This window comes from Streptomyces sp. NPDC102258, assembly GCF_055584685.1.
This window is the reverse complement of sequence record NZ_JBVJLO010000001.1, coordinates 1-56,922: the sequence shown is the minus strand read 5'-3', so window position 1 is coordinate 56,922 and position 56,922 is coordinate 1. Positions and strand designations below refer to the sequence as shown.

Genomic DNA, 56,922 nt, shown 5'->3' with positions numbered 1-56,922 from the left:
AGGTCGGCCCGCTCCCGGTTCCTGCCGGTGAGGGAGAGCAGGTCGAGGGTGAAGCCGTCGAGGCCGGCGTCGCGGGCGGTGCGCACCTCCTGCTGGAGGTTGGCGTACTCCCAGTCGCCGTCCTTCGGCGGGACGGGCAGCGGGCGGTCGCGCAGCAGGCCCCCGTACCGCTCGTGCTTGCCGTTCTCGCCGTCGGGGTCGAGGTAGTTGCGGGTGTAGTAGTCGGCTTCGGAGCTCGCGTTGTCGAGGGAGAGCGGGTACGGGGTGAAGTAGTGGGCGAACACGAGCTTGCCGCCCGCGGCGGCGGAACGCAGCGCGGCCGGTCCCGGCAGGTCGAAGGGCAGGGCCCCGGCGGGGCGGGCGCCCGCGTCCCCGGGGCGCGCCGTAGGGGCGGGCGGACCGGTGGGCGGGGGCGCACCCGTGTCCGGCTCGGCGCGGTCCTGCCCGGCGGCGGCCTGGAAGGGGTCCCAGGCGGCCCCGGCGGCGGCGCAGACGCCGACGAGGAGGAAGAGGGCGAGCAGCAGGGCCGGCAGGGGCCGTCGTTCCGGTAACCGGGGCCGCCGCCGACGGGGCACGGGGCCCGCCCGCCGGCCCGTACCCGTACGCGTACGCCGGTCCCTTCGTCCGTCCGCTGTCATCCTGGAGCCCCTCCCCCGCGTCCGCCCCCGCGCGGGGCTGCACAGCAGTAGAGCCGATGAGCGCTCTCCGGACAACCGTTCGCGGCAGGGTCGTGGGGGCGGTGTGCCCGGTGGGGCCGAAGGGAGCCAGGAGGGCGGCGGGAGGGGTCTCCCCGTCGCTCGCGCGCCCTACGGCATCAGGCCGGCCACGCGGGTCAGGAGGGCGTCGGCGGTGCGGTTGCCGCGGACGGAGCGGAGGCGGCCGCGGAGCCTGCGCAGGGCGTCGCCGACGCGGGCCGACTCCAGGGCGGCGACCGTGTCGAGGAGTTCGTGCCAGGTGGCGCAGGCGCGCTCCAGGTGGCCCTGGTCCAGCTGGAGTTCGGCGAGCCGGGCGGTGGTGACGGCGCGGGCCCGGTGTTCGGCGGCCGGGCGGTGGCGCAGGGAGGCCAGCAGCGCGGAGACGGCGCCGGTGAGATCGCCCAGCGCGGCCAGCGCCTCGGACTGCTGGTGGTGGAAGGCCGCCCGGTGGTAGTCCCCGATCGGGGCGTCACGGCCCGTCGAGCGCTCCAGCAGCCGTTCGGCGCGGCCCAGGTGGGCCAGGGCGGCCCGCCGGTCACCGCAGGCTGCCGCCGCGAGCGCCAGCTGGCCGGTGACGGACGCGGCCTGGACGGCGGGCAGCCGGGGGACCTCGCGGGCCGCCGCCTCGGCCAGTTCCCAGGCCTGCTCGCGGTGCCCCAGGGAGTGTGCCTGCACGCTCATGGCCCGGAGCACCGGCGCGTGGATCCCCAGGTCCCCCGCCTCCCGGCCCAGCCGCAGGGCCGCGCGGTAGTAGGCCTGGGCGGGGCCCTGCTCGTTGCCGTCGAAGCACAGGAACCCGGCGGTGTAGGCGAGGCGCGCGGCGCTGCCCAGCAGCCGGTGGCGTACGGCCGGTGAGGCGTCGGCGCGCAGCCAGGGGGCGACGGTGGCGGTGAGGTAGGCGGTCACGGCGGGGCGGACCTGGCCGCTGCCGAACATCATGTCGGCCTTGCGGAAGACGGGCAGCAGGGCCTCGGCCGCCGCGACGTGGTGGAGCCCGAGCCGGGTCCCGGACGGGCCCTGCGGGGCCGGGGCCGCCGCTTCCCCGTGGGGCCGCCAGGTGGCGCGGTAGACCGGTATCGCGCCGAACGGCCCCGCCGCGAGGGCCGCCTCCGCGAGCCCGCCGTCCCCCGGGGGGACGCGGGCGCCGGGGTCCACGGGTGCGGGGCCGGGCCCGCCGCCCGGCCGTGTCCGCCCGTGGGTCCGGGGCCGGGCGAGGCCGGTGTCGGCCGTGCTGATCCGGCGGCCGGTCCGCCGGCTCAGCGCCTCGGCGGCGAGGGCGACGACATGGGCCGGCGGGCGGCTGCCGGACAGCCAGTGGGAGACGGAGGTGCGGTCGTAGCGCAGGATGAGGCCGGTCTCGGCCGCGATGCCGTTCACGGCCCGGGCGAAGTCCTGCCCGCTCCAGCGGGCATCGGTGAGGAGGGTGCGCAGTCGTCCGTTGGGTGCGCGTTCGGCCATCTGAACCGCCCGGGTCGCCAGATCGTACAGGTGTCCATCGCTTCAACACGGCCCCACATTCAACAGGGTGGGGCAGGGGCGGACGTACCGGATGCGGCCGTCCTGCGCCTCACTGGGACCTGTGCACACCGTGCCACAGGGCCGCACCACCCGCCCCTGGCGTACGGGGGCACACGAGATCACGGCGGAGCAGAACCGGTTCAGCGGCTCGCTCCGGCAGGACGCCCGCGCACGACCAGCTGCCGAGGAGGAGGTGCGTACCGGTGAACCCGTACGCGACCGACCCGCAGGACCCCGAGGGAACGGCCCTGCCCGGCCGGGCCCGGACCGCCGTGGACCCCTTGCTGCGGGCCGCCGTCCGCACCCTGCCCGAGGGGGTGGGGGCCGTCTGCGCGGACCTCCTCGGCCGGGGGGACCGGCCCGGGCGGCCGGCCGGACCCGCCCTGGTGCTGGCGTCCGCGCGGGCCGTGGGCGGCCGGGAGGAGGACGCCCTCACGGCTGCGGCCTCCGTGGAACTCGTGTACGCCATGGGGCTGTTGTACGAGGACACCGGCGCCCGGGGCCCCTGCCCGCCCCCGGCGGCGGCCCGCGCGGGCGAGGCGCTGGCCGCGCTCGCGGTCCGCCTCGTCGCGGGCCGCTCCGCGGCGGTCTGCGCGCTCTGCGACTGCCTGGTCGAACGGTCCGGGGCGCCGGACGGAGCCGCCGCGCTCGCGGCGCTGTACGGCGCCGCCTGCGCTTTGGGCGGTGTGTACGGCGGCGCCCCGCCCCGGGTCACGGCCGCGCTGCTGGCCTTCGGCCGGGCCACCGCGCTCTCGGCGCCCCCGGCCCGGCCCGGCGGGGCGGCGCCGCACCTGAGATCGCTCCCGGCCACACCGCCCCTCCCGGTGGCCGATCCGGCGCTGGAGCACCTGGCCACGGCCGTTCCCGACCTGGCGGAGGCCGCCGACCTGCTGGCCCTGTACGCGCTGATCACCGGGCGGGATCCGACCGGACGGAATGCGATCGGACGGAATGTGACATTCCGCTGGCCATCCCCTGGAAGTGGCGCATAATCGTCGACACGCGGCGCGAAAGAACCCTCCTGCCGCGTTCGGTCACGCATGCAATGGGGGGCATCGTGATGATGGGGGACTCCCCGCCGCCCGGCGCGGCGGGCACGCTGACGACCACGTCCGCCGAACTGTCGATGCTGCTCACCGCCGTTCGCCGGGGACGGGTGCTCACCGTCACGGGCCGGTTCCGCGAACCCCGGAGCCTGCTCGTCCGGGACATCGCGCACCGGCTGTCGTCCAACTTCTGCGACGGAGCGGCCGTGGTCACCGTCGCCCGGGACGGCGGCTTACGGGAACTGGTGGCCGCGCTGGGCCGCGTACCCGGCATGCCCTTCCTGCCCTGCGGCACCGCGGAGGCCGCCGCCTCGTGGCTGGCGGAACGGGACATGCTGCTGGTCCTCGACGACAGCGACCGGCTGAGCCCCGCGGCGGTGTCCTGGCTGCGCGCCCTGCTCGCCGACGCGCCCGGACTGCGCATCCTGGCCGCGGGACGGTATCCGCTGGGTGTGGGCCAGGGCCGCGTCCACCGGCTCTGACGCCACGACTCCACCCCCACCGCCCGGATACGGGTCCGCCCCGGCCGGGCACGAGGCCGGCCGGGGCGGAACCGCTGTTGCCGAAGGCGTCAGCCGAGCAGCGCGATCGTCTTGTTCAGGGTCGCGGAGGGACGCATGACCGCGGCCGCCTTGGCCGGGTCGGGCTGGAAGTAGCCGCCGATGTCGGCCGGGGAGCCCTGGACGGCGATGAGCTCGCGGACGATGGTCTCCTCGGACTCCGCCAGGGTCTTGGCGACCGGCTCGAAGGCCGCGGCGAGCTTCGGGTCGTCGATCTGGCGGGACAGCTCCTGCGCCCAGTAGAGGGCGAGGTAGAAGTGGCTGCCGCGGTTGTCGATGCCGCCCAGCTTGCGGCTCGGCGACTTGTCCTCGTTGAGGAAGGTGCCGGTGGCGCGGTCCAGGGTGTCGGCCAGCACCTGGGCGCGGGCGTTGCCGGTGGTGGTCGCGAGGTGCTCGAAGGAGACGGCCAGCGCGAGGAACTCACCGAGCGAGTCCCAGCGCAGGTAGTTCTCCTTGACCAGCTGCTGCACGTGCTTGGGGGCGGAGCCGCCGGCGCCGGTCTCGAAGAGGCCGCCGCCGTTCATCAGCGGGACGACCGACAGCATCTTGGCGCTGGTGCCCAGCTCCAGGATGGGGAAGAGGTCGGTCAGGTAGTCGCGCAGGACGTTGCCGGTCACCGAGATGGTGTCCTCGCCACGACGGATGCGCTCCAGGGAGTAGGCGGTGGCCTTGACCGGGGAGAGGATCTCGATGGTGAGGCCGTCGGTGTCGTGGTCGGCCAGGTAGGTCTTGACCTTGGCGATCAGCTGCGCGTCGTGGGCGCGGCCCTCGTCCAGCCAGAAGACGGCCGGGACGCCGGTGGCGCGGGCGCGGGTGACGGCGAGCTTGACCCAGTCCTGGATCGGCGCGTCCTTGGTCTGGCAGGCGCGGAAGATGTCGCCGGCGGCGACCTCCTGCTCCAGGACCGTGGTGCCCGCGGCGTCGACGAGGCGGACGGTGCCCGCGGCGGCGATCTCGAAGGTCTTGTCGTGGCTGCCGTACTCCTCGGCCTTCTGGGCCATGAGGCCGACGTTCGGCACCGAGCCCATGGTGGCCGGGTCGTAGGCGCCGTGCGCGCGGCAGTCGTCGACGACGGCCTGGTAGACGCCCGCGTAGCTGCTGTCCGGGAGGACGGCCAGGGTGTCGGCCTCCTTGCCGTCCGGGCCCCACATGTGGCCGGAGGTGCGGATCATGGCCGGCATCGAGGCGTCGACGATGACGTCGGACGGCACGTGCAGGTTGGTGATGCCCTTGTCGGAGTCGACCATCGCGAGGGCCGGGCCCTCGGCGATCTCGGCGTCGAAGGAGGCCTTGATCGCGTCGCCGTCGGGCAGCGCGCCCAGGCCGTTCAGGATGGAGCCGAGGCCGTCGTTCGGGGACAGGCCGGCGGCGGCGAGGGTCTCGCCGTAGCGCGCGAAGGTCTTCGGGAAGAAGGCGCGGACCACGTGGCCGAAGACGATCGGGTCGGAGACCTTCATCATCGTGGCCTTGAGGTGCACGGAGAACAGGACGTTCTCGGCCTTGGCCCGCTCGATCTGGTCGTTCAGGAAGGTGCGCAGGGAGTCGACGCGCATGACGGAGGCGTCCACGACCTCACCGGCGAGCACCGGTACGGAGTCGCGCAGCACGGTGGTGGTGCCGTCGGCGGCGACGTGCTCGATGCGGAGCGTGCCGTCCTCGGCGATCACGGTGGACTTCTCGGTGGAGCGGAAGTCGTTCGCGCCCATGGTGGCGACGTTCGTCTTCGACTCGGAGGTCCAGGCGCCCATGCGGTGCGGGTGGGTCTGGGCGTACTTCTTGACCGAGGCGGGGGCGCGGCGGTCGGAGTTGCCCTCGCGCAGGACCGGGTTGACGGCGCTGCCCTTGACCTTGTCGTAGCGGGCGCGGACCTCGCGCTCCTCGTCGGTCTTCGGGTCGTCCGGGTAGTCCGGCAGGGCGTAGCCCTGGGCCTGGAGCTCGGCGACCGCGGCCTTCAGCTGCGGGATCGAAGCCGAGATGTTCGGCAGCTTGATGATGTTCGCCTCGGGCGTCTTCGCCAGCTCGCCGAGCTCGGCGAGGGCGTCGGCGATCCGCTGGCTCTCCTCCAGGTGCTCGGGGAAGCTGGCGATGATCCGACCGGCCAGGGAGATGTCACGGGTCTCGACATTCACACCGGCCGTCGACGCGTACGCCTGGATCACAGGCAGGAACGAATACGTCGCGAGGGCCGGGGCCTCGTCAGTGTGCGTGTAGATGATGGTCGAGTCAGTCACCGGATGCTCCGCTCCACAGTCTGCGTCTCTCGTCTGCAACATTGCTCGACATCAAGATATCTCGTGATCGGGCCGGTCTGGACAGCCCCCTGCCGCAAGCCGGACGAGACGCGCGTCACCCGGGCGCGCGAAAGGCGCCGCCCCCCGCCGTGAACGGCGGGGGGCGGCGCCGCTGTGGCGGGGCTCAGGCCCGGGCCGCCTTGGGGTCCGCCCCGTACGCGTTGGCGCCGCGGTGGCCCTCGGTCGCCATCAGGATGATCATCCAGATCCAGCCGACGAGCGGGATGAGGCTCACCAGGTACCACCATCCCGTCTTGCCGGTGTCGTGCAGGCGGCGCACGGACAGGCCGAGGGACGGCAGGAAGACGGCGAGGGTGTAGATCCAGGTGAGGACCGGGTAGCTGCCGAGCGCGTAGTCGATCACCGTCAGGACGATGGCGATGGGGATGTTCCACAGGACGAACATCCAGTACTCCTGGCGGCGGGCGCGGCCGTCGAAGTCCGCGTACCGCCTGATGACGTCGGTGTAGTAGTTCACGAGCCCCCCTGAGAACGGAACCTGCGGCCCTCCCGCCGGAACGGCCGGACCGGGCTTATGCCCTCTTTACGGCGCCTTCAAGCCAGCGGGCGCCGAGGGGACTTGGGGATGACGGAAGTCTTACGGCAGGGCGTGGCGGCCCCCGCCGGGCCCCCGCGGTCCGTAGCGTCCTCGGCATGCGCGTACTCGTCACCGGAGGAGCCGGGTTCATCGGCTCGCACATCGTCACCGCACTGCGCCGGCACGGCCACGACCCCGTGGTGCTGGACGCCCTGCTCCCCGCCGCCCACGCGGTCCCGCCGCCGCTGCCGGACACCGGCTTCCTGCGGGGGGACGTACGGGACCCCGACACGGTACGGACCGCCCTGCGCGGGGTGGACGCCGTGTGCCACCAGGCGGCGATGGTCGGCCTCGGCAAGGACTTCGCCGACGCGCCGCAGTACGTCGGCGTCAACGATCTCGGCACCGCGGTGCTGCTCGCCGCGATGGCGGAGGCGGGCGTACGCGGGCTCGTGCTGGCCGGCTCCATGGTGGTGTACGGGGAGGGGCGCTACGCCTGCCCGCGCCACGGGACCGTCCGGCCCGGGCCGCGCCGCCGGGCCGATCTGGAGGCGGGCCGCTTCGAGCCGCTGTGCCCGGCCTGCGGGGCGGAGCTCACCCCCGGCCTGGTCGGCGAGGACGCCCCGGCCGACCCACGGAACGTGTACGCCACCACGAAGCTGGCGCAGGAGCACCTGGCGGCCGCGTGGGCCCGGTGCGCGGACGGCCGGGCGGTGTCGCTGCGCTACCACAACGTGTACGGGCCGGGGATGCCCCGCGACACCCCCTACGCGGGGGTGGCCTCCTTCTTCCGCTCCGCGCTGGCCCGGGGCGAGGCACCGCGGGTCTTCGAGGACGGCGCGCAGCGGCGGGACTTCGTCCACGTCCGGGACGTCGCGGAGGCCAACGTGGCCGCCCTGGAGGCCCTCGGCGGCCTCGCGCCGGGCGGCTGCACCCCGTACAACACGGGCAGCGGCGAGCCCCGCACGATCGGCGACATGGCCACCGCCCTCGCCACCGCGCACGGCGGCCCCGCCCCGGTGGTCACGGGCGAGTACCGGCTCGGCGACGTCCGCCACATCACAGCCGACTCCGCCCGCCTGCGCCGGGACCTGGGCTGGCTCCCGCGCATCCCGTTCGCCGAGGGCATGGCGGAGCTGGCCGCCGCCCCCCAGCGCCCTACGGCCGCCACGGCGGCCGTCTGAGGGCTCCGGAGCGGCGTGCCCGGCAGGGCTCACCGGTCTGCCCCCGCGGCCCGGGTGGGCCGTCGGCCGGCGTGCCAGGTTGGGCCGGATCGATCCGACCCCCTTCCGAAGGAGCGCGCGTGGCCTCGACGCGGGACGCAGACCGGAAAGCCGACGGCGCGGAACGCGCGCCCGTACGCACCGCGCCCCCGCCCCCCGCCACGGCGGCGGGCCGGGTCAGGACGCCCCGGCGCCCAGCGGCAGGGTGACCTCGAAGCGGCAGCCGCCCGGGACGTTGTGGACGGCGGTGCGGCCGGCGTGGGCCTCCACGATGCCGCGTACTATCGCCAGCCCGAGCCCGGCTCCGGCCCCCGCCGGTGCCCCCGCCCCCGCGGGGGGCACCGGCGTGCGGGCCGCCGCACCCCGCCACCCCGTGTCGAACACCCGGGGCAGGTCCTCCGCCGGGATCCCGCCGCAGCCGTCCGTCACCGACAGCACGACCACCCCGTCCCGCGTCCCGGCATCGGCCGCGATGGCCACCGTCCCGTCGGCCGGCGTATGCCGGATGGCGTTGACCAGCAGGTTCGCCAGGACCCGGGTCATCTCCTTGGCGTCGACCTCCACCGGCACCCGCTCCACCGCCTCCCCCACCAGCCGCACCCCGTGCTCCCGCGCCAGCGGGTCGACCCCGGACAGGGCCTCCGCGACGAGGTCGTACAGGGACATCCGGCTCGGGCTGAGCGCCAGCGCCCCCGCGTGGATCCGGGACAGTTCGAACAGGTCCCCGACCATCGTGTTGAGCCGCTCCACCTCGGTGCGGATCTGCCGGTGGTAGCGGGCCGGGTCGGCGGCCATGCCGTCCTCCAGCGCCTCCGACATCGCTCGCAGCCCTGCCAGCGGGGTCCGCAGATCGTGCGAGATCCAGGCGACCAGCTCCCGCCGCGAGGCCTCCAGCGCGCGTTCCCGCTCCCGGGAGGCGGCCAGCCGGTCGCTGGTCGCGGCCAGTTCGCGGGTCAGCGCGTCCAGTTCGGCGGTGGTCTGCCCCGGCGGCGCCGCGAAGCTGCCGCCGTCGCCGAACTCCCGCGCGGCCCGGGACAGTTCCCGGCTCCGGGCGACCACCCACCGGCCCAGCAGCAGCGCGGTGGCCAGGGAGACCACCGCCGCCATCGCCACGACGAGGGTGACCACCCCCAGGTCGTGCGGGGACAGGAACATCGCCTGGGCCACGGCCAGGGTCCCGGCCAGCATCGCCGTGACGGTGACCCCGGCGATCACCGTCAGGGACACCATCACCGACCGGCGCCGCACCAGCCGCAGCACGACCGCCCCCACGACCCCGGCGCACGCGGCCCCGCCGAGCGCGAACAGCGCGATGAGCAGCACGGCCTTCACGCCGCCACCTCCCCGCCGGGCTCGAAGCGGTAGCCGACGCCCCACACCGTACGGATCAGCAGCGGCCGGCCCGGGTCGTCCTCGATCTTCGCGCGCAGTCTCCGTACGTGCACCGTCACCGTCGAGAGGTCCCCGAAGTCCCAGCCCCACACCTCCCGCATCAGCTCCTCCCGCCCGTGCGCCCGGCCCGGATGCCGCAGGAAGTGCGCCAGGAGGTCGAACTCCCGCAAGGTGAGGGCCAGTTCCGCCCCGTCGCGGCTGGCCCGGTGCGTCGCGGGATCGAGCGCGAGCCCGCCACCGGTCAGCACCCGGGGCACCGGGACACCGGCGCCGGCGCCCGCGCCCGGACCGGCCGCGCGGCTGCGCCGCAGGACGGAGGTGACCCGCAGGACCAGTTCGCGCGGGCTGAACGGCTTGGTGACGTAGTCGTCCGCTCCGACCTCCAAACCCGTGATCCGGTCGTCCTCGTCCCCGCGCGCGGTCAGCATGATCACCGGTACGGGTCCGGCCGCGCGGAGCCGTCGGCACACCTCCAGGCCGTCGATCCCGGGGAGCATCAGGTCCAGGACCACCAGGTCCGGGCGGACCCGGGCGGCGGCGTCGAGCGCGGTGGGACCGTCGGCCGCCTCCTCGACCGCGAACCCGGCGCGGCGCAGGTAGCCCGCGACGACCTCCAGGACGGTGGGGTCGTCGTCGACGACGAGGATCCGCGCGGGCGCCGTCTCGTGTGCGGGCGCCGTCTCGTGCGTGGGCGCTGTCTCGTGCGTGGGCGCCGTCTCGTGCGCGGGCGCCTGCGCGGGTGCCGCGTCCCGCTCGGGTGCCTGTGCGGGTGCCGTGTCCCGCGCGGCCGCCGGTTCCATGCTGTTCATGCCGCCCAGCCTCCCATCCGCCGGCCGCCGCCGGACCCCGGCCCTGGGCCGCCAGGGGTGACGTCCGCGTTTCGTAAGGAGTGTGGGCCCCCGTTCGGAGCCCGGGATTCCTACGGTGAACCCGTGACCGTGACCGTGAGTGTTGATGTCGTCCTGCCCTGTCTGAACGAGGCCGGCGCCCTGCCCTGGGTGCTCGCCCGCATCCCGGCCGGCTGGCGGGCCGTGGTGGTGGACAACGGGTCCACCGACGGCTCGGCGGAGATCGCCCGGGCCCTCGGCGCCACCGTGGTGACCGAGTCCCGGCGCGGGTTCGGCGCCGCCTGCCACGCCGGGCTGCTGGCCGCCGAGGCGGAGGTGGTCTGCTTCTGCGACTGCGACGCCTCGCTGGACCCGGGGCTGCTGGTCCCCTTCGTGGCGGCCGTCGCCGCCGGCGAGGCCGACCTGGTCCTCGGCCGGCGCCGGCTCCGCGGTCTGCGCGGCTGGCCCCTGCACGCCCGGGTCGGGAACCTGGTGCTGGCCCGGCTGCTGCGGCGCCGGACCGGGCTGCGGCTGCGCGACCTCGGCCCGCTGCGCGCCGCCCGCCGTACCGGCCTGCTGGGGCTGGAGCTGACCGACCGGCGCTCCGGCTATCCCTTGCAAATGGTGGTACGGGCCGCCGACGCGGGCTGGCGGGTACGGGAGGCGGACGTGCCGTACCTGCCGCGTACGGGGAAGTCGAAGGTGACCGGCACCTGGCGGGGCACCTGGCAGGCAGTCCGCGACATGAGCCGGGTGCTGGCCGAGCCGGCACCCGCTGGAGCCGGCACCCCCGACCGCGCCGCCGCCGGGGGTGCCCGATGACGGACACGACCCTCCTCGTGATCGCGAAGGAGCCCCTGCCGGGCCGGGTCAAGACCCGGCTCACCCCCGCGTTCACCCCGGCCGAGGCGGCCGCGCTCGCGGAGGCCGCGCTGACCGACACCCTGGCCGCCGTCGCCGCGGCCCCCGCCGCCGGGCGGGTCCTCGTACTCGACGGACGGCCCGGACCCTGGCTGCCCCCCGGCTTCGAGGTGCTCCCGCAGTCGGCCGGGCCGCTGGACGAGCGCCTCGCGGCGGCCTTCGCGGCCTGCTCGGGGCCCGCGCTGCTGATCGGGATGGACACCCCGCAGGTGACCCCGGCGCTGCTGACCGTCGACTGGGACGGGTACGACGCCTGGTTCGGGCCCGCCGTGGACGGGGGCTTCTGGGCGCTGGGCCTCGCCGAGCCGGATCCGGCGCTGCTGCGCGGGGTCCCGATGTCGCTCCCGGAGACGGGCGCCGTCCAGGAGGAGCGGCTGCGCGCGGCCGGGCTGCGGACCGGCCGGCTGCCGGTGCTGCGGGACGTGGACACCGCCGAGGACGCCCGGCTGGTGGCGGCCGAAGCCCCCGACGGGGCGTTCGCGGCCCGGCTGGCGGCCCTGGCCGCGACGGCCCCCGGGGCCCGGCGGTGACCGCCGCGCCGGCCTGGACGGCCGACCCGTACGCCCTGGCCCTGCGCAACGGCCGGGGCCCGCTGTTCCTGCGCCGCGGCGACGGCTGGCTGCTCCCGCTGGACGTGGAGCGCTGGTGCGAGGCCCCCGACCACGCCGACCTGACGGTGCTGGCCCGCTGCCGGGGCACCGTCCTCGACATCGGCTGCGGCCCCGGGCGGCTGGTGGCGGCGCTGGCCGCGCGCGGCCACCGGGCACTCGGCATCGACGTGAGCCCCGAGGCGGTGGCCCGGACGGCCCGCGCCGGCGGCATCGCCCTGCACCGCTCGGTCTTCGATCCCCTGCCGGGCGAGGGGCGTTGGGACACGGCCCTGCTGATCGACGGCAACCTCGGCATCGGCGGCGATCCGGCGGCCCTGCTCGCCAGGATGGCCGAGGTGCTCGCCGCGACGGGGACGCTGGTGGTGGAGTGCGAGGCCGTCGATGTGGACGAGCGCTGCGAGGTCCGGGTCGCCGACGGCCGCGGCGCCCTCGGCACCCCCTTCCGCTGGGCCCGCGCGGGCGTCGCGGCCCTGACCCTCCACGCGGAGGCGACGGGCTGGACGCGGACGCGGCAATGGACGGCCACCGGCCGGGCGTTCGTGGAACTGCGCCGCGCGCCGTAGGCGTCGCCCGCAGGAAGCGGGAGGCGCGGTCGGGTATCGGAACGGGAGTGGCCCAGCGGGGGCCGGACGCGGGCAACAGCCCCGCGTCCGGCCCCCGTTCGGCGTCTCACCCGTGCGAACGGCTCCGGCGCGCGCGGCGGCGTACCAGGACGGCGAACACGGTGACGGCCGCCACCGCGGCGAGGACGAGGGGCAGGTTCCGCCCGTACGGCAGCGGCAGCACCGACGGGTTGGCCCGGCCCCCCGGCCGCAGCAGCGCGGGCAGCGTGACCAGTACCAGCGCGCCCCCGGTGATCAGTGCTCCGCGTACCGCCCCCCGCGCGGGGAGCGCCGCGACCAGCAGCCCGGCGCCCAGCACGAGCGGGGAGATGACCCCGTCGTGCAGGACGAGCGCGCCGCCGAGCCAGACGAGCACGTCCAGCGGATCGGACAGTGCGGCCACCAGCCGGACTCCGGCCGCGAGCAGCAGCAGCCCGAGCGCGCCCACGGCGTACCTGAGGGGTTTCACAGCACCTCCAGCAGGGTGACCCACTTGGTCTGGAGCACGCCGGGCCGGTTCGGCGCGATGATCCTGGCCGGGTAGCCGTGGTCGGGGGACAGTTCCCGCCCGTTCAGTTCCAGCGCGAGGAGGGTGAGGGGGTCCTCGGCGTAGGCGCGGCTCATCTCCATGACCCGGTAGGCGCCGCCGGTCTCCAGCGAGGTGACGCGCAGCCCGGCGCCCGGCGGGGCGCCCGCCCGCGCGAGCAGGTCGCGGATCGGCACCCCGCTCCAGGTGGCGTCCACGCTCCAGCCCTCGACGCAGGCGATCGGCAGCCGGGCCCGGGTCTGCGGCAGGGCGCGCAGTTGCGGGAGCGTCAGCGCGTACGGGGCCGGTCCGCGCACCTCCAGCCGCCAGTGCGGCTGCGGCCCGGGCCGGATCCCGGCCGCCGCGGCCGTCTTGTTGACGGGCAGGCCCTGCGGACCGTGGCCGGGGTGGCGGGGGCCGAGCAGGTCGAGGGCGGCGAGCGGGGTGAAGGACTGCCCGACGGTGGTCAGGGTGACCGTGCCGACGGCGGCGGCCGTGCCGAGCAGCAGGGAACGGCGGTCGGGGCCGTCCTCGGCGGGCAGTTCCAGGGTGCCCACCGAGCGGGCGGTCCAATGCGCCCTGATCTGCGGGGCCTTGACGGCGACGTGCAGCAGGACCGACCCGGCCGCCACCCAGGCCAGCGCGAAGTGGGTCTCGACGAAGCCGAACGGCCACGGGTACCACTGGACGGTGTTGAGGAGTCCGGTGAAGACCTCCAGGACGGCGGACGCCACCAGCGCGGCCACCGACAGCCGTTCCAGGGCGTGCCGTACGCCGCGCACCGGCGGCCAGGCGAAGAGCGCGGGGTAGACGGTCCACAGCTTGACCGGCAGCAGCACGACCGCGGCGAGCCCGGAGGCGATGTGCAGGCCCTGGCTGAGCCGGTAGCCCTGGACGGGCCGGCTGGGCAGGGACGGGGCGGCCCAGCCGGGCGGGTGCTGGAGGTAGTGGCTGATCAGACCGGTCACGAAGCACACGGCGAAGGCCAGGCCGAGCCACCGCCCGACGGCGGTGGCGGTCCGCGCGTCGTGCAGCCGCCCCGCGAACCGGGGAAGCGGGAACGGCGGCCGGCGCACGGCGGCTTTCGGGGTGTCGTCGGCGGAGGGCGGGGCTTCGGGAGTCATGCTCCCCATCACAGCGCTCCGGGGGGCCGTGCGGGCCCCTGGGACACCTTACGAAACGCGGACGTCGGGCCGGTTCTGCGGCCCGGCGGCGGCCCGCGCTGCCAGGCTGGCCTCCATGAACCGCCCCCGCCTCCGCACCACCCCCCGGACACCGACCGTCGCCACCGGGCTGTTGCTCGCCGCCCTGGCCGCCGCGCTCGTGGCCGCCGTCCGCTACGACGGCTACTTCACCGACCCGGCCGGGGTCCTCACCCGGTACGCCGTCGTCTGGGCCCTGTTCGCCGCGGCCGTCTGGTCGCTGCGCCGGGTGCCGGCCCGCCGCGTGGTGCCCCTGGTGCTGGCCGGGGCGCTGGCGATGGCCGGGGCGGGGCTGGCCGGGCCGCCGACGACCAGTACGGACTCCTTCCGTTACGCCTGGGACGGCCGGGTGCAGGCCGCCGGGATCTCCCCGTACGACCACGCCCCGGCGGATCCGGCGCTCGTGCCGCTGCGCGACCCCTGGCTGTTCCCGTCCGGCCGGGCCGACTGCGCCCGGCCCGACCTGGCCCCGCTCGGGCCGGAGGTCTGCACCCGCATCAACCGGCCCGCCGTGCACACCATCTACCCGCCCGTCGCCGAGGGCTACTTCGCCCTCGTGCACTTCCTCTCCCCGGCCGGGGTCCGCCACAAGGCGCTCCAGGTGGGCGGGGCCCTGACCGCGCTCGCCGTGACCGGGGCGCTGCTGCTGGTGCTGCGGCGCCGGCGCGCGGATCCCCGTATGGCCGCGCTGTGGGCGTGGTGTCCGGCCGTGACGGTGGAGGCGGTGAACAACGCGCACGTGGACGGGCTCGCCGTGCTGCTGTCGGTGGCCGCGCTGGGGGTGGTGGTACGCCGACGGGCCGCGGGCGGCGCGCTGTTCGGGCTGGCGGTCGCGGCGAAGCTGCTGCCCGCGGTGCTGCTGCCGGGTGCGCTGGCCGGCGTACGGCGGTGGCGGGACGCGGCGGCGCTGCTGCTGCCCGCGGCGGCGGTGGTGGGGCTGACGTACCTGCCGTACGTGCTGGCGTCCCGCTCGTCGGTCTTCGGCTATCTGGGCGGCTACGCCCAGGAGGAGGGGTACGGGGATCCCGGCGCGGGCGGCCGGTACGCGCTGCTGCGGCTGGTGCTGCCGGACTCCTGGGCGGTTCCGGCGGTGGTGGCCGGGATGCTCGCGGTGGTGGTGTTCGTGTGGCGGCGCGGGGATCCGGAGCGGCCGTGGAGCGGGGCGCTGCTGGTGACGGGTACGGCGTTCCTGCTGATGACGCCGGGGTACTCCTGGTACGCGCTGCTGCTGGTCGCGCTGGTGGCGCTGGACGGCCGGGCCGAGTGGCTGGGGACGGCCGTGGCGGGCGCGGCGGTGTACCTGGGCTGGCGGACGCTGGGCGGGTGGACCGTGGAGGTGGCGTACGCCCTCGCGGGCGCGGCGGTGCTCGCCGGGTGGGCGGCGCGCCGCCGCGCCGGGGCCCGGGCCCGGGACGGCGAGCGGGCCCGTCCCGGGCGGGTGGCGGCGCCGGGTCAGCCGATGTGGAAGGAGTCTCCGTAGACCTTCCAGTCGAGCGGGGTGTTGAGGTTCAGGTTGCCCTTCTTGAGGAAGACGCGCTGGGCGGTGTCGACGCGGCTGGTGTCGCTGTGGGCCTCCTCCTGCTTCATCGCCCAGACGCGGGCGTCGAGGAAGGCGTTCAGCCAGGTGGTCTCGTTGCCGCCCTGGGCCGGGGGCTTGGCCTTGGTCAGGGCGCGCTTGCGAATGTTGCGGAAGCTGGTGGAGTCGCTGCCGTCGCCGTGCATGACGATGGCGTCGTAGTACATGAACTGGCCGAGGGTGCCGACGCCGTCGCTCTTGCCCTGCTTGACGGCGGGGTCGAAGTAGACCCGGTCGCGCTCGTGGTCCTGGGCCTTCTTGAACTCGCCGTCGGCGGCGGCCTTGGCCCAGTCCTTGGTGAAGTTCGGGTCCAGGCCGGAGTGCGAGTCGCTGCCGTCGACCTTGCGCAGGGCGGGCAGGTACTTGGCGAGCACGTTGCCGGGCTTGACCTGCGTGTAGTACTCGACGAGGTCGAGCATGTCTCCGGTGCCGGAACAGAAGCCGATGATTCCGGCGGTGTAGCCGCGCCCGTCGCGTATGTCCTCGATGTACTTGTACTGGGCCTTCCAGTCCAGCGAGGAGTTCTCCGCGCTGGAGACGATCTGCATGGCGATGTCCTTCTTCGCCGGGTCGTCGAGTCCGGTCGCCGCGGCCACGGCGGGGGCGGCGGCCGGGGCCGGGGCGGTGGCCGGGGCGGCGGTGGCGTGGGCCGCGACCGGGGCGGCGAGGAGGGCGGCGCCGAGCAGCGCGCCGATCGTCAGCGTCTTGCGGTGGGGAGTGAACACAGGGCCTCCGTACGGTGGTTGAGCCTGTCCCTACTTCGTTAGGAAACTTTCCTACTAGAAGGCGATGGTTGGCAACACCCCGGCGGGAAGAACTCCGGAACAGACCAATCCGCAGGGGGCACCGGCTCCGAACCCCTCCCTGACCGACGCCGCCACCGTCCCGGAGGACCGCCATGACCCGTACGCGACGCCGTCCCGCAGGCCAGGGGCGTAGGGGTCCCGCGTGAGGCGGCCGGCGGAGCGGCCCGAGGGGAGGGCGGTCCCCTTCGGTGTGCCGCCGCACCGGACCGCCCCCGACCTGCCGGCCGTCATGGAGCGGGTCGCGCGCGGCGACCAGGACGCCTTCGCGGCGCTCTACGACGTGATCGCCGGGCCCGTGCACGGGATCGTGGTCAGGGTGCTGCGCGACCGCGCCCAGTCCGAGGAGGTGACCCAGGAGGTGCTGATCGAGGTGTGGCGGCAGGCCCCGCGCTACCGCTCCGACAAGGGCAGCGTCATGACCTGGGTGCTGACCATCGCGCACCGCCGGGCGGTGGACCGGGTCCGCTCGGCGCAGGCCGCGACGGCCCGCGAACAGGACTCGGCGGCGCGGCAGCACGCGCGCCCGTACGACGAGGTCAGCGAACAGGTGGAGATCCGGCTGGAGGGCGAACAGGTACGGCGCTGCGTGCGCGGCCTGACCGAACTCCAGCGCCAGGCGGTCGACTTGGCGTACTACGGCGGGCTCACCTACCGGGAGGTCGCCGAGACCCTCGGCACACCGCTGCCCACGGTCAAGACACGGCTGCGCGACGGGCTGATCCGGCTGCGCGACTGCATGGGGGTCACGGCATGAGCGTCCGCACCACCGCAACCGACACCGGCCCGCTGCACGCCCTGGCCGGCGCCTACGCCCTGGACGCGCTGGACCGGGCCGAACGGGACGCCTTCGAGCGGCACCTGGACCGCTGCCCGACCTGCGCCGACGACGTACGGGAGTTCACCGCGACGGCGGCCCGGCTCGGCGCCTCCGTCGCCCTGCCCGCCCCGCCCGGCACGCGGGCGGCGGTCCTGGAGCGGATCGACGGGATCCGGCAACTGCCCCCACGGCGGCGGAGCACCGTCTCCGCGCGCCGGCGCGCCCTGCCGATGGCGCTCGCGGCCTGCCTGACCGGCGTACTGGCCCTGGGCGGCACCGCCTTGTGGGAACACGAGCGCGCCGGGCGGGCGGCCGGGGCCCTGGACGGCCTGTCGGCGGTCCTGGCCGCCTCGGACGCCCGTACGGTGACCGGCCGGTCGGCGTCCGGCGCGGCGGCGAAGGTGGTGGTGTCCCCCTCCCGGAACCGGGCGGCGTTCCTCGGCTCCGGCCTGCCACCGGCCCCGGCGGGGCGCACGTACCAGCTCTGGTTCGCGGACGGCGCCACGATGCGACCGGCGGGCCTGGTCGCGGGCGACGGCGCGACCGTCCTCTCCGCCCCCCTCGGCCGCGCCACGGCGGTCGGCCTCACGATGGAACCCTCAGGCGGCTCCCCCCACCCGACCACCACTCCCCTGATCCTGCTGCCACTCCCCCACTGACAACGGCGCCCGCCATCCGCCGAGGGGGCGGCCGGAGCATCGACCAGGGCGCGGCGGTCCGTGGCGTGGACCCGTGCTCAGGCGGCCTCCTCGGCCCCCGCCGGCAGGTTCAGTTGCCAGGAGACGCCGAAGCGGTCGTTGACCCAGCCGAAGCGGGGGCTGAAGCCGTACGAGTCCAGGGGCATCAGCTCCTCGCCCCCGTCGGACAGGGCCCCGTACAGCCGGTCGATCTCCTCGGCGGACCCGCACTCCACGAACAGCGAGACCGCCGGGGTGAAGCCGAAGGCGTGCTGGACGTAGCTGTCGATGCAGATGATCCGCTGGCCGGCGAGCGAGAAGGTGGCCTTCTCCACCGTGCCCTCCACGCCGGGGCCCTCGGGGCCGTAGCGGGTGACGGCGATGACCTCGGAGTCCTCGAACAGGGAGGTGTACAGGGTCAGCGCCTCCTCCGCCCTGCCCTCGAACATCAGGAACGGGGTGATCTTGGGGTGTGCCGGCGAGGCCATCTCGACCGCCTTCCGCGTACTGCCGCGGCCCTTCGGGCCCTTCGCCCCCGAGGCTAGGGCACACCTGCGCCGACGGCCCCGGGGACGCACGGGCGGACGCTCAGAGCCAGCCGTTGCGCCGGAAGCCGCGGTGGATGACGAAGCAGGCGACCGCCATGACGCAGACGACCAGCGGGTATCCGTACGTCCAGTGCAGCTCGGGCATGTTGTCGAAGTTCATGCCGTAGACGCCGCAGACCATGGTCGGGACGGCGACGATCGCCGCCCAGGCCGTGATCTTGCGCATGTCCTCGTTCTGGGCGACCGTCACCTGCGCGAGGTGCGCCTGGAGGACCGAGTCGAGCAGGCTGTCATACGCGCCGATCTGCTCGGTCGCACGCGTCAGGTGGTCGTGGACGTCGCGGAAGTACGCCCGCACGTCGGCCGGGATGACCGCTATCGGCTGCGTGGCGAGGTGTTCGAGCGGCCGGCTCAGCGGGGCCACGGCCCGCCGCAGTTCGAGCAGCTCGCGCTTGAGCTGGTAGATCCGGCCCGCGTCGCCCCGGCCGCCGTCCTCGCTGAACACGGCCGTCTCGACGTCGTCCATGTCGCTCTGGACGGCGTCCGTGACGGCGACGTAGTCGTCCACGACGTGGTCGGCGATGGCGTGCAGCACCGCCGCCGGCCCCTTGGCCAGCTGCTCCGGCTGCGCCTCCAGGGCCTCGCGGACGGGGCCGAGGGTGCCGCGGCCGCCGTGCCGGATGGTGAGGACGAAGTCCTCGCCGATGAAGGCCATCAGCTCGCCGGTCTCGACGACCTCGCTGGTCGCCGTCAGCTCCTCGTGCTCGACGTAGCGGACCGTCTTGAAGACGGCGAAGAGGGTGTCGTCGTAGCGCTCCACCTTGGGCCGCTGGTGGGCGTGCACGGCGTCCTCGACGGCCAGCGGGTGCAGGCCGAACAGCTCGGCGAGCCCGGCGAGCTCCTCCTGCGAGGGCTCGTGCAGGCCGACCCAGACGAAGCCGTCGCCGCTCTTGCGGACCCGGCGCAGCGCCTCCTCGACCTCGGCGCAGTCCTCCTGGCGGACGCCGTCGCGGTAGACGAGGCAGTTGACGACGGCGCTGCCGAGCGGGGAGCGGGCCGGGTGGCTGAGGTCGACGGCCCTGCGGTAGCCGCGTCGTACGGCCCGGCGCAGGTTGCTGAACATGGACAAGGACGTACTCCCCTTCGGCGGATCAGCGGCCAGTCTGCCACCGCCCGCCCCGCGCGGTGAGCCCGCTACACCGGCCGCAGCGCCTCGCGCGCGCTCTGCGCCACCACCCCCGCGACCAGGGCCAGCGCGGGCGAGTAGAGCTTCCACTGCTGCCAGTACAGCGGTACGTCCAGCGGGCGGCGCGGCGCCAGCGCCAGCAGCGCCCCCGTCGCGATCAGCGGCTCGGCCTGCGGCTGCGGCACCAGGCCCCAGCCGAGTCCGGCGGCCACCGCGTCGCGGAAGCCCTCCGAGGTCGGCACCTGGTGGCGGGCCGGGGAGGCGCCCGCGGCGCCCCCGGTGAGGCCCCGGACGTAGCCGTCCTGGAGGACGTCGCGCCGGTCGAAGACGATCAGCGGCGCCTCGGGCAGGTCCTCCTCCAGAGTGCCCGTCAGATGGCGGGCGGCGAAGGCGGGGCTGGCCACGAGCAGGTAGCGGGCCAGACCCAGCGCGCGCACGGTGCAGCCCGCGACGGGGTCGGGCGAGGAGGTGACGGCCGCCATCACCCGGCCCTCGCGCAGCAGGGCCGTGGTGTGGCTCTCGTCCTCCCGGTACAGCTCGAAGCAGACGGGCGGGTCCTGCGGGACCCGGGTCAGCGCGGGCAGGAACCAGGTGGCCAGCGAGTCCGCGTTGACGGCGATCGGCAGGCGTACGGGGACCGGCTCGTCGGCGGCGCCCAGGCCCAGCTCGGTGCGCGCGTCCCGCTCCAGCCGGGCCAGCTGGCGGGCGAAGCGGATCACCACCTCCCCGGACTCGGTCGGCCGGACGGGCTTGGTCCGCATCAGCAGCACCCGTCCGGTGCGCTGCTCCAGGGCCTTGACGCGCTGGCTGACGGCGGAGGGCGTCACGTGCAGGACCGCGGCGGCGGCGTCGAAGGTGCCCTCGTCGACGACCGCGAGCAGGGTCCGCACCTGGTCCAGGGGAAGTTCGTCCATCACGGACGCTAAGGCTACGTAAAAATCTTTAGCTGTACTGATACGCCACGCGCTGCCTACCGTCGGACCATGAACAACGGCATCACCACAGCGGCCCTGGCGGGCTTCGGCACCGGCCTCTCCCTCATCGTCGCGATCGGCGCGCAGAACGCCTTCGTCCTGCGGCAGGGGGCGCGTCGGCACGCCGTGCTCGCCGTGGTCGCCATCTGCGCCCTGTCCGACGCGGTCCTCATCACCCTCGGCGTGGCCGGGGTCGGCGCCTTCGTCACCGCCTGGCCGGCCGCGCTGACGGCCGTCGCCGTCGCGGGCGGGCTCTTCCTCGTCTCGTACGGGGTCCTCGCGGCGCGCCGGGTGCTGCGGCCCGACCCGGCGGCGGCCCTGACCCCCGGCGGCGCCCCGGCCGGATCCGTCCGGACGGCCGTACTGACCTGCCTGGCCATGACCTGGCTCAACCCGCACGTGTACCTGGACACCGTCCTGCTGGTCGGCTCGCTCGCCGCCGACCGGGGCGACCTGCGGTGGGCCTTCGGCATCGGGGCGGCCCTGGCGAGCCTGATCTGGTTCGGCACCCTCGGCTACGGCGCCCGCCTCCTGAGCGGCCTGCTGGCCCGCCCGAAGGCCTGGCGCGTCCTGGACGGCCTGGTGGCCGCCACGATGATCACCATGGGCGGCCTCCTCCTGACCCGCGCCTGACGGGGGGGGCCGGGAGGCCCCGGGGACCGGGGCGGGGGACCCTCCCACGGCCTGGGGGCGGGGCCCGGGGTACCGGGGGGCCCGGTACCCCGGGGGGCGGGACGGGCGCGGCCGAAGGCCGGCGGGCCGGGGCGGAAGAACCCGATACCCCCCAGGACGGGGGTCTGGGGGGCGGGGCGGGGGCCGAAGGCCGGGGGACTCGGCCTTCGGCCCCCGGGACTTCGTGCACCCCCGCGCCCGGGCCGGCATCCGACCCCGCCCGGCTGGCCGTCGGGTCCTCTCCAGGCCACGGGGCACGATCCCTGCCGCCGAGTACGGGGGGCTCGCCCATGGGGATACCAGGACCGCCGGAGGCCTGGCCCCGGCCGCCCCGACCGCCCGGAACGACCAGCTCTCAGGCCCCCGCGTCCGGACCGGCAGCCGGGTCCTGCCCGTCCGCGCCCGCCACGGCCCCGGGCCCGGCTGCGCGCCCGGCCGGGGGCCGGGGGGCCGGGTGGCGGCTGGTCGGGGTGGGGGGCGTGGTAGGGATGGCTGGTACCCCGGCGCGTCCGTCGCCGCCGTCTGCACCAGGAGCCGCCCCGTGTCCGACCGCCCGTCACCGCCTGGAACGCCCCCGGCGGCCGCGCCCCCGGCCCCGGCCGGGCCGACGGAGTCCCACCGCCCGCGCCGGGGGCCCGAGGACGTACGGGTGTCCCCTGCCGACGGTCCCGCTCCGCTCGTCGCCGCGGCCGGGGTCGTCCTGGACGCCCTCGGGCGGGTCCTCGTACGCACCACGTCTTCCGGAGACGGCCTCGAACTGCCCGGCGGCGCCGTCGCGGACACCGAGACCCCGGAGGCCGGGCTCGGCCGCGAGCTGCGGGAGGGGCTGGGCCTGGCCGTGCCCGTCGGCCGGCTGCTCGCCGTGGACTCCTGCCCGCCCGGCGCGCTGCCCGGCCGCTCGCTCGTGGTCCACGTCCACCTCGTCGGCCCCCTCGCCGCCGACCGGGCCGCCGCCCTGCCCACCGGCGCCCACTGGCTCGCCCCCGACGAGGCCGTCCGGCGGCTCCCCGGCCGCGTCGCCCCGCGGCTGCGCGCCGCCATGGCCGCGCTGCGCTCCGGCTCCTTCGCGCACCTGGTCGACGGCGTGCCCCAGCCCGGCTCCCCCGCCGGCCTCGACCCGGCGGCCCGGGTCGCCCTGGAACACGCGGGCGGTTACGACGAGGCCGGGCACCGCGCCGCCCGGCCCAAGGCGCTCACCTCCGCGAACGTGCTGTTCACCGACGGGGCCGGCGGGGTGCTGCTGGTCCGGCCCGGTTACGGCGAGCCCGGCCGCTGGCTGCTGCCCGGCGGCGGCGTCGACAGCGACCTCGGCGAAACCCCCCGGGCCGCGGCCGCGCGCGAGGTCCGCGAGGAGATCGGCCTGGACCTGGCCCCCGGCCGGCTCCTCGCCGTCAACTGGTCCCACCGGCCCGGCTTCCCGGCGCGGATCCGCTTCCTCTACGACGGCGGGGTGCTCGGCCCCGACACCCTCGCCCGGATCCGGCTGCGCCCCGGCGAACTGCTGGACTGGCGCACCGCACAGCGCGGCGACCTGCGCGGCCTGGTCAAACCGAAGCTCCGCCGCCAGATCAAGGCCTGCCTCAAGGCGCTGGCCACGCACACCGGTCCGCTGGAGCTGCACGAGGGCCGCCCCGTGGGCTGGACGGACCCCTCAGACCCGTCCTGAGCGCCCCATTTCGGCCAATCACATGCAAGCCGCTTCGCCGAATCGGTCAAGCACATGCCATGTCATTGCCGGATTTCGGATCGCAGATGCACGATGGAGGCAACGCGGCCGGGCGGCCCGCGCCGCACCGCACCACCCGGCAACTCCTTCACCCTGCGAGGCAGCCATGACCGAGCGCAGAGCGGACGGCGGCCCGGATCCGCGGATCGCCCGGCTCCTCACCCAAGCCCTCGGCGGCGCCCGCCACGTCCTGACGGTGGGCCCGGGCTGCGGCCCGTACGACGGGGCCACCCGGGCGGCCGACGCGTCCGCCACGGAACTCCCCTTCGCCGACGGCGAGTTCGACGCCGGGATGACCCTCTTCGGCATGCACCGGTGGAGCGACGCCAAGGCGGGGCTGCGCGAGCTGCGCCGCGTCACGAACGGCCCGGTCGTCATCCTGACCTGCGACCCGCAGCTCGTCCGCGACTTCTGGCTCCACGCGTACGCCCCCGAGGTCCTGGACGCCGAGGCCCGGCGCCACCCGCCGATCGAGGACCTGGCCGCCGCCCTCGGCGGCACCGGAACGGTGGAGTCCGTACCCATTCCGCTTGACTGCGCCGACGCCCTCAACGAGGCGTACTACGGCCGCCCCGAGCTGCTGCTCGATCTGGCGGTCCGGCAGGCCTGCCCGGGGTGGAACCTCGTGGACGACGGGGTCCGGCGGCGGTTCACCGCCTCCCTGCGCCACGACCTGGACTCCGGCGCCTGGGACGACCGCCACGAGCACCTGCGCCGACTGCCCGCCTACGACGGCTCCCTGGTCCTCGTACGCGCGACCCCGTAGCAGCCGCCGGCCCGCATACCCCCTACCCCTTGGGAGTACCTCCGGACGCTACGATGCGGGCATGAGGACACGGGTGGGAGGAGCGGCGGTGCCCGCCGGGCTGCCCGCACGCCTGCTCCTGCTCTTCGTCCTGCTCACCGGGATCATGGCCATGCACGGCCTGGGCCCCGCCCCGGCACTGCCGGCCCACGGGCACTCCGCCCACCCCTGCGCCGGCGGCAGCGCTCACGGCCACGGCACCCTCGCCGACGGCGGCGCCCCCGACGAGGGTGGTCACGGTCACCACGCCGACCCCACCTGCGCGGCGCCCGGCACCACCGGCGCCCCCGTCCTCACCGCCCCGGCCCCCGCACCCGGCGGCCCGGCCACCGGGGCGGCGGCCGGGCACGGCACCGTGCCGGGCCCGGCGGTCCGCGGGCGCGCCCCGCCCTCCCTCAGCGAACTCCAGCTCCTGCGCATATGAGACGGCACTGGCGTGCGCGCCGACGAGCCCGTCCTCACCTTCCCAGCACAGGAGAAGCACGACCATGACCACCCGACGTTCCCTGATCCGCCACGCCCGCACCGTCGCCGCGACGGCGACCGCGGCCCTCGTCCTCGCCGCCTGCGGCAGCTCCAGCTCCGGCTCCGGCGACGGCCACGGCTCTGCCTCCGCCGCCAGCCCCGCCCACAGCGGCCACCCCTCCACCACCACTTCCCCCCGGCAGGACGGCGGCCACAACGCCGCCGACACGGCCTTCGCCCAGGGGATGGTCCCGCACCACCGCCAGGCCGTGGAGATGTCCGCCCTGGCCACCACTCGCGCCGGATCAGCCGAGGTCAAGGCCCTCGCCGAAGAGGTCCGGAAGGCCCAGGCCCCGGAGATCGAGACCCTCACCGGCTGGCTCGGCTCCTGGGGCGAACCGGTCCCCGCGGCCGACGCCGGCGCCGGCGCCGACCCCGCCGCCGGACACGGCGGGCACAGCATGTCCGGGATGATGACCGGCGAGGAGATGGACCAGCTGACGAAGGCCTCCGGCCCCGCGTTCGACCGGGCGTTCCTCACCCTGATGGTGAAGCACCACGAAGGAGCCCTGGCCATGGCCCGGACCGAACAGCGCGACGGCGCCCACCAGCCCGCCAAGGACATGGCGGCCGCCATCATCGGTTCCCAGAGCGCCGAGATCACCCGGATGAACGACCTCCTCGCCAGGATCTGACCCCGGCGGGCCCCGGCCCCGTCATCGCCCCCACAGGCGGGGACGGTGGCGGGGCCCCGGCCCCCGTCACCTCCGGGCCGCCTCCTCCCCCGTGTGGCCGCTCGCCGCCGCGGTGTCGTCGAGGAAGCCGCCCGACTGGTGCTGCCAGAGCTTCGCGTAGGCGCCGTCCGAGGCGAGGAGTTCGTGATGGGTGCCCTGCTCGACGATCCGGCCGTGGTCGAGGACGACCAGCCGGTCCATCCCGGCGACGGTGCTCAGCCGGTGCGCCACCACCAGTGCCGTCCGCCCCTCCATGAGCCGCCACAGGGCCTCCTGGACGAGGACCTCGCTCTCGGAGTCCAGGGCGCTGGTCGCCTCGTCCAGCAGCAGGACCGGCGCGTCGCGCAGGATCGCCCGGGCCAGGGCGACCCGCTGGCGCTGGCCGCCCGACAGCTTGATGCCGCGCTCGCCGACCATGGTCTCGAAGCCGTCCGGGAGCCCGTCCGCGAACTCGGTGACGTGCGCCGCCTCGGCCGCGCGGCGGATCTCGGCGTCGGTGGCGCCGGGCCGGGCGAAGGCGATGTTCTCGCGCAGCGTGCGGTGGAACATCGCCGGGTCCTGGGGGACGTACGCGATCAGGCCGCGCAGGTCGGTCTGGCGCAGCCGGCTGATGTCCTGCCCGCCGATCAGGATCCGGCCGCCGTCGATGTCCGTCATCCGCAGCAGCAGCCGGGTGAGCGTGGTCTTGCCGCCGCCGGAGCGGCCGACGAGCCCGATCCGGTGGCCGTCGGGCACGGCCAGGTCGAGCCCCCGGAAGATCGGCTCCGCGCCCCGGTGGGCGAAGGTCACCCCCTCGAAGCGGACGTCGGCGCAGGTGGACGGCGGCGGCTCGGGTGAGGGCGGGTCGAGGACGGTCGGCGGGGTCAGCAGGAGCGCCGTGAACTGCGCGGCCTCCGTCATCGAGCTCTCCAGACGGCGGTAGATCTGGTTGAACTCGAACATGATCCGGGTGGCGTTGGAGAAGTAACTGAAGGCGACGACGACGGCCTCCACCCCGTGCTCTCCCCCGCCGAGCGACACGGCGAGCAGCAGGCCCAGCGCGTTGGTCAGTACGGACAGCGGCGCGACCAGCGTGTCGATGCGCAGGTTGCCGTAGTCCCAGGAGCGCAGCATGAGCCGGCGCGACTCGGCGACGCGCGAGCGGTGTTCGGCGGCCTCGCGCTCCTCGGCGGCGAAGGCGCGGACCGTCTCCATGTTCGCCAGGCTGTCGGCGACGTGCCCCGACACCCGGGCGACGGCCTCCTCGCGCCGGGCGACGAGCGCCTGGCGGCGCCGCACCAGGGGCGCCACGCAGAGCCCCGTGAGGGTGATGAGCGTGAGCAGCGCGACGACGAGGAGCGGTTCGTAGCGCCACAGCACGACCGAGCCGAACAGCAGCGGCACGAAGCGGCCGATGACGGAGAAGGCCAGGGTGTCGACGAACTCCTCGAAGCGGGTGGCGAAGCTGAGGACCCTCTTGGTGAGCGAGCCGGCGAAGTTGTCGTGGAAGAACGCGGCGTCCTTGGCGAACAGCTCGTCCAGGCCGATGACGTACAGGTTCTCGACGCCGCGGGCGTCGAGGCGGTTGAGGCAGTGCAGCCCGACGCGCCAGAGCGCTTCCGCGAGCAGCAGGACGCCGGCGAAGGCGAGGACGTAGGGCAGGGTCGAGCGCAGGCCGACCCCACCTCCGCCCCCGCCGCCACCGGCGATGCGGCCGACGAGCTTGGCGACGACCAGGGGTGCGAGGTAGTTGATGCCGATGTTGCCGAGCGCCGGGAGCAGCATGGCGGGCACGGTCAGCAGGCGCAGCCGTGCCAGCTCCCGTCCGTAGTAGTGGAGTGCGAGGAGCACGGGGCCCCTGCCGGGTGGACTATCGTGCGATTCGGTCTTTCCCATCCCAACCCTTGCCTTGTCGGACTTTCAGGTCAGAAAGCGGAGTGTCCCGCACGGGCGCGCACCGGGTCCAAGCGTTTTCGCCCCGCCGGAGCACCCGTCACCGCCGCCGATGTGGCCGAACTCCACCGGAATGCGACTGCCGTTCGCCTGGCGTATCCGCCGCCGTCACGCCAGGCTCCCTCTCCGGTACCCCGGGCGCGCTGTGCTGGGGGCGCTCAACCACCCGCAACCGCAGAGGTCGTTCCCCCATGGCAGAACTCAACCGTCGCCGCTTCCTGCAGCTCGCGGGCGGCGCCGCCGCCCTGACGGCGCTCAACGAGAGCATCGCGCGCGCCGCCGCCATCCCCGCGCAGGGCACGACCGGCACGATCGCCGACGTCGAGCACATCGTGGTCCTGATGCAGGAGAACCGTTCCTTCGACCACTATTTCGGCGCTCTGAACGGCATCCGCGGCTTCGGTGACCCCCGTCCGGTGACGCTGCCCAGCGGCAAGTCCGTCTGGCACCAGTCCGACGGCACGAAGGAGACCCTGCCCTTCCGGCCGCCGTCGGACGACCTCGGCATGGAGTTCCTGCAAGGCCTCAACCACGACTGGGCGGGCGGACAGAGCGCCTTCAACAAGGGCAAGTACGACAACTGGGTCCCGGCCAAGACCGCCACCACCATGGCGCACCTGACCCGCGAGGACATCCCCTTCCACTACGCCCTCGCCGACGCGTTCACCATCTGCGACGCGTACCACTGCTCCTTCATCGGCTCGACCGACCCGAACCGCTACTACCTCTGGTCCGGCCACACCGGCAACGACGGCAAGGGCGGCGGCCCGGTCCTCAACAACGCCGAGGCCGGTTACGGATGGACCACCTACCCGGAGCGTCTGGAGGCGGCCGGCGTGTCCTGGAAGGTGTACCAGGACATCGGCGACGGCCTGGACGCCGGCGGCTCGTGGGGCTGGATCAACGACGCCTACCGCGGGAACTACGGCGACAACTCGCTCCTCTACTTCAACACCTACCGCAACGCCAAGCCCGGCGACGCCCTGTACGAGAAGGCCCGCACCGGCACCGACGCCAAGAACGGCGAGGACTACTTCGCCCGGCTCCGCGCCGACGTGGCCGCCGGCACCCTCCCCCAGGTCTCCTGGATCGCCGCTCCGGAGGCGTTCAGCGAGCACGCCAACTGGCCGTCGAACTACGGCGCCTGGTACATCGCACAGGTGCTGGACGCCCTCACCTCGAACCCGGACGTGTGGGCCCGTACCGCGCTGTTCATCACCTACGACGAGAACGACGGCTTCTTCGACCACGTCGTCCCGCCGTACGCGCCGGCCGACGCCAGCCAGGGCCTGTCGACCGCGCCCACCGCCCTGGACGTCTTCCCGGGCAAGGCCGGTTACGTCGCCGGACCGTACGGCCTCGGGCCGCGCGTGCCGATGCTCGTGGTCTCCCCGTGGAGCACCGGCGGGTACTCCTGCTCGGAGACCTTCGACCACACCTCCGTGATCCGCTTCATGGAGCAGCGCTTCGGTGTGCGGGAGCCCAACATCTCGCCGTGGCGCCGGGCCGTCTGCGGCGACCTCACCTCCGCCTTCGACTTCGCCCGCAAGGACACCGCCGCGGTCCGGCTGCCCGACACGGGCGCCTGGTACCCGCAGGACCGCGACCGCCACCCCGATTTCCGCCCCACCCCGCCGGCCGAGGGCGCGATGCCGCGCCAGGAGAAGGGCCTGCGCCCCACGCGGGCACTGAAGTACGCCCCGTACGTGGACGGCGCGGCCCTGACCGCGGAGGGCAAGTTCCGGCTGACGTTCAGCGGCGGCCCCGACCTGGGCGCGCAGTTCTACGTCACCTCCGCCAACCGCACCGACGCCCCCTGGACGTACACCACCGAGGCCGGCAAGACGATCGCGGACACCTGGAACACCCGCTACTCGGCCGGCGTCACCGATCTGACCGTGCACGGCCCCAACGGCTTCCTGCGCGGCTTCCGCAACCCCGGCACCACCCCCGGCCCCGAGGTCACGGCCCGCCACAACGCCGCGACCGGCAACCTTGACCTCACCCTCACCAACGCGGGCGCGACGACCGCCACACTCACGGTGACCAACGCCTACGGCGGCGGCTCGAAGCGTCTGACGGTCGCCAAGGGCGCGACGGTGACGTACACGGTGTCGCTGAAGAACACCCGGCGCTGGTACGACGTGACGGTCACCGCCTCCGAGACCCCCGACTTCGGACGCCGCTTCGCCGGCAAGGTCGAGACGGGCGCCGCCGGCCTCTCGGACCCGGCCATCCTGACGGATCAGTCCTCGTAAACCCGCCCCGCCGAACGACGAAGGGCCGGTCCGGAGCAATCCGGACCGGCCCTTCGCGCTGTGCCTCCCGCCCCGATCCGGCGCAGGAGGGAGAACCACGTCTGTACGAGTCTACAAGGGAGGCCAGCTGACCAGCCAATTCCTTTAGGGTTTTGGTGACTTTCCCCCACGGGCCCCGGCGGATGTACTTGCGCTATTCCGCATTAACGGCACATGAACAAGGCCCGGAAGGGGCAGGGGGGCTATTCGATGATCGTCCGGACTTCTCCCGCCCACACCCGCACGACCGAGTCCCCCACAGTCCGCGACAAAGGAGCGACCATGACCGCGCACACTCAAGAGATCAGCATCCAGGAGCTTGAGCGCACCTGGCTGGACGAGGCCATCGGCCTCGCCACGACCAGCGTCCACAACGGCGGGGGTCCCTTCGGCGCGCTGATCGTCAAGGGTGGCGAGATCATCGCTATCGGAAACAACAACGTCACGTCGCACCTGGACCCGACGGCGCACGGCGAGGTAACCGCCATCCGGGCCGCCTGCCAGGCCCTGGGCAGCTTCTCGCTCGAAGGCTGCGTCCTGGTCACCTCGTGCGAGCCGTGCCCGATGTGCCTCTCCTCCGCGCTGTGGGCCCGCGTCGACCGGATCATCTTCGCCGCCGACCGGGACGACGCCGCGGTGGCCGGTTTCGACGACCGCAAGTTCTACGACCTCTTCGAAAAGCGGCCCGCGGAGCTGTGGCCGGTGGAGATCGAGCGCATCGAGATGCCGAACCGCAACGCGCCGTTCGAAGCGTGGCTCGCCAAGACCGACCGTATCGATTACTGAAAATCGGTTCGAAGGGATCTCCGCCGCCCGGCCCTGCCGACGGCGGATCATCCATGCCCTGTACAGGCCACCGGTCACCGGTCATAGGTCAGCGGTCACAGGTCAGCGGTCACCTGTCAGCGAAAAGGGTGCCCCCGCCGAGGCGGGGGCACCCTTTTCCGATTCCGGGCGACGGATCAGTCACCCTCGGTCTCGAAAGCGCGCAGCAGATCCGCTGCGACGCTCACGGCGATCGTCGCGGGCTCCTTGCCCGTGATGTCGGCCAGACCGATCGGGGTCTTGATCCGGTCGATGGTGGCCTCGTCGTGGCCGCCCTCGGTGGCGAGGCGCTTGCGGAACCTCACCCACTTGGCCGCCGACCCGATCAGCCCGATGGAGCCGAGCTGAGGGGTGCGCAGGGCGGCGTCACACAGGGCGGCGTCCTCGGCATGGTCATGGGTCATGATCAGGACGTGGGTACCGCGCGGCAGCTCCTCCAGCACCTCCTCGGGCAGCAGCGGCGTGTGGTGCACGTGCACCTGCGCCACCGAGTCCGCCAGTACGTCGAGCCGCTCCTTGGCGAGCATGTCGGCACGGGTGTCGATCAGGTGGAGATCAAGGTCCTGGCGCGCCAGGATCCGCGCCAGTTCCAGACCGACGTGTCCCACGCCGAACACCGCCACCGCCCTCACGACCGGCAGGGGTTCGAGCAGGACCGAGACCGTGCCGCCGCAGCACTGCACGCCGTGCTGGTTGGTCACCTTGTCGTTCAGGGCGAAGTCGATCAGCTCCGGTTCGGCCTTGCCCGCGGCGATCATCTCCCGGGACCGGTCGATCGCGACGGCCTCCACGTTGCCACCGCCGATCGAGCCCCACGTCCCACTCTGCCCCACCACCAGTTTCGCGCCGGCGTCGCGCGGGGCATGGCCGCGCACGGTCGCGACGGTCACCAGCACGCCGCACTCCCGGCGAGCCCGCAACCGCGCGACCGCGGCGACCCACGTCATGTCAGGCACCGCTCAACGCGGACGCGTCGCTGCGGACCTTGCCGTCGCCGGCGTGACCGTTCGCGGCATGGCCGTTGCCGGCCTGACCGTTGCCGGCGTGGCCGTTCGCGCCGGATCCGTTGACGGCCTGACCCTTCGCGCCGTGCCCGTTGACGGCCTGACCATTGGCGGCCTGCCCGGTGACGGCAGCCCCCTCGGGGACGTCACCGTCCCCGGAGGCACCGCCCTGGCGAGCCGCCTCGACGGCCCAGTACACCGCCTCCGGCGTCGCGGGCGCGGCCAGCTCGACGCTGACCCCGCCCGGACCGAACGAGGCGGCGGCCTGGCGCAGCGCTTCGCGCACGCAGAAGGCCAGCATCAGGGGCGGTTCGCCCACGGCCTTGGACCCGAACACCGCGCCCTCTTCGTGGGCGTTCTCCATCAGCGTGACGTTGAACTCCTCGGGCATCTCCGAGAAGCTCGGCAGCTTGTACGTGCTCGCCGCCTGGGTCAGCAGCCGGCCGCGGTTCGGGCCGTCGCTGGCGTCCCAGCGCATGTCCTCCAGCGTCAGCCAGCCCGCGCCCTGCACGAAACCGCCCTCGACCTGACCGATGTCGATCATCGGGGAGAGGCTGTCGCCGACGTCGTGCACGATGTCCACCCGGCGGATGCGGTACTTGCCGGTGAAACCGTCCACCTCGACCTCGGCCGCGGCGGCGCCGTACGAGAAGTACTTGAACGGCGAGCCCCGGAAGGTCTTCGCGTCCCAGTGCAGACCCTCGGTCCGGTAGTAACCGGACGCCGACAGCTGCACCCGCTGGAAGTACGCGGTGTGCACCAGGTCGTCCCAGGCCAGTTCCTTGTCGTTGCCCAGGGCGCGTGCGACGCCCTCGACGATGCGCACGTCCGAGGCGTTCGCGCCCAGCTGGCTGGCGGCCACCTGGAGCAGCCGCGTGCGCAGCTGCTCGCAGGCGTTCTTCACCGCGCCGCCGTTGAGGTCCGCGCCGGAACTGGCGGCTGTGGCGGAGGTGTTGGGTACCTTGTCGGTCCGCGTGGGGGCGAGGCGCACCTTGTGCAGCGGGATGCCCAGCGTGGTCGCGGCCACCTGCAGCATCTTGGTGTGCAGGCCCTGGCCCATCTCGGTGCCGCCGTGGTTGATCAGGACGGAGCCGTCCTTGTAGATCAGCACCAGCGCGCCGGCCTGGTTGAAGGCCGTGAGGTTGAACGAGATGCCGAACTTGATGCCGGTGATCGCCAGCGCCCGCTTGGTGTGCGGGTGCGCGGCGTTGAAGGCGGCGATCTCGCGCTTGCGGTCGGCGATGGCGCCGTTGTTCTCGACCTGCTCCCAGACGGCGGCGATCCGCTCCGCCTGCGGGACCGGCTGGCCGTACGGCGTCGCCTGGCCGAGGCCGGGCTGGTAGAAGTTGCGCTTGCGCAGCTCCATCGGGTCCAGGCCGAGCAGCGGCGCGACCCGGCCCAGGATGTCCTCGATCACCAGCATGCCCTGCGGTCCGCCGAAGCCGCGGAAGGCGGTGTTGGAGACCTTGTTGGTCTTGGCGATGCGACCGGCGACCCGCGCGTTGGGGATCCAGTACGTGTTGTCGATGTGGCACAGCGCACGGGCGCACACCGGCTCGGACAGGTCCAGGCTCCAGCCGCCGTCGGCGGTCAGCGTGGCGTCCAGTGCCTGGATGCGGCCCTCGGCGTCGAAGCCGATCTTCCACTCGGCGTGGAACCCGTGCCGCTTGCCGGACATGGTCAGGTCCTGGGTGCGGTTGAGCCGCACCCGGACCGGCCGGCCGGTCAGCTTGGCGCCGAGCGCGGCGATGGCCGCGAAACCGTGCGGCTGCATCTCCTTGCCGCCGAAGCCGCCTCCCATCCGCAGGCACTGCACGGTCACCTCGTGACTGTGCAGACCGAGGACGTGCGCGACGATCTCCTGGGTCTCCGAGGGGTGCTGGGTGCTGCTCTGGATGAACACCTGCTCGGCCTCGTCGATGTAGGCCAGCGCGGCGTGCGTCTCCAGGTAGAAGTGCTCCTGGTCGGAGAACTGGAACTCGCCGGTGAACACGTGCGCCGAGTCGGCGAAGCCGGCGTCGATGTCGCCGGTCTCCATCACGGGCCGGGCGCCGTGGAAGCTCTCGGCCGCGATGGCTTCCTTCAGCGTGATCAGGGAGGGCAGCTCTTCGAGCTCCACCTCGACGGCCGCCGCTCCGAGCCGGGCCGCCTCCAGGGTCTCGCCGAGCACCCAGGCGACGGCGTGGCCGTGGAACATGACCTCGTCGGGGAAGAGCGGCTCGTCGTGCTTCATGCCGGCGTCGTTGACGCCGGGCACGTCGGCGACGGTGAGCACGCGGACCACACCGGGCACGGCGAGCGCGGGCTCGGTGCGCAGCGCGGTGATCCTGCCCCGGGTCTTCATGACCTGGACGGGGTAGGCGTGCAGCGTGTCCTTGGTGCGGTACACCAGGTCGTCGGTGTAGAGCGCGGTACCGGTGACGTGCAGGACCGCACTCTCGTGCGGCATGGAGACGCCGACTGCGGGCTTCTCGGGACGCTCGGACAAATGGCTCATGACGACACCGCCTCGGTGGTTTGCGCGTGCAGCTTCAGCAGGCTCTGGCCGAGCATCGCGGAACGGTAGATGGCGCTGGCGCGGTGGTCGCTCATCGGCGTGCCCTCGCCCCGCAGCACCCGGGCAGCGGCCTCGACGGTCTCCGCCGACCACGGCCGGCCCTCCAGGGCCGCCTCGGTGGCGAGCGCGCGGATCGGGGTGGCGGCGACGCCGCCCAGACCGATGCGCGCCTTGCGGACGATGCCGTCCTCGATGTCGAGCGCGAAGGCGATCGCCACGCTGGAGATGTCGTCGAAACGACGCTTGGCGATCTTGTGGAAGGCCGTGACCGGCGACAGCGGCAGCGGAACGCGCACCGCGCGGATGAGCTCGTCGGGACGGCGCACGCTCTGGCGGTAGCCGGTGAAGTACTCCGCCAGCGGGACGACGCGCTCCCCGTCGGCGTCGGCGAGCACCAGCGACGCCTCCAGCGCGAGCAGCACCGGCGGGCTGTCACCGATGGGGGAACCGGTGCCCAGGTTGCCGCCGAGGGTGCCGCTGTTGCGGATGAGCCGGGAGGCGAACTGCGGGAACAGGTCGGCCAGCAGCGGGACGTCACCGTCGAGGCGGCGCTCGATCTCGGTGAGCGTCACCGCCGCCCCGATCTCGATGTGGTCGGTTTCGACGCGCAGTTCCCGGAGTTCGGGCAGCCGGTCGATGGCGACCACGCGCTCGGCCCGGCGGGAGCGGATGTTCACCTCGACGCCGTAGTCGGTGGAGCCGGCGACGACCACCGTGTCGGGGTGCTCGCGCAGCAGCCGCAGCGTTTCGGCCAGGGTGTCCTTGCGCAGGAAGGTCGCGCCGTCCTGGCTGTACTCGGTGGCGACCGGGGCCGGCGGGGCCTGCTCGCGGCGCTGCGCCAGCGGGTCCTCGTCGGTGGGCTCACCGACGGCGTACGCGGCGTCGCGGATCGGGCGGTAACCGGTGCAGCGGCACAGGTTCCCGCTCAGCGAGTGCAGGTCGAAGCCGTTCGGACCGTGCTCGGCGTCGGCGCTGTCGTCCCCGGCCTCGTCCGTGTGGGCGCAGCGGTCGGGCCGGTAGTACTCGGCGGCCATGCTGCAGATGAAGCCCGGCGTGCAGTACCCGCACTGGGAGCCGCCCCGGACCGCCATTTCCTCCTGCACGGGGTGCAGGGTGGCCGGCGCGCCGGACTCGCCGACGGTCGCCAGACCCTCGGAGGTGATGATCTCCTGACCGTCGAGCGCCGCGGCCGGCACCAGGCAGGCGTTGACCGCCACCCAGTCGGTGGGCTTGTTCACGCCGGGGCGGGCCACCAGGACCGAGCAGGCGCCGCACTCACCCTCGGCACAGCCCTCCTTGGTGCCGGTGAGCCCGCGGTCCCGCAGGAAATCCAGCACCGTGGTGTGGGGGGCCGCCGGGGAAAGTGGGGTTTCTTTCCCATTGACCGTGATTCGCGCCGCTACCATGGCACGTCCTCATTTCGGCACGCGATCGAACGGACTGTCTTAGTAGCCATTTCGGAGCTTTCTACTTCGGTGGCGCAGCTCTGGAACCGGGAGCGCAACGAATCGGCACGTGACGACGTGCCTGAGCGGTGGTGAGGGAGACGCAAAGATGCCCGGGGCCCGAAAAAGGGCACACCGGGGAAGGGGGCTACTTAGCAGCCGTGGGCGACACGGCCGGGAGCCCAGGCGACCTTGTGAGCGAGGCGAAGCAGTTCGGAGATGGTGGACATCCGACTTCGCCTCCTTCAAGTAGCCCACGAGTCGTTGTGACGAATTTACGTCGCCGTAGTACATCGGTCAAGCCATTGTTTGGGCCGATTTCTGGAAAGAGCGTGCGCGCGGGCGTCCGGTTCAGTCCAGGTGGTGGGTGTCGTTGAGCGCCCGCACCGTGGCGGTCCCGTCCCCTTCGTACGTCACCGTCGACAGGGAGGCCGCCGCGACCTCCATACGGAACAGGGTGTGCGGCGGCGCCTGGAGCGCGAGCCGGAGCAGGGTCCTGATGGGACCCACGTGGGAGACGACGAGGACCGTGGCGCCGGCGTACCGGGCCGTGAGGCCGTCCCGTACGGCGGCGGTCCGGCGGGCGACCTCCCGCATGGTCTCGCCTCCGCCCGAGGGCGGCGCCTCGGGCGAGGCGAGCCATGCGTCCAGGTCGTCGGGGTAGTGCGCGCGGACTTCCCCGAAGGTGAGGCCCTCCCAGGCCCCGAAGTCCGCTTCCCGAAGATCCCGGTCGACCTGAACGTTCAGGCCGAGGTGCCCGGCCACGGTCCGGGCCGTCTCCTGGCAGCGCCGCATGGGTGAGGTGACGACCGCATCGATGCCGCCGCGGCCGGCGAGGGCCCGCGCCGTCGCCCGGGCCTGACGGCGGCCGGCCGGCGAGAGACCCGGGTCGGATCCGCCGCTGCCCGAGAGCCGCCGGTGCGGGGTGAGCGGGGTCTCGCCGTGCCGCAGCAGTACGAGCGTCGTCACGTCACTCACTCGGCGGTCTTGGCGAAGTGGTCGCGTACCGCGTCGGTCTGCTGCTCCATGACGTCGATGATGGCCGCGACCACCGTGAGGTCGGCGTCCTCGGCGATCTCCAGGACCCGGGACCAGTCGAAGAAGCTGCGGTCCGGCTCGTTGGTGACGGGGAGCACCCGGATGGTGGCCTCGTAGCTGGCGACTCCGCTGGTGGGGGCGATGGCCCGGTAGGACTGGGTCTTGTTGATCTCGTCGCGGGCGGCGATTTCCTGCTGGACGAGGCGGCCGTTGAGCGTGAGCCGGAAGTCGTAGCGGGCGGGGACCGTCTCCGCCGAGGCCCCGTCGACCCACGTGACGTCCGTGTGGATGTCCAGGTCGCCCGGGGACACGATCTCCAGGATCTGCATGGCGTCGCGCACGGTCGCCCACACGGTGTCCGGGTTGGCCTCCAGGATGGTGGAGTGGTACATGGTGTGCTTGCGCTGGATCGGCACGAAATGCTCCTTCTTGTACTGGTTCTTCTACGGGTTGGCGGGGCCGGTCTTGGTGACGAGGTGGTTTCCGAGGACGAGGTAGTCGATCTCGGTGCCCAGGAAGCAGTTCAGGGCGTCGGTGGGCGTGCAGACGATGGGCTCGCCCGCGACGTTGAACGAGGTGTTGATCAGGCACGGCGTATCGGTGAGCGCGATGAACCTCCGCAGCAGTGCCGTGAGCCGCGGGGTGCCCTCGTCCGTCAGGGTCTGGATGCGGGAGGTGCCGTCCACGTGCACGGCGCCCGGGATGCGGTCCTTGTACTCGTCGCGGACCGGGAAGACGAAGGTCATGTACGGGGAACTGGTCTTGCGCCCCATGTCGAAGATCTTCGGCGCCTGCTCCTCCAGGACGAGGGGAGCGAACGGGCGGAACGGCTCACGGTGCTTGACCCGGGTGTTGATGATGTCCTTGATGTCGTCGAAGCCGGGGTTGGCGATGATGCTGCGGTGCCCCAGCGCGCGCGGTCCGTGTTCGACGCGGCCTTCGAACCAGCCGATGACGACCTTCTCCGTCAGCAGCTTCGCCACCTGCTCGATCACCTCGTCGTCGTCCAGGCGCGTGACGCGTACCCGGCCGGTGAAACGCGCGAGGGCCTCCTCGATCGCGGCGTCGTCGTAGGCCGGGCCCAGATACGGGCTGACGGGTGCGGCGGCGGCCCGGACGCTCGCGACATCGGTGCCGGGATGGTTCAGCCACGCGTGGGCGGCGGCCCCGATGGTGATGCCGGTGTCGGAGGCGCCAAAGCTGACCTGCATGTCCTCGAAACGGGAGCCCTCGAACAACGGGGTGTTGTTCAGGCAGTTCAGGGCGACCCCTCCTTCGAACAGCAGCCGGTCGAGATCCGTCCGCTTCCCCAGGTGGCCGACCTGGTGGGCGGTGGCGACGTTCAGCATCTGCTGCGCGGCGGCGGCGACGCGGGCCTTGTAGGCGAGGGTGTCCTCGAAGGGTCCGAAGTACTCCTCGAACAGGGCGTCGTGACTGTGCGGGTCGTCGGTCCGCAGGCGCTCGGTGAAGCTGTAGCGGCCGTCGTCGTGCAGCGTCAGGAGACGGTCGAGGAACGGGTTCGGAGTCGGCGGCGCCGTGTATCCGGCCAGGCCCATGACCTTGTACTCGTCGTTGTTGGGGACGAAGCCGAGGAAACGGGTGATGCAGGAGAACAGGGTGCCCATGGAGTACTCGGAGCCGGTGACCGTGTCCTCGAAGACGGTGATCCGCCCGTCGCGGATCTCGCCCGTCAGGGTCGAGAAGCGTTCGGCGCGGCCGTCGCTGACGAGGAAGGCGGAGTCCTTCAGGCCGGCCAGGTAGTAGCCGGTCGTGGCGTGGGCCAGGTGGTGCGGGACGAAGCGGACCTTGGCCGGGTCGGGGCGGTGTCCGGTGCGGGCTTCGAAGTCCGCGAGGATCGCCTCGTGGCTCACGACCTGCTCGAAGAGGTCGGACATGTTCCCGATGAGCCCGGCCTTCGCGGCCTGGGGCGCCGACGAGGCACGGATCGCCTCCAGGGTCTCGTCCAGGATCCGGGGGGACCAGTCCCAGGGGAAGGCGAACAGGTCGACGTCGTCGTACGTGATCCCGGCTTCCCCGAGGCACCAGTCGATCGCGTGCACGGGGAAGTCGGTGGTCTTCTTCTCCCGGTTGAGGCGCTCTTCCTCCACCGCGGCGACCAGGCGGCCGTCCACCAGCAGCGCGGCGGCGGCGTCGTGGCCCAAGAGGTAGTGCTTGTTGACGCCGGTCGCGCCGAAGCGTGCGGCGAAGAACTCCGACACCCGGCTGAAACCATTACATCCCAGGACAATCACGGTGTTCCTTCCTGTGGTGGGGTTACTTGGCGATCAGCAGGTCACGGAGTTCCTCACCGGCCGCGGGCGCCTGGCACAGGCCCGCGCCGGTGAAGCCGGCCGCGTACAGGAAACGCCGGGTGGGGTGTACGCCGATGAGGGCGGTGTTGTCGGGGCTGGCGTCGAAGTCGCCGGACCACGCGCGGTGCAGGCCGATGCCGTCCAGGGCGGGGAAGAGCGTGCCGAGGTGGCCGGAGATGCGGCCGAGCCAGGCTTCGCGTGCCTCGCCCGGCCGGGGCATGCCCATCGCGAGGAGGATGCGGTCCTTCCAGGAGCGGATCCGCAGGCCGGACGCGGCGTGCATCGTCATGGGCAGCTCGCGGTGCGGCGCGGGCGGGGCGTCGGTGAAGAGCATCTCCATGGTGTGGGGCGTCATCGGCAGGTCGACCGACGCCATGGCCGCCACCTCGCCGGACCAGGGCCCGGCGGTGCACACGATGCTGTCCGCCTGGATGCTGCCGTGCGGGGTGTGGACGGTGTTGTTGTCGTCGATGTGTGTGACGGGTGTGTGGGTGAACAGGCGGGCGCCGAGGTTGCGGGCACCGGCGGCGTAGCCGCGCACGATGTCGAGGCCGTCCACGTGGTACGCCTCGGGGGACCAGGCGGCGGCCAGCACGGCGTGTTCGTTGACCAGCGGGTTGAGCTCGACCGCTTCACGGGCGCTGACCAGGCCGACCTGGACCCCGGCGGCCTCCTGGGCCTGCCGGTCGGCCTCGAAATCGGCGATCTGCCGTTCGTCGGTGAACAGCGCCATGAACCCGAGCCGCTTCAGGCCGAGCGGCGCCGCGGTGTGGCGGGCGAAGTCGTGGTAGGCGCTCAGGCTGCGTACGGCCCTTCGCCCCGTGGCGGGGGCGCCGGGGAAATAGGTGCGGACCATGCCCGCGGTGTGCGCGGACGCCCCGCCGCCGAGGCCGCCGCGTTCCAGCAGCACGGTGTCCACTCCGGCTTCGGCGAGGTGGTAGGCGGCGGACGTGCCGATCACTCCCGCGCCGATGACGACGGCGTCGGCCCGTGCGGGCAGGTCGCTCGGGGTCTTCTCGGATCCGGGCACGGCTACGCGGCTCCCTCGGCGCCCTGCTGGCGCAGGTGGTCGCCGGTGTCCCACGGGTACAGCTGGAGGTTCCAGCCGCCGAGGCAGTTGACGTAGAGGGCCAGGTGACTGGTGACGGCGTAGAAGTCGTCGCGGTCGAGGCGGTCGAGGACGTCGAGGAAGCGCCGGGTGAACGCCCACAGCGTCTCCAGGCCGCAGTAGCCCAGGAATTCGGCGGGGACGCCGACCAGGAGGCGGGTCATGTGGACCAGCGAGTCCATCGGCATGTCCTGCACGGCGGCGCGGACGAGTCCGCCGTAGGCGGCGTAACCCAGCGGCCGGGTCTCGCCGTTGACGAAGAGCAGGGTGGGAAGGACGGTGCCGAAGTTGCCCGCCCGGGAAGGGATGATCCCCCGGTGGAGGTCGTCCAGCTCGGCCGGGGGCGCGAGCCAGATCTTCTCGGTCTCGGCGAGGACGTCGGCGATCAGCGCGTCGGCGGCCGCGTCGGCGGCGCGCAGCCGCGGGATGCGGTGACCTCCGGCTTCGCCCGCACGGCGGACCTCGGCGAGGATCTGCTTCTTGGTGGAGTAGACGGCGTCCCAGATCGCGGCCCCCGCCTCCAGCAGCGCGGGCATGTCCTCGTCCCGTACCCGGCCGACGGGCGTGGCCGGCATCGGCTCGGTCAGGGTGCCGTACTTGATGCCCAGGTGCTGCAAGCCGGAACAGAACACGGTCCCGTCGGGCGCCTCCCGCCGGTCGGGGATGCGGGTGGCGTGCGGGGTGTGCAGCAGGGCGGGTATCGGCGCCACGTGATAGAGGTGCTCCCCCGCGATGAGGGCATGCCCCTGGAGGCTCTGGTAGGGCAGCGACTCCCACAGCGCGTCGGCGAGCGCCGGATTGCGGTCGTCAAGATCGGCGGTGACGGTGATGCCCAAGTCGGGCCAGGCAATCTGGATCTGACGTTTCAACAGGTTCGCGGACACGATTCTCCCCGTTCGTTTCGCAACTTCCGAGGAGTACACCGCCGATGGCACGGCCGCAGACAGGCGTCGATGACATGAAAGTCGATCAACGAGAGATGTACATTTCTACGAGTACCAACCAGTCCGCTTACATCCCCCCAGCTCAAGCCTGGTGAAGGGCGTGAAGCCCGCCGTCGCCCTCGGCACCGGCGAGTAGGCCAAGACGGCACGGCCGCCGCGATCACCGGCGGCGAACGGCTCGTCAGTCGAGGGGAACGGTGCGCAGACTCCATCCTTCAGGCAGTGCCCGCAGCCACATACACCGGCCGGAGTTGGAGGAGACCTGGACCATCGTCCGCCGCCAATCCGTGAAGAACTGCCGACCGGCGGATTCGGCGTCCGTGCCCTGCTCAACGCGATACACGCAGTAGACGACCGCGGGTGGTGCGAAGTTCGGGTTGACGTCCAGGGAGACCGGCTCGTGCGAGCAGCAGGCGACCCATTGGCGGCTCCGGTTCGCGTGCTGCAGGTGCAGGAGCAGTTCCCGTCCGTCCGAAGTGTTGCTCTCCCGTCCTGAGATCCAGTCCGTCAGGTCGGCGTAGGCGGCCTCGGCCGAGGCCTCAACCGTCATTCTCCGGTCAGCCGGGTTCTCTGACACTGCCCAGTTCAGCGCAGCTTTGTGCTGTAGGGAGATGTCGTTCGACCACGGATAATCGACTCGCACCCAGCTCCATCCCGGGCCTGTGTCGACGATAGCGGCGTCCGGCGTCCAAGGTGCACACAGCTCGGCGATCCTGGCCTCGGGAAGCACGGAGTCGACGAGTGGGAAGGCGACGGCCCTTCCCGTGCGTTCGGCCGGGTCGGCCTGCGCCACCAGGCCGACGACCGCCCTGTGTTTCACCGACCACAGGCCGCCGCCGCTGAACCCTCCCCGCAGGACATTGCCGCCCGGCAGCTCCAGGCCCACCCATCCGTACGCCAACTGGTTGCTGACCCGTCCCCGGGCCTGCGCACCCAGCAGCTGCGCGACGCCTGACGGGTACCCGAAGACGCGGCACTCGTGACCGACGAGCTCCCCAGGCCGCACCATCGCCACAGGGGCCGGCGTGGGTTGGCCACGGCCGGATGAGTCAAGTCTGAGTACCGCGCAGTCGATGAGGTCCTGGGAGACCCCCGGCGGCGGGGCCTCGCCGTAGGTGAACGACACCACGCCGATCGTGGCGGACCCCGGCAGGGGGGTGGCCGCACCGTACGGAAAGGCCACTGCGAGACCGTCCGGGCGCACCGGGTCAAAGTCCTGGACGACATGCAGGCAGGTCAACACCATGCCCGGGGCGATGAGGACCCCGGTGCCCAGGACACTGCCGCCGGAGCAGATCGCCGCCGACCACGCGAAATCGACGGCACCCTCCTCATTCACCGCAGGGGGCCGGGACCGGCTCGTGGGGTGTCCGTGAGTCACCGGACCACGTCAACGACACCGTGAAGCTGGACTCGGTGGATGCGTGCGCGATCGCCCAGTTCAGTCCGCCGGTCAAAGTGATCCCGAAAGAGACCTCGGCGGAGTCCACTGCCATGCGGCGCACCGCGTCCAGGATCTCCCCGGCGACGCGGACGGCTGCGGGCAGGCGCTCCTCGATCGGCTGCGGCGCGCGCCGAGCCCCAACCTGGCGCGCGCCGTCCTGGCGGTCGGGCTGGTACTGGACATGGACGACAGAGCCGTCTTCGAGTTCGTATGTGGCCGTCTCGGTCATCGTTCAGCCCTTGCCCCTCTGGTACCTGAAGGCGGCGACATCGAGCCGCGTTTTCAAGTCCTCGATCGTCAAGCCTTCGAAGTCGGCGATCGTTATCGCCGTGCTCAGCGCGGAGTCCAAGTACCCGTCGAGATCGAGTCCTGCGATGTTCGTCCGGCCCAGGCGGGGCCGGACGTCGCCGGTCTGGTCGACGATGAACCTGGCCATGAGGGAGAGGTCGGTGTCCTGCATGGCCGGGGGGTTGAAAGAGACCAGCCCGTGGAGGTACCGCTCGATGGCCAGCCTGTGTTCGGTGCCGTTGAACTTGAATTCGATGACGCTGCGGAAGAATGCGTACGCCACGCCCAGGTATGCCGGGCCGGCGGTGCGCCACAGGGCGGTCACCGAGTCGTCGAAGCGGCCTTCGAGCACCTGGGCGTGCAGCACCTGATAGGCCGCGTCGATCTCAGGGCCGGCCGCGCCCCTGTGGCCGGACGCCAGAGACTCGATGCTCTCCTTCATCTGGTCGAGCAGCGGGGAACCGCCGGAGCCGGGCGGACCGCTGGGCCCCCCGCCGTCCGTCGGGCGCAGGCTCTCAAGCCAGCCGGCCGACACGCTCTCGGCAGCCTTGAGTGCGCTCCGCTGCTTGTCTCCGTCACGGATCGGGTAGACGAGGAAGACGAAGAAGCGCTCGATCAGCAGCACCGCGCCCCGGACTCTCGGGTGCGGCTCCCGGAATTCGGACGGGTGCGAGAACATCGGCGACCCGGACTTCGCCCAGTACTCCGCGCTCTGCCGGGTCTGCCAGGACCCGTCGTGAATCATCCATTCGAAGCGCGAGCCCACCGATCCGTCGAGCTGGGTATAGGCGAGGCCCCACTCTGCGGCAGTTTCGGACACGAAGACCCCCTTCGCCGTTGTTCAGGCCGTGGAAACGCCCGCGGGCAGGACACCGCGATGCCCTAGGTGCGGCCGCGCAGGATGTCGGCGGTACGAGCGACGGTCGCCAGGTCGCCCGAGACGTGCACCTGCCGGTAGAAGGCGGCGGCGTCGTTTCCGGCGCTGTCCGGGGACGGCAGGCACATCAGACTGAAGAACCAGACCACCGCGAATTGCTGCTGCCCACTGAGCGTGCCCCACTCGCCCCGCGTCCCCCCGCCGGCTTGCGCCAGCGCTTTGGTACACACGGCGAAGGCCAATGCCTCGTCACCCTTCCAGTGATCGCGCAGCCACTGCCGGAAGTTGGCCTTGACCTTCGCTACGAGGGCCGGTCCCGCCTTGCCCTGGATGATCTTGGCGACCATTGCCCCTTGCGTATTCGCTCGATCGCTGAACACGGCTGTCCCCCTGTTTTCTCGGCCCCGAACCTGCTCTCGAACGTAGCGGCGCGGAAGCGGGCTCGGCTTGGACGAATGTGACCTGTTCCTGGAAGTGGAGCGCCTCGTCCACCGGGCGGGGGGTGGTGGTCATCCGGCCGGGGGTGAGGCCGGCCAGGGCTTGGAACTCCCGGGTGAGGTGGGCCTGGTCGTAGAAGCCGCAGGTGGCGGCGATGCCGGCAAGGTCCACGGGTGAGCAGGTGAGCAGGTGAGCAGCTGCGTGGCGCGGCGGAATCGGAGGACCCGGGCCGAGGTCTTCGGCGTGAGCCCGACCTGTTCGGTGAACCGCCGAACCAGGTAACTGCGGCTCCACCCCACCTCGTCGGCGAGTCGGGCGATGGGGACCATGCCGGCCGAACCGGAGAGCAGACGCCACGCTTGTTCGACCTCGGGTGCGGGCTCCAGGCCGCGTTCGAGCCGCCCCAGCAGGGCGGCGTCGAGCAGGTCGAACCTGGCGGCCCAGCCCCGGGCCGCCGCCAGACGCTCCACCAGCACCCCGGCCTCGGGACCCAGGACATCGCCCAGCTCGACCACGAGATTTTTCAACTCGCGCATGGGCAGGGCGAGAAGCCGGTAAGCCCCGAGCGGTGTGAACTCCAGGCGGATCACTTCCTGCCGGCCACCGGGGTGCGCACACCACGCCGGCCTGTCCTCCATGCCGACCACCGCCGAACCGATCCGGCCGGTGCCCGAGCCCGGCGTGCCGAGACGGCGGATCTGGCTGAACGGCTCGGCCAGACTGACGGTCACTATCACGTGACCGGTCGGAACCATCCGGACCTGATAGGGCGGGGCCAGGTGGGAATAGCCGATACGGCCGGACAGATAGGGCTTCAGTCCTGGGTGCAGGGGGCGGGTGACCCGTCTCAGACCGCCGGCACCGGAGACCACGACCTCTCGACCTGTTCCGCCACCATGTCCGACGTAACGATCCACGAGACATCCCCCTCGCTCCCCACGATATACAGGGCGCAATGGAGCATGGCAGAGGTTGACCACCGACTACGCGGTGCCCGGTGGGGCCTCGGCGTCTTCCACTCCTCCTCGTCAGCCTCGGCGAAGCGGAGGCCGCGACCGACGCCCAAGACCAGGCTGAACCAGACGTGCGACCACATCGCGGCCACCATGGCTCCGGACGCACGAAAGGCCGTCCTCTCACTCATGAGAGAACGGCCTCCGACCTGCTCGAAAGCAAAGTCGGGACGACAGGATTTGAACCTGCGACCCCTTGACCCCCAGATCGATGGGTCGGGGGGAAATTCATGACATATGCCTCAATCTGAGGGCGCACAGCGTGCACATCCATACGTGCTGTGCGCCCATCAACATGGGCGCTGGTCCCCAACTGGTCCCCAAGGGGCGCCACCTGGCCCTCGGGCCCGACCCCGTCACAGACGGGCGCCAGGTGGAAAGCGGCTCAGGGTGCGGGGTGACGCTGCGTCCGTTCGGCTCGGCGTCGCAGGTCGCGGATGACCTCATACCAACGCCAGGAGCCGTCCCAGCCGCAGTCCTCGTGCCCGCCGGGCTCCCAGTCTGCGAGCTCGTCCAGCTGCTTGATCAGGGCATCCGGTTCGACAGGAGCGCGGTAGGTGCGATCGTCGTCGAGCTGGCCGGCCTCACCACGCCCTCCAGGGCGTTGACCGCCAAGCCCACGGTCTGTTTGCCGTTGCCAGTCTTCTGCGCGACGAGGCTCTGGGTTCGCCAGCCCGGTGCTGTTGCTCCATGGGGGGTGGCAGGATGCTCGGTCATGGCAACGAGAGATGTCAGCGATGAGGCGTACGTCGTCGGGTTGTGTGAGCGGATCCTCCGGGAGAACGCCCTGACGCAGCACAGGTTCGACTGGCTGCTCGGAGATCCCGGATCAGGCGGCCGACGAGTCCAACTGCCGGTCGACGCCTACTGGCCGGGCCATCAGCTGGTGGTCGAGTACCGCGAACTGCAGCACGACCGGCCAACGCCACACTTCGACAAGCCGAACCGCCTCACCGTCAGCGGTGTGCACCGCGGCGAACAGCGCGCCCTGTACGACGCCCGGCGCGAAGAGCACATCCCCGCGCACGGGCTGCGCCTGGTCCTCATCCGCCCCGCCGACCTGGATGCGGACGGCCGCGGACGACTGCGCCGCAACGACACGGCCGACCTGGCGGCACTGAAGAAGATCCTGGCCCGCGCCAGTGACGAGGACCGGGTCACCGACACCTTCCGCACCTGGCTACTGGCCGAAGGCTGGACACCCATCGATCCCACGGACCGGTGGACCGACCTGGAAGCGGTACGCGGCCGGGAACGGCTGATCTGCGAGGCCAAGGGCCGCACCAGCGACAAAGGCGTCGACGCCGACATCGCCTATGGCCAACTGCTGCGCCGCATGACGAGCCAGGACCCGCACACGCGCTACGCCCTCGTCATGCCGTCCTCCTCCCTCAAGGCCGCCACACGCGCCCCGGCCCACGTCCGACAGCTCCTGCGCATCGACGTCTACGAGGTGACGGATGACGACCGCGTGTGCCGGCTGACCGACTGATCGGTGCCGGGTACCGCGTCGGTTTCGGCTTCACCACCAAGGTGTCCTCCGAAGCCCACGCACCGTGCGTTGCCACCTCGTTCTACGAAGCAGTGCCCTCAACCGCGCCAAGGAAGTCGTAGCCCGTCCGGCAGCCCTGGACGCTAGCTCGTGCTGCCGGTTTACCGCGGGTGACGGTTCACGAACTGAGGCACCTGGCCGCCACCATCACCGCCGGCGTCCCCCTCACCGTCGCCTCCAAGACCCTGCGGCACTCCACCCTGTCGACCACCGCCAGGCGTAGCCGCCTCGACCAATCCTCGAGCTGCCACCCCTCATTGCGGCGGTCTGCAGATACCATCCAGTTTCCAGGCTTGGGGGACTCTTCTGGTGGGTGCGTCCAGCCTCATCGCGCTCCATCGCAGAAGAGGAACGGACGCCCTGTGAGCAGTGCTCGCGCTGGCGGGCGGGTGCAGCCTGCTCGTTCTGGTGACCCTAAGCGGGTCGGCCCTTACCGAATCATCGGCCGCCTTGGCTCGGGGGGCATGGGTACGGTTCACGCGGGCCTCGATCCGATTGGACTGCGGGTCGCTGTCAAGGTCGTCAACGCCGCGCAGGCCGAGGACCCCGAGTTCCGCGCCCGCTTTCGCCGTGAGGTCCAGCTCTCCGCCCGCGTCCAAGGGCCGTGCCTCGTCCCCCTGCTCTCGGCCGACCCTGACGCCGAGACCCCGTGGCTGGCCACCACCTACATCCCAGGCCCGACCCTCAACCAGCACCTGACCGCCCACGGTCCGCTCACCGGCGGCACCCTGTACGCCTTCGCCACTGGCACCGCCCAGGCCCTCGCGGCCATCCACGCCGCCGGCGTCGTCCACCGGGACGTCAAACCGCAGAACGTCATCCTCAACCCCGCCGGGCCCCGCGTACTGGACTTCGGCATCGCCCACGCCGCGGACGGCACGTCCGTCACCCGAACCGGCGTGATGACCGGCACCCCTGGATGGATCAGCCCCGAGCACTACCGCACCGGCACCACTGGCCCCGAAGGCGACCTGTTCGCCTGGGGAGCTCTCGTCGCATACGCCGCCACCGGCCGCCTGCCGTTCGGCACAGGATCCCCCGACGTGGTCGCCTACCGCATCATGTCCGCCGAACCAGACCTCGACGGCCTCCCCGAGGGACTGCGCGGAACCGTGGAGAAAGCACTCACGAAAAATCCCGGCGAGCGGATCACCTCCTACTCGGCAGCGGAGGAGTGTGCCCACCTCCTCTCCGCTCAGGCAACCCAGGTACTTACCGTCGACTCAGGGCTGGAACCGACCACGGTCCGCGACTTCGTGGCCACCGAGTGGCACGTGCCCGGCGCGGAGGACCCCGCCTGGCAGGCTCCTGCCGCGTCGGCCCGCAAGCGCACGCTCATCGTCCTCGTTGCCGCGGCGGCCACCGGCGCTGCCGTCGCGGGCGGCATCGTGGCCTTCGACTCCAAGGGCCAGGTTGACCAGGACGCCAACTCAAAGGGCACGGTCAGCTCTGCAGCGCCCTCCGGCAGACCTGCCGCAGCCACGGCTTCCGCCACCACGGGCGAAATCAGGACCGTGCCTCCGGTCGATCCACGAACCATCAAGGTCCCCATGGATCCACTGGCAGGAGTGCCCAACCCCGCCTACACCCGAGCCGGTGACGAGTCCCAGCCGCACCCCGACACATGGCGGACCAGCACGCGCGCCAGCACTCCCCAGGAACAGGACGCCGAGCAGGCGATCCGCGACCACATGACATCCATGCTGGCCACCAAGGACATGGACTTCATGAAGCCCACGATCACGTTCAACCTGCGCGCGCAGACAGTGATCGTGACCGGCGGACCGGTCCCCCAGCTTCCCGAGAACTACCAGGAGGTATTCCGCCGCGCTGGGCACATGGCCGCCTGCACCGCCCTCGCCCACCGGCTCAAGGACAACCCCACCACCTGGCCCTATGGCCGCTTCTCCATCCACTGGAAGACATCCGACGGTGACACCCGGGCACCAGCCATCGGATACGGAGAGGCCACCAACGGCTGCTTCAGCGAGCTCGCCGGCCAATGGCACGGCGACGAATCCGGCATGGCAACCGCGGAACTCCCCAGTAGCGACAAGGTAGAGATCCGCATCGCGGACCCACGGTCAAAGCCGTCACCGCCACCTGGAACGCCAACACACCAGAGACGAACGAAGCCCCCCTCAGCACACACGACGGCATCAATCTGGGCTTCGATCCCGTCGAAAACGCCGCATACGTATGGACCGACGACCCCAACAACCGTTTTGCCAGCCGCGCTGCTCAGTCCAACCTCAAAGGCGCCGTAGAGGAGGCCCTCTGCCGCAAACTCATGGAGGAGTTCAACACCAACAAGAGCTGGAAGTACACGCGCTGGACCGTCGCCGTCTACAACGCGTACACCAACGGGCGGCAGTTCATCGGCTCCGGCATCTGCACTCCGTGAGCCGCTCAGAGCGGCGCAAGCTACCGCCTATCGCCCACCTCCTTGCGGACGAAGCCGACGACTGCGTCGAAGTCACCCGCCTGGTGAGCAGCCGCGTATGTCCGGCACGCAACGCTGACTACTGCGACCTCGTCCAGCATGAGACGCGCCGCCACCGTCTGGGCGTAGTCGTGGTGATCAGCCACGCCAGCAAGCACCTCGTCCAGGTCGATCGAGTACGGCACGTCGGCGAAGTGACTCTTGACTGCCGGGTGCGCGAAGTCCTCTTTCTCCGGCGGTTCGGTACCAGGCAGCGTCCGGACGCGGCTAATGAACTTGATTGGGCGATGTCGGGTGATTGCCTGACAGCTGAGGGCTGGGTGCGGTAGTTCTGTGCGGGTGAATGACTCCACGCCCAGCGAGCCCACTCCCGAGGACGGCGAGCCCACCTCCTTCGCCGAGACCGCGAAGAACTGGTACACGAAGCACAAGCCGAAGATCCTCGCCGTCGGCGGCGCCGTCGGCAGCGTGGCCCTGGCCGTCGTGGTCGCCGGCCTCGCCGAGAGGCGGGACGCTGAGGACACCGAGGATCCGGAGCCGGTCTCCACCCCTGAAACCATGGACGAGCCTCGTCGGTCCCCCAGCGCCTATGACGTAGACCCCTTCCTGCGGAAGCTCCCCGAGGGCCAGAACGCCAGCGAGGAAAAGAAGGCCAAGTACAAGGAGGAGACAGGGGACGACCTTCCTCCTGGTCACACCTCGGTTTGCGGGTGGTCTTTCTCGGGCGACGACCCGGAGGATGAAGCTCCCGGCGAAGCCGCAGCCTGAGCGCGTGGGCGAAGGCCACCGAGGCCTGCATTCTTGAGCGGTGCTGGCGGATGCCCTGAACAGCCCGACATCACCCAATCAAGTTCAGTAGCGGCCGACGGTGCTCCAGTCGGCCGGGGCGGGCGGAACCGAGTGGCCTGCGGCGTGCTCGCGGAGCCGCCGGGTCAGTTCCGGCAGGTCGTACGCCGGGAAGCTCATCTGGAGCAGCTGCAGGCGAAATCGCGATGCCAGCTCCTCCTGGAACATCGCCACATCCATCGGCTTGACCGTCACGTCCCATGCGTCCGGAGCGGCCCAGTGCGTCATCCGGACATAGAACGCGTCCCGCAGGCCAGTGTTCGCCACGGCCGAGAGGAAGGCGAGGCCGCTGTCGACCGGGAAGTCGATGAGCATCCAGCCGTTCCTGGACTTCACCCACTCAACCATGTGCGGCAGTGTCTCCGGCCAGTCCGCGTTGGGCAGCCGCGCCAACAACCCTTCGGTGACCACCTTTTGGAATGGCTATGCCGGGCCCTCCAACCTGGCATACGATCCGAATCGAAACACCTGTGACGTGGGGCTGGTTACAGGTCGTATTCGCCGGGGAGACACATCAGATGTCGTTGGAATCTGTTGACGAGGCCAGTACCGAGGAGCTTCGCCAGATTGAGCGGGAGAAGCGCCGACAGCGACGGCTCGCCCGGGAGAGAGGCGAGATACCTGCTCTTCGGGCTCGTCGCAGAGCAGTCAATCCCGGCGATCTCGGCGCGACAGGTGCTACACCGGATGCCCCGCCTGCACCGTTGGTGCTGCCCGCGCGCCTCGTCACCATCCTGGATCGTGTTGGCGGAGAGGCCGGGGTCGCGGACATGTTCCACGACGTACTCATGCAAGCCGGCGGCCTGAGCGATCCGCTGGAGTACGTCGCCAACGCCGTACGGGAAAGCATCTCCGCCGCATTCCCGCCCCTCGGCGCCCTCGCCCATCTTGCCGATCTCACAACGGCAGGGATGCCTGTGTTCAGCGACGACGAATCGCTGCGGGCCGAAGCCATTCTCACCGGCCGCCTTCCCGCTCCCCCGGTGGATCCCTCCGAGCCGGACTCATGGCAGCTGCTCCTCGAGGCTCACGAGGCGGGTACCCGTGCCGTCCTCTCCAAAGGGGCGTGGCGCCGCGTCGTGTATACGCTGCCACTGGCCGTTGTAGACGACCTCATCGACTCCGGGAAGCTCGATGCACGGGCCGACCTGGCCAGCTGGCCGGACCGCGACGACCGCTCCCGCTATGTAACGGCCCGCGTGTCGCCGGGCGCACTCGACGCCTCCGACGTCGAGGCCCTCGCATGGACGAGTGAGCTGCGACGGCGCGCCGTAGAGGAGGGGGCCGAGGTCCTTCCGGTCGATGGGCGGCACGACGAGTGGAGTCTGCGTGCGGCGCTGCTCACCGGTGCCGTCAATGCGCTCGACCAGGTAGGGCCACTCGGCGACACGCATTTCCCACCGGATCTGTCCCGGCTAGTCCGCTCGCTTCAGGCCGTACGCCGCGGAGCTGCCGTGGGACCGGAGCTGGGACATGAACCGGGACTGTTCTTCCTACTGGAGGACTGTCTCCCGCACGATCGCCTGGTGTCCGGCTCGTCCAAGTTCCACTACTGGGCCGGCACGCGGCGCCTGTACCGGCTACTCGACGAGGCTCATTGGGCCATGGCAGCTGAACCCGACATTGCACCAGACATCCTGCGCAGCGTGGTGGAGCAGGCGATCGCTCTACGCAACGAGAAAGAGGGAGCCGGAGCCAGCAAAGCGGACCGGGAAGCACGCGCGGTGTTGGCGTACGTCTACTTCCTGACTGCTCGTCCGGGAGACCGGGACAGACTGGACCGGGCTGTCGGGCTCCTGGAAGAGGTACTCATGCGCGGTACTCGGCGTCGCGGAGGCGTGGACCCCCAGGCCCGCCGACGCATGATCCTACTCAGCGATCTGCTGCAGGCTCTGCGCCAGAAGTCAAGACCTCACGACGTCCTCAACCCGTATCTGGCCCTCTCCGTCGAGCACGGTTCGTCCGAGTGGCGCCACGGCTGGCGAAATCTGCGCGGTCAAGTCCCCGCCGAGCAGTTGGAGTACATCAACAACGCCAAGGACCGAGTCCAGCGCCGCGAGATGGCAGGGCGAATGGGCAGGGAGGCTGAGATTCTGTACGAGCTTCCCCTGGACGAACAGTTCCTGCGGATCCCGCGCGTCCACTCACCTGTGCTCCAACCGCGGATACGCCCCTTGGAACGCCGCACGGACCCAAGTACGTCCGAAGAACGGAACTGGACCGCGTCCGAAGCGGCTCGGGACATCGTCAGCCGCAGCAGAAACATGAGGGAAGACCACTGATGGGCAGCAGAAACAAGAAACAACCCCTCAACTCCATCCCCGAGTTCAAGGGAGTGCGCTCCCGTTCCAGGCCCGGTGTCGCCCGGGACCAGCCGAAGGCGCAGGGTCAACAGCCCCGGTCGTCGGGCCGACGAGCCGCATCCGACGCCAGGACGGACACGGCCACGCAACATACCGTCAGGAATCGGGACCTTGACGTTGCGGAGGAACACGACGGACGCACTCCCGTGGTGGGCGACGCACTCGCCGACCCCGGCGCGCTCTTCGAGAAGCTGACCGTGAAGTTGGCCTCTCAGGTGGACAAAGCAGCCTCCAAGGCCGGACTGAAAGCATCACAGGAGCTGTCCCGCAAGCTCACCGAAGAGCTCGACGACGCCATCCGCGTGGCCATGTCCACCGCCGACAAGGTGGGCACGCTGGTGCGTCAAGCTGTCCAGGCAGCGGTGGACGACACCCTGAGGACCGCTGTGCTCGACGCCACTCGCGTCCGCGACCAGCAGCTCGCGCAACTCGCGCTCATCGATCGCACCGCATGGGGCACAGACGACATCGAAGCTGTGCGCCTGCGCGTCGACGCCGAGATGAAGCGGGCGGGACTCACTCGCCTGACGACGCCGAGCAACCTGACGCCGTTCGACGTCGTGGACTCGAAGGAGCACAACCACGCGGTCAGCTACGAGGTTCTGTCGCCGGCGTACCTCGAGACGGTGACCGGCCGCGTCGTCCAGCGCGGCGTAGTACGGCGGCTGCCGGCAGACGACACTGGCGAGTCGAAGGGCAGAGGATGACGTTCGGGATCGACTTCGGCACCAGCAACTCGGTCGTCGCACGCTGGACGGGGCACGGCACTGAGGTGATCCGAGTGGACAGCGGGGGCCTGCCCGCCGAGTGGAACCGCCCTGGCTTCGACGAGCTGTTCCCCTCGGTGGTCTCCATTCGCGACGTGCAGCGAACGCTGTGCTTCGGATGGGCCGCGAAGTGCAGTACGGCTACACCACAGGACGCTGTCAAGCGCATGCTCGCTTCCAGGCCGAGGGCCTCCTCCGAAGAAAACAAAAGCGCGCGCCTGTCCGTGCCGGAAGAACACAACGTCTGGCTGGGCGACGAGCCCTATCGGAGTACGACGGTAGCGGCCTCCCTGTTCGACCAGATGCGGGCCGGGGTCCGCCGTAATCTTCGGGAGATGGACGAGGCCGTCGTCACTGTCCCTGCCAATGCGACCGGCGCGGCCCGCTACCGAACCCGGGCCGCGGCCCGCCTGGCCGGCATCAAGGTGAAAGCTCTCATCAACGAGCCCACCGCGGCGGCCATCAGCTACGCCCACGACTACCCCGGCGAAGGATGCTTCCTAGTCTTCGACTGGGGCGGCGGCACCATCGACATCACGGTTCTCGAACACTACGACGGCATCTTCGACGAGATCGCCTCACGAGGGATCACGGCCCTCGGCGGACTCGAATTCGACGAGGCACTGGTGAGGCTCGTGCTGCCCAAGCTCGGTACGAGGCCTGAGCACCTCACGCGCGCCGAAGCCCTTCGCTGGCGGCGTCATGTGGAGCTCACCAAGATCGCACTGTCCCAGCCAGGGACCACGGAGGTCCTCTTCGAGCCGCCCGGCGGCGGCCGCGCGGTGGTCATCCACCGCGAGGAGTTCGAGCAGGCCGTCGCACCTCTGGTACAGCGAGCTCTGGTGCCGCTGGAGGAATGTCTCAACGACGTCGGGCTCTCCCCCGGCGCGCTCGACGCCGTGCTGATGATCGGTGGAACTTCGCAGATCCCGACGGTCCGGCGCGAGGTCGAGGCGGCACTAGTCCGGGATGTCGTCGACGCGCGTCTATGCAACCCCATGACCGCAGTCGCCCGCGGAGCCGCGATCACAGCAGCCGAGATCGACGGCCTGGTCCCGGGGACCACTATCTCGGTGGCCGCCAGCCATGATCTGGGGCTCGCCTTCCAGGCTGGCGGCCGTCGCGGATTCGCCACGTTGATCCCGCGCTACTCCACCCTGCCCGCACGCGGCAGCCGCAGTGCAATGCCCGCCGTTCGCGGTGCATCAAGAGTCGTCCTTGAAATCGTCGAGGGAGACAGCGCCCGTGCCGCCGATGACGAGCGCACGTTCCCGCTCGCACGCCTCGAACTGCCCGTACCGCACCCCGCGGCTGATCCCTCAGTCAATCTCTTCGATGTCGACTACAGGTACGACCGCGATGGAATCCTCAAGGTCCGAGCCGTTCTTCGGCACGGGGGGAGTGAGATCCTCAACGAGGAACTCGACTGCTTCGGGCCCGACGGAACGCCCATCGAGCAGGGCCTCGACCGTGAGCTGGAACGGCTGCTCCGACGGATCACAGAACCGGCTCCCGACAGCAACGCGAGGAAGGCCGGTGTGTCCCGGGCGGGCGCTGAGCCACAGGTGGAAGAACTAGGGCCGACCGCTCCGGCTCTCGTCGTCGACGGCAGAGGAGTCATGACGGCGGGGCGCACCCCGGCATCACGGCGACCGCCAAGCTATAGGCTGCTCACCTCTGCACTCGCAGCGATCGGGCAACGCTTCCCGGACCGGCGCATTGTCACGATCATCGGCACGGATGTGTCCGAAGCGGTCGAGCACCACGAACGGGACCTGCTGGACCAGGCCATCGCCCAAGGGAACGTAATCGCCGTTTCCTCGATGTCCTCGCATGCGGTACTCAACGTCGCGGGGCAACTCAACGCACCGGTGGTATCGATGGAGAACCTAACGCGGTTCCGCACCCCCTACCCCTGGCTCGCAGAGAAGGGGCGCTTCATCCAGATCGCCTGGGTGGACAGGCTCTGGCTGTTCCCCTGACCGTCTGGCGGGGCACCGCCGGGTGGCTACCACCACCGAGCAGCAAGCGCGCTCCAGGCCGTTGTGGAAGTGACGCGCCGGCCCTTGGCGCACCGACAAGGGAAACGCGCTGGTCACGGTGCTCCTGGGCGACACGGTGGTCGCGTGTGGTCGCAGGCTGGAAGCATCCATCTCCCTCCGCCTCCCGGAGGCGATCCCTATGCGCACCAGCATCGGCCGCGGCCGTATCTGCCGCCGCTGTGGCTGCAGAGACAGCCATCGCCGTCAGCTCGGCACAGACTGCCCAGGTCTCGTCACCGACAGCGAGCACGGCACCTGGAGCTTCGCTGTCGACGTCCCCGCCCCGGCCCGTCGCCGGACGACTGTACGCCGGGGCGGCTTCCCCAGCCAGGATTCGGCCGAGCAGGCACTGGGCCGCTTCCTCGAGGGCGAGGCTGGCGGGTACAACGCGGACCCGAACCAAACCGTCGCCGCCTACCTCAACGCCTGGCTGACCGCGAAGGCTCTCGTACTGAAGCCGACCACTATGGCCCGATACCGCGACTATGTCCGCAACGACCTCGTCCCGGCATTTGGCACCCTCAAGCTCGACCAGCTCGCCCACCGGCATATCTCGGCCTACGTCACCTGCCAGCTCGCCGCCGACCGCGGCCGGACCACCCTGTACCGCTGCCTGGCCACCCTCTCCAGCGCCCTCGGCGACGCCGTCCGACAACACCGACTCCCCCACAACCCGGCCAGTCCCCCCGTCCTACGGCGACCGCCGTCCCCGGAGCGGAGAATCTGGAAGGCGGAGGAGGCCGCCCGCTTCCTCTTGCACTGCCATCAGGCCGATCCGGAGATGGCCGACCTGTTCGAGTTCCTCGTCGGCACCGGCATGCGCAAGGGCGAAGCCCTCGGCCTCCACTGGGACGACGTCCACCTGGCGGAAGGCGTCCTCTACGTGCGCTGCACCCTCTCCGCCATCGACAACAACCGGCTCGTCGTCACGACGCCGAAGACCCGATCCAGCCGCGGCTGGGTCGCCATCTCACCCCGCGTCGCCACCGCCCTCCGGCACCGTGCACAAACAACGCCTCGCACCTGCGGCAATCCTGACGACCCATTCGCCGGACTCGTCTTCAGCCGGCCCGACGGCCGACCACTCGGACCACACCAGGTTCTCGACCGGCTCCACCAGCTCTCCGCCGAAGCCGGCGTCCCCAGGATCACGGTCCACGACCTGCGGCACCTGGCCGCCACCATCACCATCACCGCCGGCGTGCCCCTGACCGTCGTCTCCAAGACCCTCCGGCACTCCACCCTGTCGACCACCGCCAACATCTACAGCCACCTCACCCGGCAGGCCGCCCGCGAAGCCGTCGACACCATCGACCACACGCTGACCAGAGCCGAGAAGACCAGCACGCGTACAGACCGCCCGGCGTGGCTGCGACCACCACGCGACCACATCCACCAGCTCCGCGAGGTTGTCCGCCGACTCCGCTCCCCCGCCCCGCCCGCGTTCAGCACCACGGCGAGCGAGCCCCGAACCGGGCGTGCGACCACACTGCGACCACCATGGGCCCAGACGCACGAAAGGCCGTTCTCTCATTAGCGAGAGAACGGCCTCCGACCTGCGTAAACGCTGGTCGGGACGACAGGATTTGAACCTGCGACCCCTTGACCCCCAAGGGGCCGGTACCTCAAAGCGGGCTGGGCCCACCCCGCATGTGACGCCTCTCACTCACGCTGCCGACCTGAGATCGTGATGGCGAGGCAGGCAGGCAAGCCGGTCATCGGTGAGCAGCGTTTCCGTCACTCGATCGACGAAAGCCAAGCCGTAGCCCTCGGGCGTACGCCAGTCTGGTGTGGCACACCTTCGGCATCCCCAAGGGCAGGAGCTCACGAGCGTGTCCGCGAGCGTGGCAGCACATGACAAGGTACCCCTTCCAACACCAGGCGACGTTCCACTCGGACCCCTGGCAGGGATGGACGTACCGCTGTGGCAGGGAGCGACCGGATCGGTGCTCCACCTGTCGGCGGCGTGCGGGGCGTTCCGGGTACCTCCGCAGAGGGCTGGCGTCAGCCTGCGCGTACCAGACCGCGGCAGCATGGCCGACGTTCCGGAGCCCGGGGGCTGCCGACGTTGCCCCAACCCGTTCCCCGACTACTACACGCAGGCCCGCCATCTGATCTCACGCATGGAAGAACTCCGCGCGCTGGCCGATCGGCTCGACTCCGGCCACGACCTAGAGGCGTACTGCCATGTGCTCGCCTTCCGGATGCACGGCCCAGGAGGGAGCGACCCCAAGGACGCCCACCGCCTGCTGCGCAAGCCCCTCGCGGCGCTGGGCGTCGCCCGGGATCGGCTGGCGGAGCGCCATGCCGACGCCTATCGCGGCGGGAAGGCCGAGGAAGAGCTGCTGCTGATCGGGACGGCGGCGCTCCTCGACTCCGACTTCCATCGCCGCCGGTGACGGCGGTCAGTAGATACTCCCCGTAGGCGGCCACTTAGCGCCCCACTCAT

General features: G+C 71.9%; 52 protein-coding genes and 1 pseudogene (1 of these 53 only partly in view). 24 read left to right on the top strand and 29 right to left on the bottom strand.

Annotated features, from left to right (window positions below; translation table 11 throughout):
- Positions 1-638, bottom strand: the 5' end (the start) of a protein-coding gene (locus ACZ6ZT_RS00265) for a glycoside hydrolase family 71 protein (RefSeq protein ID WP_469714044.1). It extends 1,012 nt beyond the left edge of the window; only the first 638 of its 1,650 coding nucleotides appear in the window; the start codon lies at positions 636-638; its stop codon lies off the left edge, out of view.
- Positions 639-806: 168 nt separating this feature from the next.
- Positions 807-2,153, bottom strand: coding sequence for a hypothetical protein (locus ACZ6ZT_RS00260; RefSeq protein ID WP_469714041.1), 1,347 nt, complete (start codon positions 2,151-2,153; stop codon positions 807-809).
- Positions 2,154-2,416: 263 nt separating this feature from the next.
- Here ACZ6ZT_RS00260 and ACZ6ZT_RS00255 point away from each other — a divergent pair, with 263 nt between their 5' ends.
- Together ACZ6ZT_RS00255 and ACZ6ZT_RS00250 are read left to right on the top strand one after the other, a co-directional pair.
- Positions 2,417-3,205: a hypothetical protein gene (locus ACZ6ZT_RS00255; RefSeq protein ID WP_469714039.1), complete on the top strand. Its 789-nt coding sequence runs from the start codon at positions 2,417-2,419 to the stop codon at positions 3,203-3,205.
- A 53-nt stretch (positions 3,206-3,258) separates the two neighbouring features.
- Entirely contained in the window at positions 3,259-3,741 is a 483-nt protein-coding gene (locus tag ACZ6ZT_RS00250) for a hypothetical protein (protein WP_469714037.1), read from the top strand.
- Between the two features lie 89 nt (positions 3,742-3,830).
- Here ACZ6ZT_RS00250 and ACZ6ZT_RS00245 read toward each other — a convergent pair whose 3' ends face one another.
- Together ACZ6ZT_RS00245 and ACZ6ZT_RS00240 are read right to left on the bottom strand one after the other, a co-directional pair.
- Positions 3,831-6,050, bottom strand: a complete 2,220-nt coding sequence (locus tag ACZ6ZT_RS00245; RefSeq protein ID WP_469714035.1) for an NADP-dependent isocitrate dehydrogenase — start codon at positions 6,048-6,050, stop codon at positions 3,831-3,833.
- A 184-nt stretch (positions 6,051-6,234) separates the two neighbouring features.
- Positions 6,235-6,588 (bottom strand): DUF805 domain-containing protein, encoded by a 354-nt coding sequence (locus tag ACZ6ZT_RS00240; protein ID WP_469714033.1) that lies wholly within the window; start codon positions 6,586-6,588, stop codon positions 6,235-6,237.
- A gap of 176 nt (positions 6,589-6,764) precedes the next feature.
- Here ACZ6ZT_RS00240 and ACZ6ZT_RS00235 point away from each other — a divergent pair, with 176 nt between their 5' ends.
- Entirely contained in the window at positions 6,765-7,832 is a 1,068-nt protein-coding gene (locus ACZ6ZT_RS00235; RefSeq protein WP_469714031.1) for an NAD-dependent epimerase/dehydratase family protein, read from the top strand.
- 216 nt (positions 7,833-8,048) lie between these two features.
- On the opposite strand, the gene ACZ6ZT_RS00230 is transcribed toward ACZ6ZT_RS00235, so the two are convergent.
- On the bottom strand, positions 8,049-9,203 hold the full coding sequence (locus tag ACZ6ZT_RS00230) for a sensor histidine kinase (protein ID WP_469714029.1): 1,155 nt from the start codon (positions 9,201-9,203) through the stop codon (positions 8,049-8,051).
- Positions 9,200-9,910: a response regulator transcription factor gene (locus tag ACZ6ZT_RS00225; protein WP_469714978.1), complete on the bottom strand. Its 711-nt coding sequence runs from the start codon at positions 9,908-9,910 to the stop codon at positions 9,200-9,202. The genes ACZ6ZT_RS00230 and ACZ6ZT_RS00225 overlap by 4 nt, the downstream gene beginning before the upstream one ends.
- A gap of 285 nt (positions 9,911-10,195) precedes the next feature.
- On the opposite strand from ACZ6ZT_RS00225, the gene ACZ6ZT_RS00220 reads away from it, so the two are divergent.
- The 3 genes from ACZ6ZT_RS00220 to ACZ6ZT_RS00210 are packed head-to-tail and all read left to right on the top strand — an operon-like array spanning position 10,196 to position 12,185.
- Positions 10,196-10,912, top strand: a complete 717-nt coding sequence (locus ACZ6ZT_RS00220; RefSeq protein ID WP_469714027.1) for a glycosyltransferase family 2 protein — start codon at positions 10,196-10,198, stop codon at positions 10,910-10,912.
- The gene (locus ACZ6ZT_RS00215) at positions 10,909-11,541 is read left to right on the top strand and encodes a TIGR04282 family arsenosugar biosynthesis glycosyltransferase (protein ID WP_469714025.1); all 633 of its coding nucleotides are present in this window, start codon (positions 10,909-10,911) and stop codon (positions 11,539-11,541) included. Before ACZ6ZT_RS00220 ends, ACZ6ZT_RS00215 begins: the two co-directional genes overlap by 4 nt.
- Positions 11,538-12,185: a class I SAM-dependent methyltransferase gene (locus tag ACZ6ZT_RS00210; protein ID WP_469714023.1), complete on the top strand. Its 648-nt coding sequence runs from the start codon at positions 11,538-11,540 to the stop codon at positions 12,183-12,185. The genes ACZ6ZT_RS00215 and ACZ6ZT_RS00210 overlap by 4 nt, the downstream gene beginning before the upstream one ends.
- A gap of 106 nt (positions 12,186-12,291) precedes the next feature.
- Here the strand turns inward: ACZ6ZT_RS00210 and ACZ6ZT_RS00205 are convergent, their stop codons facing one another.
- Together ACZ6ZT_RS00205 and ACZ6ZT_RS00200 are read right to left on the bottom strand one after the other, a co-directional pair.
- A complete protein-coding gene (locus ACZ6ZT_RS00205) occupies positions 12,292-12,693 on the bottom strand; it encodes a hypothetical protein (RefSeq protein ID WP_469714021.1) in 402 nt (133 codons plus the stop codon).
- The gene (locus tag ACZ6ZT_RS00200) at positions 12,690-13,874 is read right to left on the bottom strand and encodes a molybdopterin-dependent oxidoreductase (protein WP_469714019.1); all 1,185 of its coding nucleotides are present in this window, start codon (positions 13,872-13,874) and stop codon (positions 12,690-12,692) included. Before ACZ6ZT_RS00200 ends, ACZ6ZT_RS00205 begins: the two co-directional genes overlap by 4 nt.
- 115 nt (positions 13,875-13,989) lie before the next feature.
- Between ACZ6ZT_RS00200 and ACZ6ZT_RS00195 the strand changes: the two genes are divergently transcribed.
- Entirely contained in the window at positions 13,990-15,432 is a 1,443-nt protein-coding gene (locus ACZ6ZT_RS00195) for a glycosyltransferase family 87 protein (protein WP_469714017.1), read from the top strand.
- Here the strand turns inward: ACZ6ZT_RS00195 and ACZ6ZT_RS00190 are convergent.
- Positions 15,405-16,229, bottom strand: coding sequence for a chitosanase (locus ACZ6ZT_RS00190; protein ID WP_469714976.1), 825 nt, complete (start codon positions 16,227-16,229; stop codon positions 15,405-15,407). The two genes, ACZ6ZT_RS00195 and ACZ6ZT_RS00190, sit on opposite strands and share 28 nt — an antisense overlap.
- Positions 16,230-16,524: 295 nt before the next feature.
- Between ACZ6ZT_RS00190 and ACZ6ZT_RS00185 the strand changes: the two genes are divergently transcribed.
- Positions 16,525-17,088, top strand: a complete 564-nt coding sequence (locus ACZ6ZT_RS00185) for a sigma-70 family RNA polymerase sigma factor (protein ID WP_469714974.1) — start codon at positions 16,525-16,527, stop codon at positions 17,086-17,088.
- Positions 17,085-17,810 carry an anti-sigma factor gene (locus tag ACZ6ZT_RS00180; RefSeq protein ID WP_469714015.1) on the top strand — a complete coding sequence of 242 codons (726 nt, stop codon included), beginning with the start codon at positions 17,085-17,087 and terminating at the stop codon, positions 17,808-17,810. Before ACZ6ZT_RS00185 ends, ACZ6ZT_RS00180 begins: the two co-directional genes overlap by 4 nt.
- Before the next feature lie 77 nt (positions 17,811-17,887).
- Here the strand turns inward: ACZ6ZT_RS00180 and ACZ6ZT_RS00175 are convergent, their stop codons facing one another.
- The 3 genes from ACZ6ZT_RS00175 to ACZ6ZT_RS00165 all read right to left on the bottom strand — a co-directional run bounded on the left by ACZ6ZT_RS00175 (position 17,888) and on the right by ACZ6ZT_RS00165 (position 20,476).
- A complete protein-coding gene (locus ACZ6ZT_RS00175) occupies positions 17,888-18,316 on the bottom strand; it encodes a VOC family protein (RefSeq protein WP_469714013.1) in 429 nt (142 codons plus the stop codon).
- Between the two features lie 100 nt (positions 18,317-18,416).
- Positions 18,417-19,499 (bottom strand): magnesium/cobalt transporter CorA, encoded by a 1,083-nt coding sequence (corA, locus tag ACZ6ZT_RS00170; RefSeq protein ID WP_469714011.1) that lies wholly within the window; start codon positions 19,497-19,499, stop codon positions 18,417-18,419.
- Between the two features lie 71 nt (positions 19,500-19,570).
- A complete protein-coding gene (locus tag ACZ6ZT_RS00165; RefSeq protein ID WP_469714009.1) occupies positions 19,571-20,476 on the bottom strand; it encodes a LysR family transcriptional regulator ArgP in 906 nt (301 codons plus the stop codon).
- Positions 20,477-20,545: 69 nt separating this feature from the next.
- Here ACZ6ZT_RS00165 and ACZ6ZT_RS00160 point away from each other — a divergent pair, with 69 nt between their 5' ends.
- The 5 genes from ACZ6ZT_RS00160 (at position 20,546) to ACZ6ZT_RS00140 (ending at position 24,899) form a co-directional block, all read left to right on the top strand.
- A complete protein-coding gene (locus ACZ6ZT_RS00160; protein WP_469714007.1) occupies positions 20,546-21,169 on the top strand; it encodes a LysE/ArgO family amino acid transporter in 624 nt (207 codons plus the stop codon).
- Between the two features lie 688 nt (positions 21,170-21,857).
- Complete coding sequence (locus tag ACZ6ZT_RS00155) at positions 21,858-22,874, top strand: NUDIX hydrolase (protein ID WP_469714005.1); 1,017 nt, start codon at positions 21,858-21,860, stop codon at positions 22,872-22,874.
- Between the two features lie 166 nt (positions 22,875-23,040).
- Complete coding sequence (locus tag ACZ6ZT_RS00150) at positions 23,041-23,700, top strand: methyltransferase domain-containing protein (RefSeq protein ID WP_469714003.1); 660 nt, start codon at positions 23,041-23,043, stop codon at positions 23,698-23,700.
- A 61-nt stretch (positions 23,701-23,761) separates the two neighbouring features.
- Entirely contained in the window at positions 23,762-24,163 is a 402-nt protein-coding gene (locus ACZ6ZT_RS00145; RefSeq protein ID WP_469714001.1) for a DUF6153 family protein, read from the top strand.
- A gap of 64 nt (positions 24,164-24,227) precedes the next feature.
- Positions 24,228-24,899: a DUF305 domain-containing protein gene (locus ACZ6ZT_RS00140; RefSeq protein ID WP_469713999.1), complete on the top strand. Its 672-nt coding sequence runs from the start codon at positions 24,228-24,230 to the stop codon at positions 24,897-24,899.
- Between the two features lie 66 nt (positions 24,900-24,965).
- Here the strand turns inward: ACZ6ZT_RS00140 and ACZ6ZT_RS00135 are convergent, their stop codons facing one another.
- The gene (locus ACZ6ZT_RS00135; protein ID WP_469713998.1) at positions 24,966-26,813 is read right to left on the bottom strand and encodes an ABC transporter ATP-binding protein; all 1,848 of its coding nucleotides are present in this window, start codon (positions 26,811-26,813) and stop codon (positions 24,966-24,968) included.
- Between the two features lie 248 nt (positions 26,814-27,061).
- On the opposite strand from ACZ6ZT_RS00135, the gene ACZ6ZT_RS00130 reads away from it, so the two are divergent.
- Positions 27,062-29,128: a phosphocholine-specific phospholipase C gene (locus ACZ6ZT_RS00130; RefSeq protein ID WP_469713997.1), complete on the top strand. Its 2,067-nt coding sequence runs from the start codon at positions 27,062-27,064 to the stop codon at positions 29,126-29,128.
- 321 nt (positions 29,129-29,449) lie between these two features.
- On the top strand, positions 29,450-29,953 hold the full coding sequence (locus ACZ6ZT_RS00125) for a nucleoside deaminase (protein ID WP_469713996.1): 504 nt from the start codon (positions 29,450-29,452) through the stop codon (positions 29,951-29,953).
- Positions 29,954-30,129: 176 nt separating this feature from the next.
- Here the strand turns inward: ACZ6ZT_RS00125 and xdhC are convergent, their stop codons facing one another.
- The 14 genes and pseudogenes from xdhC to ACZ6ZT_RS00055 form a co-directional block, all read right to left on the bottom strand.
- Positions 30,130-30,939: a xanthine dehydrogenase accessory protein XdhC gene (gene xdhC / locus ACZ6ZT_RS00120; RefSeq protein ID WP_469713995.1), complete on the bottom strand. Its 810-nt coding sequence runs from the start codon at positions 30,937-30,939 to the stop codon at positions 30,130-30,132.
- A gap of 1 nt (position 30,940) precedes the next feature.
- Complete coding sequence (gene xdhB / locus ACZ6ZT_RS00115) at positions 30,941-33,493, bottom strand: xanthine dehydrogenase molybdopterin binding subunit (RefSeq protein ID WP_469713993.1); 2,553 nt, start codon at positions 33,491-33,493, stop codon at positions 30,941-30,943.
- Entirely contained in the window at positions 33,490-34,959 is a 1,470-nt protein-coding gene (locus ACZ6ZT_RS00110; protein ID WP_469713991.1) for a xanthine dehydrogenase small subunit, read from the bottom strand. Before ACZ6ZT_RS00110 ends, xdhB begins: the two co-directional genes overlap by 4 nt.
- A gap of 390 nt (positions 34,960-35,349) precedes the next feature.
- A pseudogene (locus tag ACZ6ZT_RS00105) lies at positions 35,350-35,964 on the bottom strand (histidine phosphatase family protein); the annotation flags it as partial.
- Between the two features lie 8 nt (positions 35,965-35,972).
- On the bottom strand, positions 35,973-36,452 hold the full coding sequence (locus tag ACZ6ZT_RS00100; RefSeq protein ID WP_469713989.1) for an SRPBCC family protein: 480 nt from the start codon (positions 36,450-36,452) through the stop codon (positions 35,973-35,975).
- 27 nt (positions 36,453-36,479) lie between these two features.
- The gene (locus tag ACZ6ZT_RS00095) at positions 36,480-38,288 is read right to left on the bottom strand and encodes a carbamoyltransferase family protein (protein ID WP_469713987.1); all 1,809 of its coding nucleotides are present in this window, start codon (positions 38,286-38,288) and stop codon (positions 36,480-36,482) included.
- 22 nt (positions 38,289-38,310) lie between these two features.
- Entirely contained in the window at positions 38,311-39,378 is a 1,068-nt protein-coding gene (locus tag ACZ6ZT_RS00090; protein ID WP_469713985.1) for an NAD(P)/FAD-dependent oxidoreductase, read from the bottom strand.
- 2 nt (positions 39,379-39,380) lie between these two features.
- Positions 39,381-40,340 (bottom strand): cucumopine synthase-related protein, encoded by a 960-nt coding sequence (locus ACZ6ZT_RS00085; RefSeq protein ID WP_469713983.1) that lies wholly within the window; start codon positions 40,338-40,340, stop codon positions 39,381-39,383.
- A gap of 241 nt (positions 40,341-40,581) precedes the next feature.
- Positions 40,582-41,739, bottom strand: coding sequence for a S1 family peptidase (locus ACZ6ZT_RS00080; protein ID WP_469713981.1), 1,158 nt, complete (start codon positions 41,737-41,739; stop codon positions 40,582-40,584).
- Positions 41,732-42,073 carry a CU044_2847 family protein gene (locus tag ACZ6ZT_RS00075; protein WP_469713979.1) on the bottom strand — a complete coding sequence of 114 codons (342 nt, stop codon included), beginning with the start codon at positions 42,071-42,073 and terminating at the stop codon, positions 41,732-41,734. Before ACZ6ZT_RS00075 ends, ACZ6ZT_RS00080 begins: the two co-directional genes overlap by 8 nt.
- A 3-nt stretch (positions 42,074-42,076) precedes the next feature.
- On the bottom strand, positions 42,077-42,952 hold the full coding sequence (locus ACZ6ZT_RS00070) for a hypothetical protein (protein WP_469713977.1): 876 nt from the start codon (positions 42,950-42,952) through the stop codon (positions 42,077-42,079).
- A 62-nt stretch (positions 42,953-43,014) separates the two neighbouring features.
- Complete coding sequence (locus ACZ6ZT_RS00065; RefSeq protein WP_469713975.1) at positions 43,015-43,356, bottom strand: hypothetical protein; 342 nt, start codon at positions 43,354-43,356, stop codon at positions 43,015-43,017.
- A gap of 162 nt (positions 43,357-43,518) precedes the next feature.
- Positions 43,519-44,364, bottom strand: a complete 846-nt coding sequence (locus tag ACZ6ZT_RS00060) for a helix-turn-helix domain-containing protein (protein ID WP_469713973.1) — start codon at positions 44,362-44,364, stop codon at positions 43,519-43,521.
- Between the two features lie 621 nt (positions 44,365-44,985).
- The gene (locus ACZ6ZT_RS00055; RefSeq protein WP_469713971.1) at positions 44,986-45,177 is read right to left on the bottom strand and encodes a hypothetical protein; all 192 of its coding nucleotides are present in this window, start codon (positions 45,175-45,177) and stop codon (positions 44,986-44,988) included.
- Here ACZ6ZT_RS00055 and ACZ6ZT_RS00050 point away from each other — a divergent pair.
- Entirely contained in the window at positions 45,176-45,952 is a 777-nt protein-coding gene (locus ACZ6ZT_RS00050) for a hypothetical protein (protein ID WP_469713969.1), read from the top strand. The genes ACZ6ZT_RS00055 and ACZ6ZT_RS00050 overlap by 2 nt on opposite strands.
- Before the next feature lie 524 nt (positions 45,953-46,476).
- Positions 46,477-48,279, top strand: coding sequence for a serine/threonine protein kinase (locus ACZ6ZT_RS00045; protein WP_469713967.1), 1,803 nt, complete (start codon positions 46,477-46,479; stop codon positions 48,277-48,279).
- 157 nt (positions 48,280-48,436) lie between these two features.
- Here ACZ6ZT_RS00045 and ACZ6ZT_RS00040 read toward each other — a convergent pair whose 3' ends face one another.
- The gene (locus ACZ6ZT_RS00040; RefSeq protein ID WP_469713965.1) at positions 48,437-48,808 is read right to left on the bottom strand and encodes a hypothetical protein; all 372 of its coding nucleotides are present in this window, start codon (positions 48,806-48,808) and stop codon (positions 48,437-48,439) included.
- Between ACZ6ZT_RS00040 and ACZ6ZT_RS00035 the strand changes: the two genes are divergently transcribed.
- The gene (locus tag ACZ6ZT_RS00035) at positions 48,795-49,223 is read left to right on the top strand and encodes a hypothetical protein (protein ID WP_469713963.1); all 429 of its coding nucleotides are present in this window, start codon (positions 48,795-48,797) and stop codon (positions 49,221-49,223) included. The two genes, ACZ6ZT_RS00040 and ACZ6ZT_RS00035, sit on opposite strands and share 14 nt — an antisense overlap.
- A gap of 84 nt (positions 49,224-49,307) precedes the next feature.
- Here ACZ6ZT_RS00035 and ACZ6ZT_RS00030 read toward each other — a convergent pair whose 3' ends face one another.
- Positions 49,308-49,712 carry a hypothetical protein gene (locus tag ACZ6ZT_RS00030; protein WP_469713962.1) on the bottom strand — a complete coding sequence of 135 codons (405 nt, stop codon included), beginning with the start codon at positions 49,710-49,712 and terminating at the stop codon, positions 49,308-49,310.
- Positions 49,713-49,819: 107 nt separating this feature from the next.
- On the opposite strand from ACZ6ZT_RS00030, the gene ACZ6ZT_RS00025 reads away from it, so the two are divergent.
- From ACZ6ZT_RS00025 to ACZ6ZT_RS00005, 5 genes are all read left to right on the top strand, one after another.
- A complete protein-coding gene (locus ACZ6ZT_RS00025) occupies positions 49,820-51,583 on the top strand; it encodes a hypothetical protein (protein ID WP_469713960.1) in 1,764 nt (587 codons plus the stop codon).
- A gap of 230 nt (positions 51,584-51,813) precedes the next feature.
- A complete protein-coding gene (locus ACZ6ZT_RS00020) occupies positions 51,814-52,371 on the top strand; it encodes a hypothetical protein (protein WP_469713957.1) in 558 nt (185 codons plus the stop codon).
- The gene (locus ACZ6ZT_RS00015; RefSeq protein ID WP_469713956.1) at positions 52,368-54,413 is read left to right on the top strand and encodes an Hsp70 family protein; all 2,046 of its coding nucleotides are present in this window, start codon (positions 52,368-52,370) and stop codon (positions 54,411-54,413) included. The genes ACZ6ZT_RS00020 and ACZ6ZT_RS00015 overlap by 4 nt, the downstream gene beginning before the upstream one ends.
- 199 nt (positions 54,414-54,612) lie before the next feature.
- Entirely contained in the window at positions 54,613-56,010 is a 1,398-nt protein-coding gene (locus tag ACZ6ZT_RS00010) for a tyrosine-type recombinase/integrase (protein ID WP_469713954.1), read from the top strand.
- A 586-nt stretch (positions 56,011-56,596) separates the two neighbouring features.
- Positions 56,597-56,872 (top strand): hypothetical protein, encoded by a 276-nt coding sequence (locus ACZ6ZT_RS00005; RefSeq protein WP_469713952.1) that lies wholly within the window; start codon positions 56,597-56,599, stop codon positions 56,870-56,872.
- Positions 56,873-56,922 lie beyond the last annotated feature (50 nt).

Bases quoted from the DNA above. Each gene is read 5' to 3' on its own strand.
- xdhC (WP_469713995.1), bottom strand. From the start codon at position 30,939: ATGACGTGGGTCGCCGCGGTCGCGCGGTTGCGGGCTCGCCGGGAGTGC.
- ACZ6ZT_RS00180 (WP_469714015.1), top strand. From the start codon at position 17,085: ATGAGCGTCCGCACCACCGCAACCGACACCGGCCCGCTGCACGCCCTG.
- ACZ6ZT_RS00175 (WP_469714013.1), bottom strand. From the start codon at position 18,316: ATGGCCTCGCCGGCACACCCCAAGATCACCCCGTTCCTGATGTTCGAG.
- ACZ6ZT_RS00145 (WP_469714001.1), top strand. From the start codon at position 23,762: ATGAGGACACGGGTGGGAGGAGCGGCGGTGCCCGCCGGGCTGCCCGCA.
- ACZ6ZT_RS00015 (WP_469713956.1), top strand. From the start codon at position 52,368: ATGACGTTCGGGATCGACTTCGGCACCAGCAACTCGGTCGTCGCACGC.
- xdhB (WP_469713993.1), bottom strand. From the start codon at position 33,493: ATGAGCCATTTGTCCGAGCGTCCCGAGAAGCCCGCAGTCGGCGTCTCC.
- ACZ6ZT_RS00140 (WP_469713999.1), top strand. From the start codon at position 24,228: ATGACCACCCGACGTTCCCTGATCCGCCACGCCCGCACCGTCGCCGCG.
- ACZ6ZT_RS00260 (WP_469714041.1), bottom strand. From the start codon at position 2,153: ATGGCCGAACGCGCACCCAACGGACGACTGCGCACCCTCCTCACCGAT.
- ACZ6ZT_RS00135 (WP_469713998.1), bottom strand. From the start codon at position 26,813: ATGGGAAAGACCGAATCGCACGATAGTCCACCCGGCAGGGGCCCCGTG.
- ACZ6ZT_RS00130 (WP_469713997.1), top strand. From the start codon at position 27,062: ATGGCAGAACTCAACCGTCGCCGCTTCCTGCAGCTCGCGGGCGGCGCC.
- ACZ6ZT_RS00045 (WP_469713967.1), top strand. From the start codon at position 46,477: ATGGGTACGGTTCACGCGGGCCTCGATCCGATTGGACTGCGGGTCGCT.
- ACZ6ZT_RS00235 (WP_469714031.1), top strand. From the start codon at position 6,765: ATGCGCGTACTCGTCACCGGAGGAGCCGGGTTCATCGGCTCGCACATC.
- ACZ6ZT_RS00200 (WP_469714019.1), bottom strand. From the start codon at position 13,874: ATGACTCCCGAAGCCCCGCCCTCCGCCGACGACACCCCGAAAGCCGCC.
- ACZ6ZT_RS00195 (WP_469714017.1), top strand. From the start codon at position 13,990: ATGAACCGCCCCCGCCTCCGCACCACCCCCCGGACACCGACCGTCGCC.
- corA (WP_469714011.1), bottom strand. From the start codon at position 19,499: ATGTTCAGCAACCTGCGCCGGGCCGTACGACGCGGCTACCGCAGGGCC.
- ACZ6ZT_RS00050 (WP_469713969.1), top strand. From the start codon at position 45,176: ATGGCAACGAGAGATGTCAGCGATGAGGCGTACGTCGTCGGGTTGTGT.
- ACZ6ZT_RS00055 (WP_469713971.1), bottom strand. From the start codon at position 45,177: ATGACCGAGCATCCTGCCACCCCCCATGGAGCAACAGCACCGGGCTGG.
- ACZ6ZT_RS00025 (WP_469713960.1), top strand. From the start codon at position 49,820: ATGTCGTTGGAATCTGTTGACGAGGCCAGTACCGAGGAGCTTCGCCAG.
- ACZ6ZT_RS00250 (WP_469714037.1), top strand. From the start codon at position 3,259: ATGGGGGGCATCGTGATGATGGGGGACTCCCCGCCGCCCGGCGCGGCG.
- ACZ6ZT_RS00005 (WP_469713952.1), top strand. From the start codon at position 56,597: ATGGAAGAACTCCGCGCGCTGGCCGATCGGCTCGACTCCGGCCACGAC.
- ACZ6ZT_RS00165 (WP_469714009.1), bottom strand. From the start codon at position 20,476: ATGGACGAACTTCCCCTGGACCAGGTGCGGACCCTGCTCGCGGTCGTC.
- ACZ6ZT_RS00150 (WP_469714003.1), top strand. From the start codon at position 23,041: ATGACCGAGCGCAGAGCGGACGGCGGCCCGGATCCGCGGATCGCCCGG.
- ACZ6ZT_RS00215 (WP_469714025.1), top strand. From the start codon at position 10,909: ATGACGGACACGACCCTCCTCGTGATCGCGAAGGAGCCCCTGCCGGGC.
- ACZ6ZT_RS00110 (WP_469713991.1), bottom strand. From the start codon at position 34,959: ATGGTAGCGGCGCGAATCACGGTCAATGGGAAAGAAACCCCACTTTCC.
- ACZ6ZT_RS00065 (WP_469713975.1), bottom strand. From the start codon at position 43,356: ATGGTCGCCAAGATCATCCAGGGCAAGGCGGGACCGGCCCTCGTAGCG.
- ACZ6ZT_RS00125 (WP_469713996.1), top strand. From the start codon at position 29,450: ATGACCGCGCACACTCAAGAGATCAGCATCCAGGAGCTTGAGCGCACC.
- ACZ6ZT_RS00160 (WP_469714007.1), top strand. From the start codon at position 20,546: ATGAACAACGGCATCACCACAGCGGCCCTGGCGGGCTTCGGCACCGGC.
- ACZ6ZT_RS00010 (WP_469713954.1), top strand. From the start codon at position 54,613: ATGCGCACCAGCATCGGCCGCGGCCGTATCTGCCGCCGCTGTGGCTGC.
- ACZ6ZT_RS00075 (WP_469713979.1), bottom strand. From the start codon at position 42,073: ATGACCGAGACGGCCACATACGAACTCGAAGACGGCTCTGTCGTCCAT.